Source organism: Streptomyces inhibens, assembly GCF_003389455.1.
Taxonomy (GTDB): Bacteria; Actinomycetota; Actinomycetes; order Streptomycetales; family Streptomycetaceae; genus Streptomyces; species Streptomyces inhibens.
The window spans coordinates 1-57671 of record NZ_QUAC01000057.1 but is presented as its reverse complement, the minus strand read 5'-3'; the positions used below and the strand labels follow the sequence as shown (position 1 = coordinate 57671).

Here is a 57671-nt window from a genome sequence, read left to right as displayed (position 1 = left end):
GAGGCGCTGGCGGGCTGGCCCGAGGCGCATCTGCCCGGTGCCGACGGTGTGCTGCGTCTGCCACCGGAGTCGGTGGTGATCCTCGGGCCGTAGGGCGGCCGCCGCCGGTGGATCAGTGGGAGAACTCCGAGACGAACGCCGCGCAGAAGGCGTCCAGATCGGCCGGCTTACGGCTGGTGATCAGCGTGTTCGGTCCCGCGGTGCAGATATTGACCTGTTCGTCGACCCAGGTGCCGCCCGCGTTGCGGATATCGGTCCGCAGGCTCGGCCAGGAGGTCAGGGTGCGGCCGCGCACCACATCGGCCTCGATCAGCGTCCAGGGTGCGTGGCAGATGGCGGCCACCGGCTTCCCGGCGTCGAAGAACGACTTGATGAACGCCACCGCCCGCTTGTCCAGGCGCAGCGCGTCCGGGTTGGCCACCCCGCCGGGCAGCACCAGGCCGTCGAAGTCCGCCGCGGTCGCCTCGGCCACGGTCAGGTCGACGGGGAAGGTGTCCGCCTTGTCCAGATGATGGAACGCCTGCACCCTCCCCGCCGAGGTGGAGACCAGCTTCGGGGTGCCACCCGCGGCGGTCACCGCCCGCCATGGCTTGGTCAGCTCGACCTGTTCGGTGCCCTGATGGGCCACCAGAAACGCCGCCTGCATAGCGCGCTCACGTCCCTTCGTATGGATCGGGAAGTGGGGGCGGGATCCGTGGGATCCCGCCGTCCCACTTCTCGACCATAACGGGATGAACCGCCCTTGCTCATCCTCTGGACGGTGCCGGCGGACAGTCTGCCCATCCCCCATACCGGTGACTTGGGCCGATGCGTGCGTTCCCGCCGGAGGTGGTCACGCCCTGGCGCTCTCGTGTTCGTCTTCGTCGCGGCGCACGGTCGGCGAGGCAGTTTTTCGTGCGGCGCGACCACTCGGGGCGGGTGTGCAACTGCCTAATGTTCCCTCACCCGGCGGCGGCGTGCCGCTCCCTCGGAGGGTGACCATGGCCAGCACCACAGGCATGGAGACGAGAAGCAGAACGACACGCAGGACCCGGTCGGCGGCCGCGGTGGCCACCGCGCTCGGCCTGGTCGCCACCACGGCCGCATGCGGCGGCTCGGCCGCCGACGGCCCCGGCGGTTCGACGGTGGTGCTCGCCGTCGCCGTCGATCCGGGCACTCTCAGCCCCACCACGGCGCTCGCCAGCACCGCACTGTCGATGAACTCCTTCGCGTACGACACGCTCGTGCACATCGCAGCCGACGGTTCGCTGGTTCCCGGGGTGGCCGAGAAATGGTCCGCCACCTCCACCTCCGCGCAGTTCACCATCCGCTCCGGGGTGACCTGCGAGGACGGCTCACCGCTCACCGCGGACGATGTGGCCGCCCAGTACAACCACATCGCCGATCCGAAGAACCAGTCGCCGATGCTCGGGCTCTCCGTCCCCGTCACCGCTGTGGCGAAGGCCGACAAGGCGACCCGGACGGTAACCGTCACCACGAAGAAACCCGCTTCGTTCCTCGTGCAGATGGCCCGGCTGCTGCCGCTGGTCTGCAAGAAGAGCCTGGCTGCGCCGGCCGCGCTGGCCAAGGCCACCAACGCGAGCGGGCCGTACCGGCTGAGCGAAGCGGTTCCGGGCGACCACTACACGTATGTCAAGCGGGACGGATACGCCTGGGGTCCCCGTGGATCCACTGGCGCGGGCCTCCCCGGCAAGGTGGTGTTCAAGGTGGTCGCCAACGAGTCGACCGCAGCCAATCTCCTGATGGCCGGGCAGATCAACGGGGCCTTGATCAACGGCGCCGACCAGGACCGGCTGGACGCGGCCGAGGTGAAGAACGAGAGCATCGAGTCGCTGTTCGGGCAGCTCGTGTTCAACCAGGCCGCCGGCCGTCCGGGCGCCGATCTGGCGGTACGCAAGGCTCTGGTCTCCGTACTGGATCTCAAGCAGCTCAGGAACGTGGCCACCGGGGGGAAGGGCAAGCCCCCCACCCGCATCGGTGAGACCGTCCCCACCCCCTGCACCGGCGACACGGTGACCGGGAACCTTCCCGCCCATGACACGGCGCAGGCCGCCGCCGCGCTCACCGCCGCGGGCTGGGCGAAGAGCGGCGGCATCTGGACCAAGGACGGCAGACCGCTCACCGTCGGGCTCAGCTACTCGACCAATGGGGGCGCACAGGCCACGGCACGCGCCGTCGACCGGCTCGGCGCCGTCCGTATCCCCTCGCCGGAACGGCGCGCCCGGCAGCGTCCGCACGAGTACTCCGGCGGGATGCGACAGCGGGCCGTCATCGCGATGGGGCTGATGGGGGAGCCGAAACTGATCATCGCCGATGAGCCGACCACGGCACTCGACGTGGCCGTCCAGCAGCAGGTGCTCGACCTGCTCGCCGAGGTGCGCGAGGGCTCCGGCGCCGCGCTGCTGCTGATCTCCCACGACCTCGCCGTCGTCGCCCAGGTCTGTGCACGGGTCCTGGTGATGTACGGCGGCCTGATCGTCGAGGATCTCCCGGTCGCCGAGCTGGCAGGGGGCGCGGCCCACCCGTACCCCCGGGCGCTGGCGGAGGCGGTCCCGACCATGGCCACGGATCCCGGCAGGGAACTGGCGACCATCCCCGGCCGCCCGCCGGAACCGGGAGAGGCCGGCCCGGGATGCGCCTTCGCGCCGCGCTGCGAACGCGCCCGGGAACGCTGCCACGGCGATGCTCCCGAGCTGGCCGACTTCGGGCCGGGGCGAAGGGTCGCCTGCTGGTACCCGGTGGACGCGGTGGGCGCCGGTGCCCCCGTCCGGTCCACGTCACACGGAGCGGAGGCAACGTCATGAGCTCACTGGAGCTGCGCGGGATCACCGTGCGCTACGGCCGCTTCACCGCGGTGGAGAACGTCGACCTGCTGGTGCCGGAAGGAACGGTGACCGGACTGATCGGCGGGTCGGGGTCGGGCAAATCGACCCTCGGGAAGGCCGTCGTCGGGCTGGCGCCGATGCACTCCGGGCGCGTACTGGTCGCCGGGAGCGACGCCGGGCGCCGGCGCGGGCGCAGCCCGGTGCAGCTGGTGTTCCAGAATCCGTACGCCTCGCTCGACCCGCGTATGACCATCGGCGCATCGGTCGCCGAAGCGGTGCCACGCGAGACCGGCTCACGCGAACCCCCCGCCCGCAAGGCACCGGCCCGCGAACGCCGCGCCGTACGCGAGGCGGAGGTGGCCCGCTACCTGGAGCTCGTCGGCATCGACCCCGCGCGGGCCGCGCTGACCCCGGACGCGCTCTCGGGCGGCCAGCGCCAACGGGTGGCCCTGGCCAGGGCCCTGGCCGCCCGGCCCGCCGTGCTGATCGCGGACGAGATCACCTCGGCGCTGGACGTGTCCGTCCAGGGTGCGGTGCTCAATCTGCTGCGCCGGCTCCAGCGCGAGCTGGGCTTCGCGATGCTCTTCATCTCCCACAACCTCGCGGTCGTCCGCTACGTGTCCGACCAGGTCGCCGTGATGGACGGCGGACACCTCGTCGAGTGCGGTCCCACCGACCGGGTGCTGGAGCACTCGGAGCACCCGACGACCCGGAACCTGATCTCCTGTTTGCCGACCCTGCCCTCGCCCGAGGAGGCGTCATGCCCCGACCACTGACGATCGACGACCTGTACCGGTTCGAGATCCCCGGTGACCCCGCACTGTCCCCCGACGGTTTACGTGTCGCCTACACACTGACCACCCAGGATGCCGAGAACGACCGTGTGGTCCGCTCCCTCTGGGAGGTACGCGGCGGGGGCGGCCCGGCCCGGCGGCTCACCCATGGGCCCGCGGACACCGCACCGCGCTGGTCCCCGGACGGGACCCAACTGGCGTTCCTGCGCGAGGGGCAGCTCCATCTGCTGCCCGCCGAGGGAGGAGAGGCCGCGGCGCTCACCACGTCCGCCCGATGCCCGGCGGGGGCGGGCACACCGGTGTGGAGTCCGGACGGATCACGGATCGCATTCTCGGCCCCCGGGATCCGGCGCGACGACACCGCACCCGTCGTCATCGACACCCTCGGCTGGAAGGCGGACGGTGCGGGCCTGATCGGGTCGGTGCGGACGCAACTGTTCGTGGTGGACGTGGAATCGGGCGAGGTCAGACAGATCACGGAGGGCGACCGGAACGCCGGCTCGCCCACCTGGTCGCCCGACGGCACTCGGCTCGCCTACCCCGCGCAGAGCGGCCCGGATCCGGATGTGGCCGGCACGTCGGCCGCTCATGTCGTGGGGGTCGGGGACGATGTGCCCGCGCCCCGCCGGATCGGCCCGGCCGGTGGTCTCGCCGGTCCTGTGAGCTGGTTCCCCGACGGGTCCGCGCTGCTCGTCGTCGGCCGGACCACAGCCGGCGTCGGCCACCTGGAGCTGCTGCGCCAGCCCCTGGACGGATCGGCGCCGGTGTCCCTCAGCGCCGCTCTGGACCGCAACGTCCTGCCGGGCGGCCCGGGCTATCCGGGTGCGCTGCCGCAGTTCCACGGCGAGGACATCGTGTTCTGCGCCCGCGACCGGGGCGCCACCCGCCTGTACCGGGTGAACGCGGCCGGGATCAGCGCGTCCCCCCTGCCCGCCGGGACCGGGGTCAGCGGCTGCTCGGTCGCGGCCGAGGCAGGGCAGGCCGCGCTCGTGGTCTGCGACGCGTCGAGCTTCGCCGAGATCGCTCTGCTCGACCTGGACGCCTGGGCGCCCGGGGAACCGGGCGAGCCGTCGGCAGGGCGAGCGCCCGTGCGGCTCACCGCACACATGGCCCGGTCGCTGCCCGAGGTCGCCCTCCACCCGGTCACCGAACGCGAGTTCAGCATCTCGGACGGGACGGTGGTGCACGGCATGATCACCCGTGCCGCGCAGGCGCCCCTGGGCGGGCCGCTGCTGGTGGATGTGCACGGCGGCCCGCACAACGCCTGGGCGCCGCACTCCGACCCGGTCCACCTCTACCACCAGGAGCTGGCCTCGCAGGGCTGGACGATCCTGACGCTCAACGTCCGCGCCAGCGACGGCTACGGCGAGGCGTTCTACACGGCCGCCGTGGGCGCCTGGGGTGAGGCGGACGAACAGGACATCCTGCAACCGATCGCCACCCTCGTCGCCGAGGGGCTCGTCGACCCGGAACGGATCGCGCTCACCGGCTACAGCTACGGCGGCTATCTGACCTGCTGGCTCTCCGCCCGCAGCGACCTCTTCGCCGCCGTCGTACCGGGCGGCATCCTGGTCGATCTGAGGAGCATGCTCGGCACCTCCGCAGAAGGACAGCTGATCGCCGGCCACGAGATCGGCGACCCCGAACGGCTGACGGCGCTCTCGCCGATCAGCCATGTCGACGGGGTGCGCGCACCCACGCTGATCCTGCACGGAGGCGCGGACGACGACTGCCCGGCCGGCCAGGCCGAGCAGTGGTTCCACGCGCTGCGCACCCGGAACGTGCCGGTCCGGCTGGTCCTGTACCCGGGCGGCTCGCATCTGTTCGTCCTGGACGGCAGGCCCTCGCACCGGGAGGACTACTCCCGCCGCCTCATCGACTGGGTCACCACACACACCCACCGCTGAAGCCGCTGAACACCCTGAAACCTCTGAACGCTTCGAAAGGGGAGCTCAACATGTCTGACACCACAGATCTGTCCGCCCGCTGGACCGCCCGCCTCACCGAGCTGATCGCCCGTCACTCCGTCCCCGGCGCCGGTCTCGGCATTGTGCACCGCGGCGAACTGATCGCCGAGGCCGCCGCCGGCCTGGCCAACACCGAGGCCGGTATCGAGGCCACCACCGACACCCTGTTCCAGATCGGTTCGATCTCCAAGGTGTGGACCACCACGGTGGCCATGGCCCTGGTCGACGAGGGTCTGCTGGAACTGGACGCGCCGATCGTCTCCGTCCTCCCCGAACTGCGGCTCGCCAACGAGGAGCTGACCCAGGGAGTGACGCTCCGCCACCTCCTGAACCACACCAGCGGTATCGACGGCGACTTCTTCGCCGACACCGGCCGGGGTGACGACTGTCTGGAGAAGTTCACCGCGCTGCTGGGCGACGTCACCGCCAACCACCCGCTGGGCGCCACCATGTCGTACTGCAACGCGGGCTTCACGATGCTCGGCAGGGTGCTGGAAGTCGCCACCGGCGTCCAGTGGGACGAGCTGATGCGTGAGCGCCTCTACCGTCCGCTCGGCCTGACGCACACCGCGACCCTGCCCGAGGAGGTGCTGCGCTTCCGCGCCGCCACCGGGCACCTGGGGGATCCGCCGGTGCAGGCCGAGACCTGGGGGCTCATGCGTTCGGCCGGACCGGCCGGACTCATCTGCTCGACGCCGCGCGAGGTACTGAAGTTCGCCCGGCTGCACCTCGACAACGGCGTCGCCGAGGACGGCACCAAGATCCTCTCGGCCGAGGGCGTCACCGCCATGCAGACCCCGCAGGTCGAGCTCCCCGGCCCGAGCGTCCTGTGCCGCGCCTGGGGGCTGGGCTGGCTGCTCGACACCTGGGACGGACACCGGGTGTACGGACACGACGGCGGCACGATCGGGCAGAGCGCGTTCCTGCGGGTGCTGCCCGACGACGACCTGGCGATCTGCCTGCTCACCAATGGCGGCGACACCATAGGCCTCTACCGGGACGTGTTCGAGGAGATCGTCCAGGAGCTGGCCGGCGTGACGATGCCCGCCCCCGTCGAGCCGGCGACGGAACCGGTGGCGGTGGACCCCGCCGACTACGTCGGTGTGTACCAGCGGCTCTCCAGCAGCATGGAGATCGTGGAGCGGGACGGCGGCCTGGTGATGCTCGACCGGTTCACCGGACCGCTGGCCGAGCTGATGCCCGACCCGGAGCAGGAGTACGCGCTGCACCCGGTCGAGCCGGGGGTGTTCGTGGTGCGGCGGCCGGGCCTCGATACCTGGATACCGGTCGTGTTCTACACACTCGCCGACGGCACGCCCTACCTCCACCACGGTGCCCGCGCCACCCCCAAGGTGGGTTGACGTGACAGCAATCGCCACCGCCCTGGAGGCAGGGCTGCCGGGCCTGTTGGCCGACATCGGGGAGCTGGTCCGTACCGAGTCGCCCAGCGAGGACCTGGCCGCCGTCACCGACTGCGCCCGGGTCGTCGCCGGGCTCGGCACCCGGCTGACCGGCTCGGCGCCCGCGTGGCTCGACGGCTCGGGACGGCCCGCTCTGCGCTGGCGCTTCGGCTCCGGCGACCGGGTGCTGCTGCTCGGCCACTTCGACACGGTGTGGCCGCTGGGCTCCTTGGCCGGCCACCCCTTCGAGGTGGCCGGGGGCCGGCTGACCGGACCCGGCTGCTTCGATATGAAGGCCGGCGTGGCGCAGCTGTTCCACGCGCTGTCGGTGCTCGACGACCTGGACGGGGTGTCGGTGCTGCTCACCGGCGACGAGGAGATCGGCGCCCCGACCTCACGCACCCTGATCGAGGCCGAGGCCCGCCGCACCCGGGCCGTACTGGTCCTGGAGGCGAGCGAGGGCGGCGCGCTGAAGACCGCGCGCAAGGGGGTGTCCAGCTACGAGATGACCCTCACCGGACGCGCGGCGCACGCCGGACTCGAACCCCACCGCGGCGTCAACACCACCACGGAACTGGCCCACCAGGTGCTCGCGTTGTCCGCACTCGCCGATCCGGCGACGGGCACCACGGTGACGCCGACCGTGGCCTCCTCCGGCACCACCCGCAACACGGTGCCCGACGCGGCTCGGCTGCTGGTCGACGTACGGGTGGAGACAGCCGCCGAACAGGACCGGGTGGACCGTGCCGTGCAGGGTCTCGTACCGGTCCTCCCGGACGCCTCGCTCACGTTCTCCGGCGGCCCCAACCGGCCGCCGCTACCGACGAGCGCGTCGGCGGAGCTGTTCGACCTCGCCCGAAGCCGCTACGCGGAGCTGGGCTTCGGCCCGCTGCGCGGCGTGGCGGTCGGCGGCGGATCCGACGGCAACCTCACCGCCGGAGCGGGCACGCCCACGCTGGACGGGCTCGGGGCCGTGGGCGGCGGGGCGCACGCGGACGACGAGCATGTCGTCGTCGCCGAACTGCCCCGCCGCGCGGCACTGGTGGCCTCCCTGGTGGCCACGCTCGTACGCGAGCCGCTTGCCGGACCCGGCCGGGTGAGAGCGTGAACGGCACGGAGGCGGCTGCCGCGGCAGCCGCCGCGGACCTGGCCGCGCACCGGGCGGGCGTGACCATCTCGGAGCTGCACGGGCTGGACGAGATGCTGGAGGCCCGCCGGGTGCTGGACCAGGTCTGGCGGCCCGATCCCGCCAACCCGCTGATCACCCCGGAGCTGCTGCGGGTCTTCGCCCACTCCGGCAGCTATGTCGTCGGTATCCACCGGGACGGCCGGATGGTCGGATTCTGCCTGGGCTTCCTGGCCGCCGCCGGACTGCACTCGCATATCGCCGGGGTGGACGACAGCGTCCGGGGCCGCAATATCGGCTTCGCCGTCAAACTGCATCAGCGGGCCTGGGCCCTGGCCCGTGGCATCACCACGGTCACCTGGACCTTCGACCCGCTGGTCAGCCGTAACGCCTATTTCAACCTGGCCAAACTGGGCGCGGCGCCGAGCGAGTACCTGGCCGACTTCTACGGCGCGATGCAGGACGAGGTCAATGCCGGGACCGAGTCGGACCGGCTGTTGGTCCGCTGGGAGCTGGCCGGCGAACACGCCGTCGGGTCCGCCGCGGGCACACCCCGCAGCGTCACGGTCGACAGCGCGGGTGCACACGCCGTCGTCGGTCTGGACGCCAAGCCCGACGGCCGCCCCGCCGTCGGGCGCCGGGACGGTGACACCGTCCTGGTCCGGATCCCCGCGGAGATCGAGACACTGCGCCGCACCGACCCGTCCCTGGCCCGCGCATGGCGGTACGCGCTGCGTGAGGTGCTCGGCGGCCTGATGGCCGAGGGGCACACCGTCACCGGATTCACCCGGGACGGCTGGTACGTGATCGACAAACGTCAGGAGAGGCAGGCATGAAGCTCGTCGGTGTGGAACTGCGCCGGATCGCGATGCCGCTGGTCGCACCGTTCCGAACCTCGTTCGCCACCCTGACCACCCGGGAGATCCTGCTGGTCAGGGTCGAGACCGAGCACCATGAGGGCTACGGCGAATGCGTCACCATGGCCGATCCGCTGTACTCCTCGGAGTACACCGCAGCCGCGGTGGACGTACTGCGCAGCCATCTCGTGCCCGCGCTCGCCGCCCTGCCGGCGCTCGACCCCTGGGCGGTCGCCCCGGCACTGGCCCCGTTCAAGGGGCACCGGATGGCCAAGGCTGCGCTGGAGACCGCGGTGCTGGACGCCTGGCTGCGCGCCCATGAACTGTCGATGGGTCAGTGGCTGGGGGCGACGGCCGAACGGGTGCCGGCCGGCGTGTCGGTCGGCATCATGGACTCGGTCCCCGCACTGCTCGACGCCGTCGACGGCTATCTGTCCGAGGGCTATCTGCGGATCAAGCTGAAGATCGAGCCCGGCTGGGACGTGGAACCGGTGCGCGCGGTCCGGGAGCGCTTCGGCGACGGCGTACTGCTCCAGGTGGACGCCAACACCGCGTACACCCTCGGCGATGCCGCACAGCTGGCCCGGCTCGATCCGTACGGGCTGCTGCTGATCGAACAGCCCCTGGACGAGGAGGACATCCGGGGCCACGCGGCGCTGGCCGAGCGGGTGCGCACCCCTATCTGTCTGGACGAGACCATCGTCTCCGCCCGTTCGGCGGCCGACGCGATCGCGAGGGGTGCCTGCTCCGTCGTCAACATCAAGCCGGGGCGGGTCGGGGGCTATCTGGAGGCCCGGAGGATCCACGACGTGTGCGCCGCGCACAGTGTTCCGGTCTGGTGCGGCGGGATGCTGGAGACGGGCCTCGGCCGGGCCGCCAACGTCGCTCTTGCCGCGTTGCCCGGCTTCACCCTGCCCGGGGACACCTCGGCCTCCGACCGGTACTACCGGACCGACATCACCGAACCGTTCGTACTGAAGGACGGCCATCTCGACGTGCCCCGCGCACCGGGGCTCGGACTCTCGCCGATCCCCGAGAAGCTGGCCGAAGTGACCGAATCGACGGAATGGATCAACGCATGACCACCATCCGGTCCGGCACCGCCGAGGCGCGGATCCGGGAGGCCTTCGACGCAGCCGGGGTCGAGGGGTTCTTCTTCGCCCGCGAGATCGACGGCGCACGCACGATCGGCGTCGCAGCGGACGAACCCGTCTGCCTCGCCTCCGTCTTCAAGATCCCGATCGCACTCGCCTATGCCCGCGAGGCCGCCGCAGGACGGCTGGGGAGGACCGAGCGTCACGCGGTGGACCCGCGCTACCGCGACGGCGGCATCGGCACCTCCGGCTGCACCGACCCGATCGAGATGAGCCTGCGCGACCTGGTCCACATGATGATGACGCTGAGCGACAACGCTGCCACCGATGTCGTGCTGGCCCGCGTCGGGCTCGACACGGTCAACGCAATGCTCGCCGAACTGGGCCGGAATAAGACCCACTTGACCGGCGGCTGTCTGGACCTGATCGGATCGCTCTGCGCCGAACTCGGCGCGGCCACCGAAGCCGAGGCGCTCGCGAAGCTGGCGGCGCTGGCCGCGCAGGGGCCGGAGAAGATCCTGGAGCTGTCGGTGTGCGTCCCCGAACGCACCACCCGGGGAACGGCCCGCGACACCGCCGAACTGCTGGCCGGGATCTGGCGCGACGAGGCGGGCCCCGCCGAAGCCTGCGCCGAGGTACGGACCGTGATGTCCCAGCAGATCTGGCCGCACCGGCTGGCATCCGGCTTCGACGACAGCTACCGCCTCGCCGGCAAGACCGGGACGCTGCCGGGCTGGCGCAACGAGGTCGGGGTGATCGAGGACCCCGACGGCGGGCGCTGGGCGGTGGCCGTCTTCACCCGGTGCGACAGACCCGACCTGCGCAACCCCCGGGCGGACCGGGTGATCGGGCAGGTGGCAGCGCTCGCCGTGGACCGACTGCGATCACCTACCTTGTGAAGATGACGGAGCAGCCGCGAGCCGTGCTCGGCCGGATCCTCAACGATCTGGGATCGACGTTGATCGAGGTGGTGGCCGGGGAAGCCGACCCGGCCCGCACCGTCAGCGGAGTGCTCATCCAGGACCCGCTGGACGAACCGGCCAGGCTGCCCGGCGCGGTGGTGCTCGGCGTCGGCGTGTACGGCGCCGAGCCGGTCGCCGCCCTGGTCGACCGGGCCGCCGGACTCGGCGCGGCGGCCGTGGTGGTCCGGTCCCCGGTCCCGGTGGACGGACCCGTGGCCGAGGCGGCCGCGCGCACCGGCCTGACCGTGCTCGGGCTGACTCCCGGCGCGTCCTGGGCCCAAGTGGCCGCGCTGCTGCGGTCGCTGCTCGCGGCGGACGAACTGGGGACGGTGGGCGGCCCCGACGAGGCCGACGGCGCCGAGCCGCTCGCCGGCGACCTGTTCGCGCTGGCCAACGCGACGGCCGGACTGCTGGACGGCCCGGTCACCGTGGAGGACCGCAGCGGGCGGGTGCTCGCCTTCTCCAGCCGGCAGGACGAGGGCGACGACGCCAGGATCGCGACCATCCTCGACCGCCAGGTGCCGGCCGAGAAGCTGCGCGCGCTGGAGCAACGCGGCGCCTTCCAGGCCCTCTACCGCAAGGACGAACCCGTCTATGTGGACGGCATCTCCGACAAGCCCCGGGTCGCGATCGCCGTCCGCGCGGGCGGCGAGATACTCGGATCGATCTGGGTCGTGGTCGACGGACCGCTGAGCGAGGACCGTACGCAGGCCCTGCACGAGGCGGCGAAGGTGGCCGCCCTGCACCTGCTGCGCCACCGCACGGGCGGGGACGTCGAACGCCGGTTGCGCGCCGATCTGCTCGCCACGGTCCTGGAGGGCGGCACGCACGCTCCGCAGGCCGCCGTACGACTGGGCCTGTCCGCGCAGCCCGCCTGCGTACTGGCGCTCGCGGTGACCGGCGAGCCGTCGGCGCCCGACCGGGTGGCCGCGGGCCACCGCATCGCCGAGGCCCTCGCCCTGCACCTGGCCGCCATCCATCCCCGTACGGCCGCGGCCTCGCTGGGGGGTGTCACCTACGCGGTCCTGCCCACGAGTTCGGACGAGCACGCATTACGGGTGGCCGAGGCGTTTCTCGGGCGCATAGGCAACCGTGTGCCCGCCGTCATCGGCATCGGCCGGCTCGCCGCCCGCCCGGCCGAGCTGCGCCGCTCCCGTGCCGACGCGGACCGGGCGCTGCGGGTCCTCGGCTCCGGCCGCTCGCCGCGACGGTCCGCACGGCTGTCGGACGTCTACGCCGCCTCGCTGCTGGAGGAGCTGACGGACCGGATCGCCGCCGAGGACGATCTCCCCGACGGCCCGGTCGTCCGGCTGCGCGCCTACGACGCCCGGCACAACACCGCTTTCACGGACACTCTGGAGGCATGGCTCGGCACCTTCGGCGATGTGCCCGCCGCCGCTGCCGCCGTACACATCCACCCCAACACCTTCCGTTACCGGCTCAAGCGGCTGGCCGTGGTGGCCGGCATCGACCTCGCCGACCCGGACGCCAGATTCGAAGCGATGCTGCAACTGCGGCTGAGCCCGCGGCACCCCTGACCCGGCCCGGCTGTCGCCATGACACCAGCGATTCCGCGGTGGTGCGAACCTGCGAGGACCTCCGCCCGGACCCGATCGCCCCATCGCCGCATCGTCCATCCCGTAGATATGTGATGGACACTATGTCCATGCCACTGCAGATCTCCGACCTCCTCGCCCGGCGCGACCTCAATCTGTCGGTCACCTACGACGTGCCGCCGCGGCTGCTGGCCCGCACGATCGAAGCGGCGACCGTCTCGGATCTGCTGACGCCGGGGAAGTGGCTGCAGGGCGGCGAACTCCTGATGACGATCGGCCTGTTGCTGCCGATGGAGCCGGCCGCCTGCCGGGCGTACGTCCGGGATGTGGCCGAGGGCGGGGCCGCGTGTCTGGCGCTCGGGCTGGGGCAGGGGCTGCCGTACCAGGAGGCGCCGGAGCCGCTGGTGACGGCGGCCGAGGAGGCCGGGCTGCCGCTGCTGACGGTGCCGGACGAGGTGCCGTTCATCGCCGTCACCAAGGCGGTCTTCGACGCGCGGGCCGATGAACAGCGCGAGGTGCTGCACCGGGCGTTCGCCACCCAGCGGCGGCTGACGGCCGCGGCGACCGGCGGGGGGCTGCGGCCGATGCTGGAGGAGTGGACGGCCGCCACCGGCGTGGGCGCGGCGGTGCTCGACCCGCTGGGGCGGCTGCTCGCGGCGGGCGAGCGGGAGCAGCGGACGCCGCTGGCGCAGGCGCGCGATCTGATCGAGCGGGTCGCCGCGCGCGGGCTGCGCGGCAGCGCGTCCAGCACGGCCGGGGCGCAGCAGCTGGAGGTGCAGCCGCTGGGCGCACGGCGGCTGCGCGGTCTGCTGCTGCTCACCGGCCGCCCGGACGACGCCGCCCGCTCGGTCGTCCCGGGCCTGGTCTCGCTGCTGTCCCTGGAGCTCGAACGCCGCCATCTGCACGATGAGCCGGAGCGTCGCCGCAGGTCGGCGCTGCTGTCGGAGCTGCTGGCCGAGGAGGATCCGTCCGCGGACCGGGCCCGGGACATGCTGCACTCGGTGGGCCTGACGTCCGAGCGGGTGCGGGGCGTCGTGGTGGAGACGGAGGGCGGGGCCGGGGGTGCGGACGGTGCCGCGCAGGAGATGGCCGCCGATCTGGCACTGGCGATGCCCGGCGGCCTGGTCAGGGTCACGGACGGGCCGACCGGCGGCCTCATCGAGGCGGTGGTCGGCGAGGATCTGGACATCCGCGATGTGCTCGCCCGCTTCGCCCCGCGGCGCCCGGCCGGTATCGGCCCGGCCACCGCCCCCGAAGCGGCACGGGTGTCACTGCGGCAGGCGGCCGGTCTGCTCGCCGTCAGCCGGGCGAGCGGTGAGCCCGCCGAGGCCCGGCAGAGCCAGGCCAGCCGGCTGCTGCTCGATCTCGGCGACCGCCGTACGCTGCACGGCTACGCCGACACCGTGCTCGGCCCGCTCGATCTCGCGGACAACGGCGAGGAGTTGATCGCCACCCTGGCCGCCTGGCTGGAGACGGGCGGGGCCTGGGACGCCACCAGCCGGCGGCTCGGCGTCCACCGGCACACCGTACGCAACCGCCTCGACAAGGCCATGGAACTCACCGGCCGCCGCCTCGACGACCCCGACGACCGCTTCGACCTGTGGCTGGCCACCCGCATCCGCCGCGGCGGCGCGCCGTCCACCGGGACCGGTGGCCGGCCGGCCCCGCCGCCTTCGTCACGCCCGGGGCGCCGAGGAGCCGCTCCGCCACCGCCGGCCCGGTGACCGACACCCCGTAGTCCGGTCCGCCCTTCACTCTCGCCCCCGCACCGTCTTTACTTCGATGGTGACCTACGAGATCCGCACCCCCGCGCCCGGCGCCGCCGGCACCCCCGGCCCCACCGTCGCGCCCGCGCCCGCCCCCGCACGGGGCAACGGGCACGGCACGCTGGTGGCCGTCAGCGATCTGCACGTGCGCTATCAGGAGAACCGCGACATCGTCGAGCGCTTACGGCCGGAGTCCGACGACGACTGGCTGCTGATCGCCGGCGACGTCGGCGAGTACGTCGCCGATATCCGCTGGGCGCTCACCCTGCTCAGCGACCGGTTCGCCAAGGTGGTGTGGGTGCCGGGCAACCATGAGCTGTGGACGCCCGCCGACGACCCGGTGCAGCTGCGCGGCGTGGCGCGCTATGAGCATCTGGTGGAAATCTGCCGGGAGTTGGGCGTGCTCACCCCCGAGGACCCGTATCCGGTCTGGCAGGGCGCGGGCGGCCCGGCCGTCATCGCGCCGCTCTTCCTGCTCTACGACTACACCTTCCGGAAGCCGGGGATGGCGTCCAAGGAGGAGGCGCTCGCCCAGGCCGAGGAGGCCGGGGTGGTGTGCACCGACGAGTTCCATCTGCACCCGGACCCCTATCCGACGCGGGAGGCCTGGTGCCAGGCGCGGGTGGCGGCCACCGAGAGCCGGCTCGCCGCCGTTCCGCAGGAGCTGCCGACCGTGCTCATCAACCACTGGCCGGTGGTGCGTGAGCCCACCCGGCCGCTGTGGTACCCGGAGTTCGCGCTGTGGTGCGGTACGGAGGCGACCGCCGACTGGCCGCGCCGGTTCCGCGCCGCCGCGGTGGTCTACGGCCATCTCCACATCCCGCGGCTGCTGATGTGTGACGGCGTGCCCCATCAGGAGGTGTCGCTCGGCTACCCCCGAGAATGGCGGCGCCGCTCCGGCACACCGGGCCGGCCGGTCCAGATCCTCCCCACGCCGACCACGGTCGCCTCCGACATCACAGGGACCCGCGCATGATCGACAAGCTGCTGCCGGCGCCGATAGCCACCGCCGCGGCCGTTCACGACGCCCCGGTGTCCGAGATGTACCCCGAGGAGTGGGCGCTGGTGGCCGGCGCGGTCCCCCGGCGGCAGCAGGAGTTCGGCACCGTACGCGGCTGCGCCCGCAGCGCACTCGCCGAGCTGGGCATCGCCCCCGCGCCCCTGCTGCCCGGCCCCGGCCGGGCGCCGCAGTGGCCGGCCGGCATCGTCGGCGCGATGACGCACTGCACCGGCTACCGCGCGGCCGCGGTGGCCCGCTCGACGGACGCGGTGACCATAGGCCTGGACGCGGAGCCCCACCAGCCCGTGGAGGACCCCGGGGTGATCGACCTCGTCACCCTCCCCGAGGAGCGCACCCAGCTCCGCCGGCTGGCGGCCGTACAGCCCGAAGTCTGCTGGGACCGCCTCGTGTTCAGCGCCAAGGAGAGCGTCTACAAGGCGTGGTACCCGCTCACCGGCCGCTGGCTCGGCTTCGAGGACGCCCTGCTCACCTTCGACCCCACGAACGCCACCTTCACCGCCCGCCTCCTCGTCCCCGGCCCCGTGGTCGACGGCAGCGAACTCACCGAATTCAGCGGGCGCTGGCTGATCGGCTCGGGGTTGGTGGTGACGGCCATAGCGCTGATGGCGTGAGCTGATGGCGTGAGCTGATGGCGTGAGCTGATGGCGTGAGCTGATGGCGTGAGAGGAACGGGGTGCGGCGGACGCGGGGGCCTGGGCCCCCCGCGCACGTCAGTCCAAAAACCGGCGATCTCGCGAACATCGCACACGGCCTAACGGGCTTTGCTCATAAGTCGTTTCACACGCATCCGGTCAGACTCCGGGCATTGTCCTTCGGCTCTCACCATGAAAGGCGACCGCCCATGCGTCGAAACCGGATTCATCACCTTCGCCGCCGCCCAACCCCATTTCGCCTCATCGGACACGGCGTCAACAGCCCCCGGAGCATGGGAAGATCGCAACTCGCGGACGACACGCTCTACCACGTCACACCGCATCACCATCCGTCCTTCCGCACCGGTCGGCGGCAACAACGGGCCGGCCGCCGCATCCGTCCACGCCTTACGGTATTTTCATTGATCGTCAGGACGTTGAAGGGTCAGTAGCCCACCATGCAAGAGCAATTCGACACAATCGGTGGGACAGAACTGTCCGATACCGAACTGGTCCAGCGCATCCGTGCGGCAGCCCGTATCGACGGCCGGGCGGCGACTGATCCGTGTGGCGCGCCGGCTCCGGACGGCGCAGCCGAGGCAGGCGAGGAAGCCCTCAACGAATTCCACCGTCGGCACTACGCCGCCGTACTGGCCTTCGCCCGCGAGTGCTGCGGGTCCTCCCAGGCCGCTGCGGATCTGGCGGCGGAAGCCATCGCCGGCGTCCTGCAGTCCCACGGTTCGGGAGAAGGTCCCGATGCGACCTGGCGGGGCAGCTTGCTGGCGGCGGTACGCCACACCGCCGCCGCCTGGCACCGGAAATCCCGAAGCACCGAGCTGCGCGACGACTTCGCGTCCTGGCTGGCCGGCCAGCACCCGGGGGATGGCCCCGACCCTTCCGGCGCCGAACAGGATTCCTCCACCGGCGCCGAACCCACCGCCGCCGCACGCCCCGTGGGACTGAACCCGTCCGCCGAACCGCGCAGGGCCCAGGTATCCCGACGCTCACCGGCGCGCATCGTCGTGCTCGCTGTTGCCGTGACCGCCCTGGCCGGCGTTGCCATATCCGTCGGCCCCCTGCTCGGCCCGGCGCGCCACGACGCCTCGGCCCCTGGCCCCGGACGGTCCGTCTCTTCGGCCCCCACTCCGGACCAGCCCACGACGGCTTCTCCCAGGAGCTCAGCGACCGCCTCCGGCTCGGCGTCGGGCACACCGGCCGCAACCCCCACCACGGCCTCGACGCAACCGAGCTCCCGGCCCTCGTCGTCGGCGAAGCCGTCGCCCTCCGCGCGCCCGGACACCGAGGGCAACCCGTCCCACACCACCGCGTTGGGCGCCCGGCCGTGGACCTCCAGCAAGAGCGGCTGGGGGCCGGTGAGGCTGAATCGCAGCATCGACGGACGTCCCCTCACCATCCAGGGAGCCGGCTACCCCGAAGGTCTGGGGGCCCACGCCGACAGCGAGATCACCTACAACCTCGGCGGCACCTGCTCCGCCCTCAGCGTGGACGTGGGCATCGACGACGAGGTGGGCGCGAACGGCTCAGTGGTCTTCCAGATCTACCGGGACGGCACGAAGGTCGCCGACAGCGGGCTGATGACGGTCGACCAATCCGCGAAGCACCTCACCGCAGACCTCACCGGCGGCACCGAGCTGCGGCTCGTGGTCACCGACGGCGGCAACGGAAACAACTCCGACCACGCCGACTGGGCCGGCCCCCGCATCACCTGCCACTGAGCGGCCGTCTCGCCGAGGGCCGCTCCGATGGGGCCCAGGTCCGCCCCTGACCAGCCCTATCGGCCCTTGGTGACCGTGCTGAGGCCGCGGTCCAGGGCGGCGTCCGGCAGCAGCCGCGACAGCCTTGCGGCCGTCCACGCATCGGTGCCGACGCAGTAGCGGGTCCGGGGCCGGGGGGCGGTCAGTGCCCGGAAGACGGTGCGTGCGAAGTCCTCCGGCCGCGTGTTGCTCGACTGCGCCCGTTGCTCGTTCATCCGCAGGAACTGTTCGAAGGACGCTCGGTAGAGGCCGGCGATGTCTTCGGGGGCCTTGTTGAGGATCTCCTCGCCGGCCTCCCGCACCTTGTCCCAGATCGGGGTCGCGATCGCGCCCGGCTTCACGACGGAGACCGAGACACCGAAGGGCCGCAGCTCGCGGCGGAGCGCGTCACTCATTCCCTCCTTCGCGAACTGCCCCGTCGCATATCCGCCGAGGTAGGGAATCGCCACACTGCCCAGCCCCGAGGAGATATTGACGATGCGCCCGCGGCTCCGGCGCAGCTGCGGCAGGAAGGCCTGGGTGACGGCGACCGCACCGACGACATTGGTGTCCAGCTGCTGTCGCAGCCGTTCCGGCGGCACGCACTCCAGGGGGGCCGAGACGCACGTACCGGCATTGTTCACCAGCGCCCACACGCCNGGGCCGAGACGCACGTACCGGCATTGTTCACCAGCGCCCACACGCCCTGCTCGCCCACGGACTCGGCAACCTCGGCCGCAGCCGCCCGAATCGACTCCTCGTCGGTCACGTCCATGAGCACCGGCCGCAGCCGCGCGGACGACGCCTCGGCGCGCAGCCTCTCACCGTCCGCCACCTTGCGCACCCCGGCGAAGACGCGGAAGCCGCGCTGCTCCAGCTGGAGCGCGCACTCCTTGCCGAGCCCGGAGGAGGCGCCGGTGATGACGACGGCGCGTCCGGCCGGAGGGAGGGGCTTGGGCTGACGGTTCAACAATGCGTTCTCCTTCGGTGGTGGGGTATGCGGCCTGGCCGACCGGTCAGCCGGAGACGTCGGACGCGCCGGACTCGGCCGACACCGCGGACAGCAGGGTGCGTACGGACGCGTCGGCGATGTGGTGTGCGCGCGGTGCCGGAACGATTCCCTCGATGTAGCTGAAGTTCCAGGCGAGTTGGCCGTGGCTGGTGAGGGCGGTTGCCACGATGGCGCCCGTCACCGAGATGCCCGCGACGAGCTGGGTATCGGAGACGTGCCAAGGGCCCACCCGGTCGGGGAAGTCGTGGCGGCCGAGGTTGGAAAGGCACAGGTTGAGCGGGCCCTGTTCGTCCATATAGCGCATGAACGTTTCACCATCGGCCGATGTCTTGGGTCCCGCCCGGTCCAGCAGGTTGACCAGGGACAGGTGTTCCGCACGCTTCCGGCGGTCCGCCAAGTCCCGGCTGATGGCGCGGGCCATGGGCCACAGAGGCATGCCGGGCCGGTAGAGGACGCGGGAGGGGAGGGTGGCCGCGTAGGTGCCGGCCTCGTCGTAGGAAACGGCGGGGTCCAGTTCGCCGCGGAAGTCGAGCGGGGAACCGATCGAGAAGTGGGCTGGTTCCGGCGTCCCCGCCTCCCGGGCGACGGCGGTCACCATGGCGGCGGCGAGGGCTCCGTGCACCGTGACCTCGTGCCGCTTGCAGGCGCCCACCAGCAGCCCCAGTTGCCTGACGGTGAGGGACCTGTGCACCATCCGGGTGCGCCGCCGGTCGAAGGGAACCGGATGGCTGGGGGCGACACGCCGTGGCTGCAACCGACGGGCCTCCTCCTCGTCACGCTCCAACAGAGCCGTGAGACCGGCGGCACCCGCCTCGCCCCGGTGGTGGTGCGGAAGCAGGTCTTCCGCGGCAGGCAGCGCCCGGCGCGACGTACGTGGCGGCTCCTCGCCGGTGCTCAGCTGCGCGGCGAGTTCGATCCACTCCCTGAGCAGGGACAGCCCCGTCATGCCGTCGGCTATGCAGTGCGCTGCCGTGAGAAGCAGGTCGTGGACGTCCTCCCCGCGCTCGGCGCCCTCCCGGGTGATCACGACAGCCCGCAGCAGCGGCCCCGTGCGCCAGTCGATGCCCTCGGCGAGCTCGCGCTCGTCGACCTCGCGTTCCCACCACGCGTCGGCCTCAGGGTCTTTGGCCGGCACCTGGACGTGGCGCAGCGGGATCGGCCGCCCGCCCACCGGACGGAACGCGGGGGCTTCGCCCTCCTCGTCACCACTGATCGCGACGCGCAGCAGAGGGTGCCGGGACTGGAGAACGTCCAGGGCGCGGCGCAGCAGTGGCAGCTCCAGGGGACCGTGGACCCGGGCCCGGATGACACCGTTGAGGGGTGAGGTCCGGTCCGCGATCCAGTACCAGCGCTCAAGGGGGCTGAGGTTCCGCCGGACGCGTGGTTCGGGGTCCGGGATGCCGGGGAAGGTGAGGCCTTCCTCATTCCGGCGGGCGAGCTCCTGCCGGGGCGTCAGCCGGAAGTAGTCGTCCCGGACCTGCCTCTGTTCGGGGGTGTCGGCCTGCTCAAGGTCGCTCATCGACCGGGACGCGGCAACCATGGCCCGGGTGCGGTCGCGGCGGCGGTCCTCGTACGTCCGCAGGGCGAGCGGCAGGTCGTCGCACGCCCCGGGCTCGGCCAGGGTGTGGGCCAGGACCACGGCGTCTTCGATCGCCATGGCCGAACCCTGGCCGAGGGTGGTCAGCATGGGGTGCGCGGCGTCGCCGAGAAGGGTGACGGGACCGTCTCCCCACCGTTCCAGGAAGGTGCGGTCGCGGGAGGGTACGGCGAGGATGTCCCCGGGCGGGGTGGCTTCGATCACCGCCCGCACCTCGTCGGCCCAGCCCGCGTAGGCCTGGGCGATCTCGTCCTTGGTGCCGTCCCAGGCGTGCGAGCGGGCGGCGGGCATGTTCTTGGTGCCCCACCAGTAGAAGCGGCCGTGGCCGATGTCGATGAGGCCGAAGCGCTGGCCACTGCCCCAGTAGTGGCGCACGCTGCCCGGGGCGAGGCCGGGGTGGCGGAAGGGGACGATGCCGAGCCAGCAGACATAGCCGCTGTCCTCGGACGTCTCCGGCCCGACGAGCCGGCCGCGTACGGCCGAGTGGAATCCGTCGGCGCCGACGAGGATGTCGCCGTGCGCCGAACGCCCGTCCTCGAAGCGGACGGTGACGCCCGTGTCATCGGTCTCGAAGCCGGTCGCGGCGGCGCCCAGGTGGAGGGGGCAGTCCCCGGCCGCGTCCAGCAAGGCCTCCTGAAGGTCCGAGCGGCTCAGGCAGACGCTGGGCGCGCCGACCTTCTCGCAGACCTCCTTGAACGGCAGGTCCCTGATTTCCCGGCCGCGGTGGTCCATGACCGTGAAGGACTCCACGACCTGGCCGCGCTTGTCCAGGCCGAGGTCGATGCCCAGCGTGCTGAGCGCGTTGAGGGCGTTGGACATGACCGACAGGCCGGAACCGGCGGCACGCAGCTCGGTGGCGCGCTCGTACACCGCCACGTCGATCCCGACCCGCCGGAGCGCGATGGCGCAGGTCAGTCCGCCGATACCGGCTCCGATGACGAGGGCCTTCACGGGCTGGTTTCTTGGGTTTCTTGACATGAAGTCAGTTCTCCTCGTGAGATCCGGCCGGGCCGGACGTGATCAGTTCCGCGACCGTCCTCGCCACGTGTTCCACGTACGGTTCTTCCATGATCGTGAGGTGGTCACCGGGCACGTCGACGACCTGGAGCGGACCGTGGGTCATGTCGCTCCAGCCGTTGGTCCGGTCCTCGTGGCGGCTTCCGGCCGCGCCGTGCATCGCGGCGAGGACGTCCGGCAGTGGCTCCATGGCGCGGATCAGGGTGAGCCCCTGGTCGCCGTCCTCGGGCCGATAGTCCAGCGCCGCCTGCCAGTTCGCCTGATAGACGCGGAAGAGCCGGCGTATGACGGCCCCCGAACTGCCGGCCGGCAGAACGCCCGCATCGGTCGCGAGACGGGCGATGAAGTCGAACTTCTCCTCCAGCGAGGACAGTTCGTCCGGTATGACCTCCATCGGGGAGTCGCCGCCGCGCTCCAGCCAGAGCAGTTCCCAGAAGAACCACCCCAGCAGCGCGTCGTCGTCGTGACGGTGGCGCTGTCCCTGGCTCAGCGCGGTGGTGTCCAGGAGCACCAGCCGGGCCACGTCCTCGCCCGACGCCCGCAGCCGGCGGGCGATCTCGAAGGCGACGAAGCCGCCGAAGGACCACCCGCCGATGGCGTACGGACCATGCGGCTGCACCTTCCGCAGCGCGGCGACGTAACTGTCCGCGATCTCCTCGACGGTGCGCAGCGGCGTGGTGGCGGGGTCCGCCCCGGCCGCCTGGAGCGCGTACAGCGGCTGATCGTCCGGAAGGTACCGGGCGAAGCGTACGTAGCACAGCACGTTGCCGCCCATGGGATGGACCATGAACAGCGGCGGGCGGGTGCCCTCCGGACGGATCGGCACCAGGGGGTCGTACGTGGCGACCGCGTCGCTCGCGCGCAGCCGCGCTGCAAGCCCGGCCACGGTGGGGGCCGCGATGAACCCCGACAGCGGGATGGTCACCCCGTAGCGCTGCTCGATCCGGACCACCAGCCGCATCGCGGTGAGTGAGGTGCCGCCCAGGTCGAAGAGGCTGTCGTGCACGCCGACGGCGGGCAGATGCAGCAGGTCCGCCAGCATCTCGGCCAACCCGCGTTCGTAGGCGTCGCCCGGCCCGGCCCCGGTGGCTTCGGCGGTGGGGGTGAGCGGGACCCCACGCAGGGCGGCGTCATCCCGCTTCCCGCTGGGGGTCAGCGGCAGGTGCGTCACCCATTGCAGGTGGGAGGGCACCATGTGGTCGGGCAGCGCGGTGCGCAGCCGCTTGCGGATGCCGGCCAGGTCCGCGCCGGTGCCTTCGCCGACGAGGAAGGCAGCGAGGAGGCAATCACCGTTCTCGTGCTGCCGGGCCACGACCGCGGCGTCGCGCAGGCCCGGGTACTGCCCGGCGAGATCGGTGACGGTCAGCTCCACCTCGGCGAGTTCGACGCGGAAGCCGCGCACCTTGACCTGTGTGTCGGCCCGGCCGGCGTACGCGATCGTCCCGTCGGGCAGCACCAGGCCGAGGTCCCCGGTGTCGTACAGCATGCGGTCCTCGCCCGCGAAGGGGTGCGGGACGAAGCGCTCCTTGGTGAGGTCGGGGCGGCCTTCGTAGCCGTCGGCCAGGCAGGTGCCACCGAGGTAGATGGTGCCGCGCGCTCCGGCGGGCACCGGGCGCAGCCGGTCGTCCAGCACATATGCCTCGGCGCCGTCGACGGGACGTCCGATCGGGGGCAGCGTGGGGAACGCGGCCGGGTCCCCGGTCATGGTGAAGGCGGTGGCGACATGGGTCTCCGTCGGCCCGTACTGGTTCTCCAGGACGGCGCCGGGGAGCGCGGCGCACAGCCTGCGGATCTCCTGGGTGACGCGCAGCTGTTCGCCGGAGGAGATCAGCACCCGGAGCGCACGGGGGGTGATGCCCAACGCCTGTGCGGTTTCGGCCAGTTGCTGGAGTGCCACATAGGGGAGGAAGACCCGCTCGATGCCCTCGCGGTCGATCAGCCGCAGCAGCTCCGGCATGTCGCGCCGCTCGGCGTCGCCCACGAGGTGCAGCGTGCCGCCGGAGCACAGCGTCGAGAAGATCTCCTGGAAGGAGACGTCGAAGCTCAGCGGCGCGTATTGGAGGGTGACGCCGCCCATGGCGCCGCTCGCGGCTTGTGTCTGCCAAGCCACCAGACCGGCCAGGGAGCGGTGCGGCATGGCCACGCCCTTGGGCCGGCCGGTGGAGCCCGAGGTGAACAGGACGTAGGCGGTGCTGTCGGCGTGGATCTCTGCCGGCGGCTCCGCGACCGGGCCCGTGGCCGGCTCGGTCACCGACTCGGCGGGCAGCAGCAGCGACGGGTCGCCGACGAGGTGGGCATGGGGAGCGTGGGCGATGACGCGGAAGGGCCGGGCCGCTTCCAGCATCGCGGCCAGCCGCTGTGCGGGGTAGCCGACGTCCAGCGGCACCACGGCGCACCCGGCCCGCAGAACGCCCAGGATCACGGCGATCGTCTGCGGTGAGCGGTCCATGGCGATCCCGATCCGGGCCCGGGGCGGGGCGCCGAGCGCGCACAGCCGCCGGGCCACCCGGTCGGCCGCCTCGGCCAGCCGTGCGTAGCTCCACCGCTCCTCTCCCCTCACCAGGGCCGTCGCGTCCGGGGTGCGGGCGGCCTGCCGCGTGAAGCGTTCGACGACGGTGGGACGGTGCGTGGCCCGGGCGAGGACCGGCCGGTCGGCGAGGAAGGCGAAGTCGGGCTCCGCGTGCGGGTCCTCCACCATTCTCCGCAGGATCTTTTGGTACCCGTGGGCGAAAAGGCGGGCCTGGTCGGCGGAGAATCCGTCGCCGTCGCAGTCGATCCGCAGCCACACGCGTCTGCCGTCCGGTTCTGTGACCGCGTTCACCAGGAGCCGGAAGCTGGTCTCTTCCCAGGTGCGGAAGTCCCGCAGCCGTACGCCCGGCAGGCGGAGGACCTCGGACAGCTGGTGGAAGTGCACATAGTTGAAGGCGGTGTCCAGAACGGGGCCGCCGTGGTCCTCCTGGATGGCGCTCAGCGGGTAGCGGCGGTGGGGGTGGCCCTCCTGTTCCTGCCGGAAGGCCTCGCGCGCCACGTCCAGCCATTCGGCCTGCGCGACGTCGAGACGCAGGGGCACGGTGTTCAGGAAGAGCCCGGCGGTGCGTTCCGCGTGGGCGAGCTCGGGCCGTCCGTGGGTGACCAGTCCGGTGGTCACGTCGTGGGCGCCGGCAAACCCGACAAACCCAGAAAACCCAGAAAACATCGCCAGCGTCAGGCAGTGCGCCGCGAAGAGCACGGACTTCATGGGCAGGTTGTGTACGGAGGCGAACTGCCGTACCTGTGCGACCAGTTCGTCGGGCAGATCGACGCGGTGCGCGGCCGGCTCCCGGCCGGTGCTGGGCAGATGCGGCCGGAGCGCTCCGATCTGCAGGGGTTCGCAGCCGGCCAGCTTCTCCTTCCAGTACCGCCGCGCCTCCGCGGATCCCAGGGCGGCCAGCTCCTCCTGTACGCAGGACGCCGCCGAGGGCGACGCCGTGCCGTCGACGGGGCCGATGCCCAGTCCCAGGCCGTGCGCGTAGTCCTGGAGGAGTTCCTGGAGGAGATTGGCCACGCTGCCGCCGTCGAGCAGTGCGTGGTGGAAGCTGAGGACCAGGTCGACGGCATCGGGCCGGACGTGTGCCCGGAAGAGGTACAGCGGCGCCCGTTCGAAGGCGTAGGCGTGGCGGCGGCGTTCCTCGATGTGCGCGCGGACCTCGGCGTCGGCCGCGGCGCCGTCGAGCGGGCGCAGATCGACGACGTCCAGGCCACCGGGCGCCTGCGGGCGGACGATCTGCAACGGCTCGGAGCAACCCGCCAGGTCGAAGGCGGAGCGCAGCGCCGGGTGCCGTGCCACCAGCCCGTCGAACGACCGGCGGAACGCGTCCTCGTCCCAGGGGAGTTCGAGGGTGTACTGAAAGACGTCCTTGTACGTGGCGGAGTTCTCGTGCCTGCGGCTGTGGTAGAGCAGGCCGAGCTGAAGCCGGGTGAGCGGCCAGGCGTCCTCGGCGCCTTCCAGACGGGCCCGGTCCGTGCCGGACACGAGGGCGAACGGGGCGGGGGCGCCCTCGCTCCCGGGCGCTGTCAGGCTTTCGACGCATGCGGCCAGCCCCGCCACCGTCGGGTTGCGGACGAGGTCGGTGAGGGAGAAGCGCAGGCCCCGTGCCTCGGCCTCGGCGCGCACCTTGAGCATGAGGATCGAGTCGCCGCCGAGGGTGAAGTAGTCGTCGTGGACGCCGACGGTCTCCCGGTCCAGCACCCTGGCCCAGATCTCGGCCAGGGCGGCCTCGGTGCGGTTGCGCGGCTGCCCGCCGGTGGCCGTGTCCATGGTGTCCTGGAGCGGGGGCAGCGCACGGCGGTCGGCCTTTCCGTTGGGGGTCAACGGAATGGCGCCGATCCGTACGAAGGAGGCCGGGACCATGAACGCCGGCAGCGTCCGGGCGAGCAGCTCGCGCAGCCGTGCGGGGTCGATGGCGGCGTCGGCGACGTAGTAACCGGCGAGGTGGGTGCCGCGAGCGGCGGTGGTGTGGTCCACGACGATGGCGTCGCGGACGCCGGGGACCGAGCGCAGGGCGCCCGCCACCTCGTCCGGCTCCACGCGGTTGCCCCGGATCTTGACCTGGCCGTCGATTCGCCCGAGGTACTCCAGGGTGCCGTCCGCCAGCCATCGTGCGAGGTCGCCGGTGCGGTAGAGGCGGTCGCCCGGTACGAACGGGTCGTGGACGAACTTCTCGGCGGTCAGTTCCGGGCGGTCCAGATAGCCCCGGGCGACACCGGCTCCACCGATGCACAGCTCACCGGCGACGCCCACCGGCTGTGGCAGATCGTCAGGGCCCAGCACGTACAGCCGGGTGTTGTCGATCGGCCGGCCGATCGGGACCCGCGCGATGCTCCGGGCGGGATCGCCCGGGCAGTCGTAGTACGAGACGTCGACCGTGGCCTCGGTCGGTCCGTACAGGTTCACCAGCCGTACGGGGCACTGCGCGCCGGATACGCCGAAGACGCCGTTGAACTGCTCGACCCGCGCCGGCGGCAGGGCCTCGCCGCTGCAGAAGACGTACCGCAAGGAGCGTAAGCCCTCACGTGCCTCCGGTAATGCCTGGAGCAGGTCGAGGAACGGGCCGAGCATCGAAGGCACGAAGTGCACGACGCTGACCCGCTGTTCCCGGATGGTCCGCAGGATCTCCCGCGGATCCTGCTGGCCGCCGGGCGGCAACAGGGCCACCGCGGCGCCCTCGACGGCCCACCAGAACAGCTCCCACACCGAGACGTCGAAGGAGACCGGGGTCTTCTGCAGCAGGACGTCGCCGTCGCCGAGCGGATAGCGGCGCTGCATCCACGCGAGGCGGTTGACCACACTGTGGTGCTCCACCATCACGCCCTTGGGCCGGCCGGTCGAGCCGGAGGTGTAGATGACGTAGGCGAGATCGCGGGAGCCGGCGAGCGGTGGGAGCGGGGCACCGCTGCCGTGCAACAGCTCCTCGACATGCCGCACCTTCGCCCCTTCGGCCAGACCGGCGGCGGGGCCGTCGCCGTCCACGATCACCACCTTGGCGCGGCTGTCCTCCAGCAGGAACCGCACGCGTTCGGCCGGGTAGCCGCGGTCCACCGGTACGTAGGCACCCCCGGCCTTCAGCGTGCCGAGGAGCGCCACCAGCAGCTGCGGCCCCCGCTCCATCATCACCGCGACCCGGTCGTCCGGGCCGACGCCCTCGTCGCGCAGGGCCCGGGCGACCCGGTTGGCCCGATCGTCCAGTTCGGCGTAGGTCAGGGTCTCGCCCGTGGCGCCGACGACGGCGGTCTGCCCGGGGCGGCGGGCGACCTGCTCCTCGAACAGGCCGTGGAGCGTGGCCTCGTCGGCATAGGGCACCTTCGGACCGTGGCTGCGCACCGCGGTGAGGTCCTCGTGTTCGGCGGGCTCCAGCATCGGGACGGCCGACGCGGGCCGGTCCAGCATGTCCACGCCGTGTTCGAGCAGCGTCCTGAGGTGACCGGCGACCGATGCGATGGGCAGGTCCTCGTCGAAGACGTCGAGGGCGTAGTCCAGGTCGACGTGGATGTCGGCCGTGTCGTCGAAGGCGCACACGATGACGCCCAGGGCGTCCTGTTCGTGCGAGGGGGCCATCATGGCCGTCTGCCGTTCGACTCCCGGTATCGGTGCCGGCCGCGGCCAGTGCAGGTAGGAGACCGTCACATCGAAGAGCCGGCGGGGGCCCTCGGCCGGCGTGGGCAGTTCGCACAGGACGTCGCCCAGCGAGAGCCGTTCGTGGCGCCGGAGGGCACGGGCCGCATCCTGGGTCTCGGCGACCAGTTCCCGCACCGTCCGCCCGCCGTGTGCCGCGACCCGCAGCGGAAGGGTGTTGGCGAACTGGCCGAGGACGTCCTTGTGGTGATCCTCCGGCCGGTTGAGGAAGGGGATGCCGAGGACCACCTCCTCGCTGCGGTGCAGCCGCGTCAGCCAGGTACCGAACATGGCGGCGATGTACGCGAACGGCGAGAAGCCTGCCGCGCGGACCCGGTCGGCGAGCGGGCCCTCGACGACGAACGAGTGGCGGCCGCGCCCGCTCCCGCCCGTCGTGCGCGTGAAAAGCGCGGGCGCCACGCCGGCGAGGGCTTCCCGGTGGAAGGCACGGTCGCGGTCACCGTCGGCGCCGGCGCGGTAGGCGGCTTCCTCCTCGACGAACGCGAGGTAGGAGGACGGCTCGCAACGGCCGGTGTGCTCCCGCCCGGCACCTGTGGCCCGCGCGTAGTCCTCAAGGATCTCGTGGCTCAGCCGATTGAGGGTCCAGCCGTCGGCGACGATGTGGTGCGCCTTGATGTGCAGATGCGTGACGTCCGGGCCCTCCAGGAGCAGCGTGGCTTCGACCAGGGTGCCGCCGTCCGTGAGCGGCAGTGCCGTCGCCATCGAGTGCCGCATCCACTCGGCGCACGCGACGTCCGGTTCGGGCTCCTGAGCGAAGTCGACCCTGCTGACCCGGATGCCCTCGCCCGCCACCCACTGGAAGGGCGTCCCCGCCCTCTCGCCGAACCGCAGCCGGAAGGTCTCGTGGCGGTGCAGCGCGCGCTCGGTGCACTCGGCGAGCGTGTTGTGGTCGACGCCGCCTCGCAGACGTTCGTGGAGGACGCAGTTGAACTGCGGTGATTTTGGAGCCTGAGAACCGGCGGCCCAGATATCCCGCTGATACGCCGTCAGCGGGCTCTGCGCGTGTCCGTTCACATACACCTGCGTTCCACGGAGGGCTGCTCCGGCAGCCGCGGTCCTCGTCATGATCAACATCATGCCTACTCGTGAGTAGAACCGTGGCAGGCCTGGATGGCGGCAGGGCAAAGGACGACGAAATCACGCCAAAGACCGCGAGCGTCCATCAGGAGCACATACCAGACCCCGCAGCTCGGCGATCTACCGGAGTGCTCTCTTCCGCCAGCCGGAGCGAGAAGCCTCCTTTACGCGCTCGCCGCACCGGCCGGAAGTTGTCCGAATCCATGAGGAAGGCGCATGAGGCGGGCGGTGAAGTGCCACAGGGACGGCGGGGGTTCGCGTCCAGGGACGGCGGGGGTTCGCGCCCGTACCCGGCAGCCCGCTCGACGGGCGCAGGGCACCGGCGTACGGCCGCCGTCGCCACCCCCCGTACTGCTCACCGCTGCCGCCCCGGCCGATGCGCATATCCCGACCGGCGGCATCCCCGCTCTTCGCGTGACCGCCGACACCTCCGAGCGTCGGCGGATTCATCAAGGGCCTGAGCCCCGCCGCTCACGCCTCGTCCGGAGCCAATCGCAGCGAGATCGAGTTGATGCAGTACCGCTGATCCGTAGGAGTCGGGTAGCCCTCGCCCTCGAAGACATGGCCGAGGTGGGAGCCGCAGCGGGCGCAGCGGACTTCGGTGCGGACCATGCCGTGGGTGCGGTCCTCCAGGAGTTCGACGGCGTCGGAGTCCTTGGGGTCGTAGAAGGGCGGCCAGCCGTCATACTTCGCGGATTCACACTTCTCCCGTGCACCTTCCGGCGGGTATTCGGCTCGGGAACCTGCATCGGCTGGAGAGGCCGGGGCGTGCGCTTGGCGGGGGGCTGCCGAGAAGTGGTAGCACCTGCGTGTTGGTAGACGGGATCACCGCGCTGTCCGCTTCTCCTCACTTCCGTCTGCGGCGGGTGTGCGGTGTGTGGGGCATCAGGCGTCTATCCCGTCGGTGGCCGTGTCCAGCGCATCACGGAGGGGGCTCACGGTCTGTCAGGACGGCGCGGAGCGCAATCCCCCTTCACGGGTGCTGCGGGTGCCATTCGAAGAGCAGGATGGTGGCGTCGTCCCGCAGGTCGTTGTTCTGGTAGTCGAGGATGGCGTGGATGAGCAGCCGCAGCACCTCGGCCGGGCGCTGGCCGGCGGCGGAGGCGCGGATGATGAAGTCCGTGAACCGGTCGAGGCCGAACTCAACGCCATTCGCGTCGCGTGCGTCGACCACACCGTCGGTGTAGAGCAGGACGCGGTCGCCCGGTTCGAGTCTGGTCTCGTGGACCTGCAGGGCGGCCGGGGCGAGTTCGAGGTACAGGCCGATCGGCGGCTGCGGGGGGCTGTCCAGCGCCCCGTCGAGCACCCGCTCGGCACGGATCAGCAGCGGTGGCGGGTGACCGCAGTTGATCCAGTGCAACTCCCCGGTGTCGGCGTCGAGCCGGCACACCACACCGGTGCAGAAGTGGTCGGGCAGCCACTGGGCGAGCGCGCGGTCGACGGAGCCGACGAGGTCGGGCAGGTCGGCGCCGCTGCGACGGGCGTTCCGCGCGCCGGCCATGGCCACCGAGGTGGTCAGACCGGAGGCCAGATCGTGGCCCATGCCGTCGAGGATCATGGTGTGCAGCACCTGCTTGACCACCGCGTGGTCGAAGGCGTCGCCGCCGACGTCGTACGCCGGCTCCAGCACCGCGGTCGAGACGCACTGCTTGCTGCCGATGGTGCGGGGCGGCAGGAAGGCCCGCACCATCTCGGCGGGCAGCCGCATCGTCGCGGTGCGGGTGCGAGCGGCGATCCAGTCGCTGTAGGCGCGCTTCGAGGTGACGACCATCGCGAGCAGATCGGCCAGCATCCGGCTGCGCCGCATCCGCGGCCCGTCCAGTGTGGCGGTCCGCACCGCCAGCACCCCCAGCCGCTCCGCACCGTCGACCAGCGGCACCCAGACGACCACGCCGTCGCCGTCGTCCGTCACCCGCGGGGAGACCGTGCGGTACGCCCAGCCGGCCTGCGAGGCGTCCACCGGCAGCGGTTCCAGGGACTCGTCGAGCGGGACGAGCAGCCATTGCTGCAGGTCGACGAGGTAGATCAGCGCCGATTTCAGGCCGAGGGCCGAGGCGCACCGGTTCGCCAGTGCGGACAAATCCACCGGGAGGACGATCTGCGCCTCGGTGATCAGCTCTTCCAGCAGACTCTCGTCGACGGCGGCGCCGGGATCGGCGCGCGCCTGCGATGGGTCCGGCACGGGGATCACCCCTTCCGCACCCAGTCTCACACCGATCCCGGCGCCTCTCACCTCAGCGGCGCCCGCCGAGCCGGCCCACGACCGCGTCGACGACCGGGGTGCGTAGTTCGGCGATGCGCCGGACCGTCTCGCGGCCCCCGGGGACGAGCGGCACACCGGCGGTGATCAGCACCGATTGCAGCTCCAGCCGGTTCGGGTCGGGCGCCGCAACGGTGAACGGCAACCGGTCCTCCGCCCGCGGCGGCGCCGGCCACGCCCTGCCTTCCGGCTCGTTGACGCGGACCCACGAAGACCGCCGCGGTGTCGGCACGGGCGCGGGGTCGGCGGCCAGGCCGAGCGGGGCGGAGGCGAGCGCCAGGATCGCGAGCGGCAACAGACGTACGTTGCCCATCAGACGCAACTCGCAGCCGACCGCACAACCGGAGTCGAGCACGAGGTCGACCAGCTCCGGCAGCTGCTCCGCAATGCCGTAGTGCCCGACCCACTCGTTTCGTTCGACAGCCTGCAGCGTGTTCACCGCCCCCAGCGGCTCGACGGCAGCTACTGGCCCGGCCCAGGCCCCGCTCCCCGCTCCCCGCTGGGAGGACTTTGCACCGCCCGAGCCCAGTGCCTTGTCCTCCCTCTTCGGCGGCCGACGCCGTTATGAGCAACAGCTTGCCCAGGCGCAGGAGCGGTTCCGCGAGACCGAGGACCGCCACAGTCGAGCCGAGGCCGAACACCGTGCGAAGCTGGCGCAGAAGAAGGCCGAGCACCGAGCGGCACAGGAGCGAGAGGCCCACGCTGTACGCGAGTTCAACGAAGCTCTCGACCAGCGGCGCGCCACCTACCGGGCCGGCGAGCCCGCGAGCGTCGAATGGTTCCTCGGCCAGACACCGGACGCCTCCAAGTACCCGCAGGGCTTCCCGTCACGGCACCGGGTGGCCTTCCGCCCCGCCGACGGCAGCACCCTCGTCGAGGTCCAGCTGCCCAGCGAGGACATCATCCCGGCCGTCGACAACGTCGTACTCAACGGACACGTCACGACTGTCGACCGCGCGACCGGGCAGGAAGTCTCGCCCTGTCTGATTACGCTCAGCACCGATCACGAGCAGTTCGCGAAGCTAAGTGGTCGGCTCCGGAAGTCCTTCGGGGGTTGACTCCGGAGCCGGTCGTGGGCGCCGCCGCTCAGGTGTCGAGGTGATGAGGATCGGTGATCTGGGTCCGGTTCGTTTCGGGTGAAGCTCGCGATCAAGTGGTGAGGGCATAGTTCCGCTGGTCGGGGGTGGTGTAGAGGCGGTCGTGCTCGCGGGCGGCGTGGAAGCACCAAGCCCTGCCGCTGACCTGCGGATCCTGTTGTTCCGTCAGTTCCCGTGCAGAGCCAGTCGATCATGATTGAATGCTGCGCGTCGCGGTGCTCGGGGTGCTGATGCCGCGCCCGCCCGCTCTCTCTTCGCGATGTGACGCGGGTCATATCAGCCCCATGTCACGAACGGAAGGGCAGCTTGCGTCTGGTGGTCGTCCGCACAGCGGGAACGACCAACACGAAAGCGGTAACAGAGTGATGAACGCGACAGCAGCGCAGCAGCACGAGGTCCTGGTCCTGGGTGCCGGCTACGCCGGGCTCTCCGCCACGATCCAGCTCGCGGCCCGCACCAGGAAGCATGGGAACCTGCGAGTGACGCTGGTCAACCCCTACGACAACTTCACCGAGCGGCTCCGCCTGCACATGACCGCCACCGGCCAGGAGACGGCCGAGATGAACATCCCGGAGCTGCTGGACGGCACCGGCGCCGCCTTCGTCCGCGGCTGGGTCACAGCCGTGGACGCCGAGGCGAAGACCGTCCGGATCGACGACGACCGGGTCCTGCGCTACGACACCCTGGTCTACGGCCTGGGCAGCATCGCGGACACCGTCGCCGTCCCCGGCGTGGACGACCACGCTTACACCTTCAACAGCCCGGAGGACGCCGCCCTCCTCGCCGACCGGCTGACCCGGCTCGACGGCGGGACCGTCGTGGTCGGCGGCAGCGGCCTCACCGGCGTCGAGGCCGCCGCGGAGATCGCCGAGCGGCACCCGGAGCTCCAGGTGGTGCTGCTGGGCCGGCAGGAGCCGGGCGCGAGCATGCACCCGAAGGCCAAGGCATACCTGGACGCGGCGCTCGCCCGGGTCGGCGTGCGGGTGCGCAGCGGCGTCGAGGTGGCCAAGGTGCTGCCGGACAGCGTCGAGCTCGCGGACGGCTCCAGCATCCCGGCGGCCGCCGTGTTGTGGACCAGCGGCACCCGCGTCTCGCCGCTGGCTGCCACCGCGGGCCTGACCGTCGACGAGCGCGGCCGTGTGGTCACCGACAGTGCGCTGCGCTCGGTCTCCCACCCGGATGTCTACGCCGTGGGCGACGCGGCGGCGATCCGTCAGGGCTACGGCGTGATGCACGGGACCTGCCAGGGCGGCATGCCCACCGGCGTGCACGCGGCCCTCTCGATCCTGCGGGTACTGGCCGGCAAGGAGCCCAAGCCCTTCCGCTTCGGCTACTACCACACACCCGTCAGCCTGGGCCGGAACGACGCCGTCGTGCAGTTCACCCACCCCGACGACAGCCCGCGCCGGCTCGTGCTGACCGGCAAGCGGGCCGCGAAGTACAAGGAGACGGTCACCGCCGCGCCGTGGCCGACCTTCGCCCGCATGAAGAAGATGCCCGTCTCGGGCGCGTTCTGGCCGCACGGCGGCCGCTACACACGGATCCGGAGCGCCAAGTGACTCAGCCGCAGCAGGTCGGCCCCGACCAGCTCGCCTTCCAGCAGTACCGCAACCTGCTCTTCTCCGTCGCCTACCGCCTCCTCGGCAGCGCCGCCGACGCCGAGGACGTGGTCCAGGACGCCTGGCTCAAGTGGTCGGCGGCCGACCGTTCCCAGGTCGCCGACCCCAAGGCCTATCTGACCCGGATCGTCTCCAACCTGGCGGTGGAGCGGCTTCGTTCGACCCGCCACCAGCGCGAGACCTACGTCGGGCCATGGCTCCCCGAGCCGATCCTCACCGGCCCGGACACCGCCGACGGCGTCGCCATGGCGGACTCGGTCTCCATGGCCCTGTTGGTCGTCCTGGAGACGCTGAGCCCCCTGGAGCGCGCGGTCTTCGTGCTGAAGGAGGTCTTCGCCTTCAGCTACGCGGAGATCGCGGAGGCGGTGGAACGCTCGGAGACGGCGGTCCGGCAGGCCGCGCACCGCGCCCGCGAGCACGTCCAGGCCCGCCGGCCCCGTTTCACCGCGGACCGCGCCCGCCAACGCGACGTCACCGAGCGCTTTTTCGTGGCGACGTCGGGCGGCGACATCAACACCCTCATGGAGCTGCTCTCCCCGGACGTGACGCTGTGGACCGATGGCGGCGGCAAGGTCCGCCAGGCCCTCAAGCCGGTCGTCGGCCTGGAGACCGTGGCCCGTTGGTTCGCCGCGCTGGGCACCGTGACCTACCAGGGCATCGAGCCCGGGCAGATGCGGGCAGAGCTCACCTGGATCAACGGCGGCCCGGGCGTGGTCTTCCGCGGCCCGGACCGCGTGCTCGCCACGCTGACCTTCGACTTCGACCCGGAAGGCCGCATCTCGACCATCCACAACGTGGCCAACCCGGACAAGCTCCACGCCGTCGCCGACGGCACTCGGCACGAACTCTCCTGAGCTGCCCGATCGTTGTCGACGCCCTCCGGAATCCTCGTGAGCGCCCGGGTGTGGCTGCCCCAGCACGGCCCAGGTGGAGCTGCTGGCGCAGTCGAGGGCGTCCTCGGGTGGGCCGGCGAAGCCCTGTCAGTTTTCCCAGCGCCATCCCGGCACGGGAAAAACAGGAGCCCGACCCTGAGGAGTCGGACCCCTTCTGATCTGCGCATTTGCCAGATCAGCGACGTGGTGGTGCAGCGCCCACTACACGTTGAAGCGGAATGTCGGCGACTCCGCAATGACCTGCGGGAACGTCCCGTCGCAGCGTCCGATCCAGCACGTATCCAGTAGTCGGCGATCGCCGCCGTCGTACAGCTCACGGAGCGACGCCTGGCGGCAGAGGCGTGCGGGGCAGATGGACCTGCGAGGCGTCGCCCGGCTCACAGACGGTGCTCGTCCATCAAGCGCATCAGGTTCCGCTTGCGTTTCTGGGCGGTACGCAGGGCGGTGATGTACTCGGTGAACTCCTCGGGCGATCCCAGGCGGCGGTGGCAGTCCCGGATGCTCAGCAGCAGGCTGACGAACTGCTCGTAGACCGCGTTGCCGGTCTGCTTGGTCAGTGGCTCCGCCAGGCGCAGGTAGACGCCGAGCGCGTCGGCGGGGCGGGTGGCACGGGCCTGGTCGGCGAGGGTGAGCCACTGCCGGTCATGGGCGCCGGTCTCGATGGCGGCCTGCCAGGCGGCGTCGGCGTCCTTGTCGTCGAGCAGGGCGTCGACCAGGACGGGGCCGCCGTACCAGCCCTGTTGCCGCCGCCCCGCGTCGGCGCGCAGCAGGGCCAGCGCGCCCTCGCGCTCGGCGGGCCAGCAGTCCGCGGCCCGGGCAGCGGCACGCAGCTGCTGGTACGTGAGCAGGGTGCGGCGGGCCCCGAAGTGGTCGCGGCGCAGGGCGACGGCGTCCGCGAGCCGGTCCGCCTGCGCGTAGCGGTCGCAGAGGTGGTCGACGAGGGCGGTGTCGACGGCGGCGAGGTCCCGGGCCTCTTGGACGCCGCGTTCCGCCCAGCGCAGGGCCTCGTCGGGGCGCCGGGCGGTGTCCAGCTCGCGGGCGATGACCAGGTGCGTGTGGCCGTTCGGTGAGAGGTCGGCCGCATGCACGGCGATCACCGCGTCGACGTCGCCGCCCGCCTTGGCCAGACGCTCCATCAGGTACTTCTCCGCCCAGCCGCGGCGGTTGCCCTGCCACGCCTCGACCGCCAGCTTCCGCAGGGCGGCCATCCCCTCTTCGCCGAGAACGTCCTCGTAGTCGAGCGGATCGATGTCGGTGAGGCCGTCGTCCAACTCACCGAGCGCATGGCCGACCAGCCACCGCGCGAGCTCCCCCTGGTCGGGGCGCGCCGCACGGCACGCGTCGAGGTGGGCGTCGGCGAGGCCGGCGCCCACCTGTCCGAGCCATCCGTCGGAGTCGTCGACGCTCTCCACCGCCTGGGCCAGCATCTTCATCGCCTCCCGCGCCAGGACGATCGCGTCGGCCGCCCGTCCGGAGCCGGTGAGCGCGCCGATCGCGGACACCGCCTGCCCGGCCTGGTCCGCGTAGGCGCGGGCATCGGCGTACTCGACGTACCCATACTGTGCGAACGGGCCGATGTCGAGCAGTTCACGGATACGGGCCCGGACCGCGGCGAGATCCCCACGGACGCTCGCGGCTCGCAGCTCCAAGCGACGCCGCAACTGCCGGTCCTCGCCGATCAGTTCCCGAACCAGCGCAAGCAACTCGTCCTTGGACCGGGCGGACAGCCACCCGTCGAGGTCTTGCGCCCGGTCCCGAGCCGCCTTCCGCTGCCGCGGCAGGCTCTCCGGCCGGGCGAGCACCGTCAGGCCGAGGGCGACCAGGTGCTTGCAGAAGTTGCCCTCAAGTCCATACGGGCAGTCGCACTCGCCGGACAGCCCACCGGGCCCGTCCAGGGCCAGATGCACTTCGTACCGTTCCGTGCCGTGGACGCTCGCGCTGATCCATCCATCGCCGACCTCGACCCCGGACACCGCATCCACGTACCCGCACCCGCGCTCGAAGGAACGGACACCGGCCAACGTCTTGAGGTTCGCCTCGGTGAAGCTGCGCATGGTCTCTTTCACTCTGCCCCTGGTCCTGCCCGTTACGGTAGCCAGCTTATGACTGGCACTCACCCCGATCCGGCGGACCAAGGGAAAGTCCGCATCGCTGCGATCCGTACCGCGCGCTGCGCGCCGGGCACGGATGGTCTGCCCACTGGGGGCCCGACGGCCTCCGCGAGGATTACGCGACGGCCACGCTGACCGTCATGAAGGGCGACCTCAGCTACCGGCGTCTGGTCGGTGACCGACACCGGCCCCTTAGCCGACGTCACCGCGTACTTCCCCGGACCGATCGCGGCCCTGCACACACTGAAATCCGACGTCGTCACCGGCCCGGGCCCGCAAGCGCTCCAGAACCCACGTTCAACCGTCGGCGAGAAGAGCACGCCCTCGATCTGCGGCCCCGTCCGCCGTGGACGTCGCCTGTGTAGAAGAGCACGTCGCGCTTCCCGCACTACTGCCACTTGCGCTGATCACTGTCAGCTGCAGGTACCAAAGGCAAGGCGTAGTCGAAGCTGTCGGCCTTGTGGGAACCGCCGTTGGCCCAGCACAGTCAACCGCCTCGGTGATGTACCGGAAGGCAGTGGTCGTTCCGATGCCGAACCCGGCCGCAAGCTGGGCGCACGAGTGACCGTTGCGGACCGGTAAAACATCCCTTGGGCGCGCTGCACGGGCCCGGCAGCGGGCAGCACCTGGACACCGCGCAGATGCACTGTTCCACGCGCAGTCGGCGCTACACGTCCGCGGCCGGGTCGCTCGCCCACTGGTGGCGCGCGGGAGACGCGGATGCCGAGATCCGGCGCGCAGGCCCCGAACGGGGGTTCCGACACGGTCGACTCGTCAGGGGCGCAGCGCAGATCCTCCAGCTGCTTGAGCTGCGCGGCCGGGCGGTCGACCGCCCGGCGAATGAGCGCCGCGGCCGGTTCGCCCGGGAGGAGCACGGCCCGTTGAATCCCTGGCTGCACCGGGTCCACGGGCACTCCGGAACGGGCATCCCCATGGCCCTGTCGCGCATACTGGAATGTATGCCGAATATGGCTGGACTGTACGAGCGAAGCGGCGAGCTCAAGGTCTTGCGGGCGGCGATGGATGCGACCCGTGGCGGCCATGGAGAAGCCGTGATGATCGAGGGTGCGCCCGGAATCGGAAAAACCAGTCTGCTGTCCGAAGCCAAGCGGATCGCTGTTTCCGCCGGTTTTCAGGTGGCCGGCGCGCGAGGATCGGAATTCGAGAGCGACTTCCCCTTCGGAGTGGTGCGGCAGCTCTTCGAACCGCTCCTTGCACGGATGACGGTGGAAAATCGGCAGCGTATCCTGTCTGGCACCGCAGGTCAGGCCGCGATCGTACTGAAGAGAGTGGTTCCCGAACGCTCCCCCGGCGGGGATTTCTCCATGCTTCATGGGTTGTACTGGCTGACCGCAGATATCTGCGATGAGCAGCCCCTCATGATTGCGGTCGACGATCTGCACTGGGCGGACAGCGATTCGCTGAAGTTTCTTAATTATCTTATGCCGCGCCTTGAGGATATCCCGGCCTGTGTGGTGGGAACCCTCAGGCCATTTGAAACAAATTCCCAGTCGCATACACTCGACCAGATTGTCACCGCAGCGCCCTCGGTGCTCGTTTCTCCGTCCAGGTTGAGTGCCGAGGCATCGGCCTCGCTCGTCATCAGTGAATTCGCGAAATCCGGGTCACCCGAACCGGAGGACGACGACTTCCTCTCCGCCTGCTGGTCCGCGACCGGCGGGAATCCCCTCCTGCTCAAGGAGCTCACCGAGGCACTCGCCGCCGAGCACGTCGAACCCACCGCCGCGCACATCCCGCAGGTCTACGCCCTGGGCCCGCGCGCGATCGCCCGGCGGGTGGCGATGTGGATGCGGCGTCTCCCCCACAGCTGTGGGCCACTGACCTGCGCCATCGCGGTGCTCGGGGACGGCGCGGATCTCAGTCATGCGGCGGAGCTGGCGGGGCTTGACCGGGACGAGGCACTTCAGGCGGCGAAGAGCCTCGAACACGCCCAGATCCTCCACACCGCCGTACCGTCGGACGTAATGAACCCCCGGTGGGGGTTTGTCCATCCGCTCGTGCGTGCCGCCGTGTACGAGGAGATCACACCGGCCGATTGCCACCGCGCACACCGGACCGCCGCGCACCTGCTCCGGGACTCCAAGGCCGAGATCGAGAAGGTCGCCCTGCACCTGCTGCGCACCCTGCCCTCCGGGGACGCCGAGACCGTGACCCTGCTGTGGTCGGCGGCGCGGAGCGCCCTGGCCCGCGGCTCCCCGGAGACCGCGGCGAAGTATCTGCGCCGCGCCCTGGCCGAGCCCCCGGCGACCGGTGACCGGCTCGACCTCCTCTTCGCCCTCGGCAGCGCCATGCGGCGGGTGGACAGCGCGGCAGCCGTTCCGTATCTCACGGAGGCACACGAGCTGGCCGGGCCGTCCCGGCAGCGCGTCGAAATCGCACTGTCCCTCGGCGACGCGCTGCTCGCGCTGCGGCGCGCCGAAGAAGCCCTGGCGATCTGGCAACAGGCCCTGGCCGATACGACACCGCAGGACACCGAACTGCTGTACCAGCTGAACGCCTGCATCCTTTCGATCCCGCTCTACGAACCCGGCCGGCCGGATCTGCGTAAGGACATCCTCGGCCGCGTTGCGGCACTGCGCTCCCCCAAACCGAGCGAGAGCATGGGCGGCCGGTACCTGGACTGCGTCATCGCCGGGCACGACGCGGTCATCGGCGACCCGCGGGCGGTCGTCCGGGCGCAGCGCGCGCTCCACGACGCGCCGGCCGGGCCGTCCGACGGACAGATGTCGCTGTCCTTCGGCTGGCTGGCCCTGATCAGCGCCGACCGCAGGGAGGTCCTGGGCAGTCTGGACGCCGCGGTCGAGCAGGCGCACCGGCAGGGGTCGGTCAACGACCTGACCGGGGCTCTCGTCTACCGCGCGATGGCGTGGCTGTACCAGGGCAATCTCGACGAGGCCGCCGCGGACGCCTCGGACGCGATGCACACCGTCGACGCGTCCTCGCTGGATCTGCGCCGGCTGGTCCTCGGCCCCGTCCAGGCCGAGGTGCAGATCGAGCAGGGTGCGCTGTCGCGGGCGCAGGCCACACTGGAGTGGACCGGAGTTCCCGATCCCGCGCCGCTCACCGGGCTGATGTACTACGTGCTGTACAGCCGCTCCCACCTCCTGCGCCTCCAGGGCCGCACGACGGAGGCCCTCAACACCGCGCTGGCCGCGGGCGCGTCGTTCAGCGCGGCCGGCGGGGACAACCCCGCCATCGTCCCCTGGCGGTCGGAGGCCGCCCTGTGCCTGCATCTGCTCGGCCGGGACGAGGAGGCCAGGACCATGGCCGACGCCGAGCTCAGACTGGCCCGCTACTGGAGCGCGCCCCGGGCCCTCGGCCGCGCGCTGCGCATCGCCGGCACGCTGAGCGAGGGCGACGCGGGCGTCGGTCTACTGCGCCAGGCCGTCACCCGGCTGGAGGGCTCCCCGGCCCGCCTGGAGTACGCCAAGGCGCTGGCGGACTACGGGGCGGCGCTGCGCCGGCACGGCGTACGGAGCCAGGTGCGGACCTTGCTCAGCGACGCCCTGGACATCGCCGAGGCCCGTAGCGCGGCGCCCCTCGTCCAGCAGATCCTGGACGAGCTGCATGTGGCCGGCATTCGCCCGCGGCGCCACGCGGTCACCGGTCTGCAGTCGCTGACACCGAGTGAGCAACGGGTCTACGACCTCGCTGTCGCCGGGCACACCAACCGGGAGATCGCGCAGCAGCTGTTCGTCACGGCCAAGACCGTGGAGGTCCACCTGTCCAGCGTCTACCGGAAGCTCGGCGTCACCAGCCGACGCCAGCTCGGCGCGCTGTCGGAGCAGACCCACGCAGCGGACGAACCGGAGTGACTCATGTCCGCCGTGCCCGATGCGAAGCCACCCCCGGCCCCGGACGGACCGCAGGGCGGAGCCCGCAGCAGCCGCAGAATGCGCTTCGCGCCCCGCATCTGGCACAAGTTGCTGGCCCTCTGCATCGCCCTCATGATCCCCCTCGGGGTGGCCACGTTCTCCCTGGTCGACCAGCAGAACAGCAAGATCGACTTTGCTCGGACCGAGCTGGGCGGCGTCCAGTACCTGCGTCCCTTGAGCGCATTGGTGCAGGACGTCTCCGACCGCCGTGCGCTGCTGCACCGCGAGATCACCGGAGAGTCCGTACCAAGGAGCCGCATCGCGGCAGCCGACCGTGCCGTCAGCGCGGACTTCACGGCGCTCATGCAGGTCGACCGGCGGCTGCGGAAGCCGCTGCGCACGACCGTCCCCGACCTCTCCGCCAAGGGGAAGAGCCGGCTGGCGCCCGCGGCTCTGCGCCACGACTGGGCGCGGCTGGCGTCTGCTCCGTCCTACGTCCGCGCCGACGTGCCGCGGTACACCCGGCTCATCGGGAACCTGCTGGCGCTGGGTTCCTACGTCGGCGACACCTCGAAGCTGATTCTCGACCCCGACCTCGACACGTACTACACGATGGCCGGGCTGCTGCTCCGCGAACCGCAGATGATGAACCAGCTCTACCAGATGGCGGAGAGGGGGGACTCGATACTGGCCCAGGGCGACCGGTCCACCGGCAACCGGGTACGCATCGCCTACGACACCACGGTGCTCAACCAGAACCTCCTCCAGCTCAACAGCGATCTGAACCGGGCGTTCGGGGCCACCTCCCACACCGGGCTCCGCCCCGCGATCCAGCCCCTGCTGGCCAAGGCCACCTCGTCGGTCCGCAAGGTGACCGGCACCGCGAACCGGCAGTTCACGACCAGCGACCGGAGTGCGCTCCCGCGGGCCGCCTGGCAGGCCCAGGCCGCCGGCGCCATCCGGGCGAACTCGCACCTGTGGAAAGCCCTGTTCGACCAGGAAGACCACATGCTGAACGCCCGCCTGGACAACCTCCACGACCGCAACCTGCGGGTTCTGGCCGGCATCGCCGCAGTCCTCGCCGTGATCACCGTGGTGGCCGCGCTGCTCTCCCGACGCATCACCGGCAATGTGGCGGCCGTGGCGCACGCCGCGCAGGCTCTGGCCGCGGGCGACCTCACGCGCCGCGCGACGGTACGGAGCCGCGATGAGGTCGGCACGATGGCCACCGCCTTCAACGTCATGGCCGGGAGGCTCCAGGAGAGCTACTCCGCCGTCGAGGAGGAGGTCCGCCAGCGCACCGCGGAGCTGAACCAGAAGACCGAGTCGCTCAGCCTCCTCCAGCATGTGGCTGCCGCCGCCAACGAGGCGGACAGCTGGGAGGACGCGGTGCAGACGGTCCTGGACCTGGTGTGCCGGCACATGGGGTGGCCGGTCGGCCACGTCCACCTCGTCGAGTCCACGTCCGGCTCGGGCTCCCGCACCGGCCGACCCACTCCGGATCCGGAGTTCACCACGTCGCCCATCCGGCACGTCGAGGAGCAGAACCTGCGGGTGCCGCTGCACGACATCGCCGCAGCAGCCGGACTGTACGAGCCGAAGGGCCTGCCCGCCACGGTGCGCGCCACCGGCCGCCCCGCCTGGATACGTGACATCACGGCGGGGTCCGCCGGGCCTCGCCCGACGCCGCTCGGCGTCGCCGAGAGTGCCGGGGTGAGAGGCAGGATCGCCGTCCCGGTCGTCATCGGGAAGGACGTCGCGGCGGTCCTCGACTTCCTGACCCCGGAGGCCATGGAGCCGAACGACGCCTTGCTGCGGCTGATGCTCAACGTCAGCACCCAGCTCGGACGGGTACTGGAACGGTCCCGCGCTGCCGCGGAGCTCCAGGCGTCCAAGGAGGCGGCAGAGGTCGCCACCCAGGCAAAGAGCGCGTTCCTCGCGACCATGAGCCATGAGATCCGCACGCCGATGAACGCGGTGATCGGCATGACCGAAATTCTGCTGGACACCCCGCTCAACGCCGAGCAGGCCGAATTTGCTCATGTCATCCAGAACAGCGGTAACAGCCTGCTCACCATCATCAACGACATCCTCGACTTCTCCAAGTTCGAGGCCGGAAAATTCGATCTCCGGCTTGAGCCGCTACAGCTTCGACAGTGCGTGGAATCAGCCTTCGACTTCGTCACTCCGATGGCCGCGGAGAAGCCGGACCTCGACTTGGCGTACATCATCGATCCGGAATTGCCGGAAGAAATCATCGGAGATATCGACCGGCTGCGCCAGATTCTCATCAATCTGCTCAACAACGCCGTCAAATTTACGGAAACCGGCGAAGTCGTTCTCAGGGTCGCATTGGCCGAAGCGAAATCGGGCTCTTTTCCGGAGCCGCCGGAAACGCTCCACCCACCCGCTTCCGAGGACACGGACGGCATCATGCGCCTCCACTTCTCCGTGTGCGACACCGGAATCGGAATGGCCGCGGACCGCCGGGACCAGCTGTTCCGGCCTTTCGAGCAGCTCGACACGTCCACCACCCGGCGCTTCGGCGGGACGGGACTCGGACTCGCCATCAGCAAGCGGCTGGCCGAGCTGATGGGAGGCACGATGTGGGTCGAGAGCGAACTGGGCGTGGGGGCGACCTTCCACTTCACGGTGGAAACGCGAGAAATTCCCGAAGCGATGCGTTCCAGCCAGGTGGTCTCCCGTATCGAGCTCCGAGGAAAACACCTGCTGGTCGTGGACGACAAATCCACGAACCGGATGATTCTCACGCGCCAGGCGAGCGCCTGGGGGATGGTGGTACGCGCCACCGGATCCCCGCGGGAGGCTCTCGAATGGGTCCGGCAAGGCGATCCGTTCGATATCGGAATTCTGGATATGCAGATGCCGGACATGGACGGCGTCATGCTCGCGGAAGAAATCCGCCGCTACCGGAACATGGCAGAACTCCCGTTGTACCTGCTGACTTCTGTTGGCCGCCCCATGGCGACCCGAGAGAGTCTGGCGGAGTTCTCCGGATACCACACCAAACCCATCCGGGCGGCCGAACTCTACACGGACCTCTGCCGCACGCTGCTCGGCGTCACGGTGCCCGTCGAATCGTCCCGCACGGCACAGCGGCCGGAGGTGAAGGAGAGCCGCCTCACCCCCCTGCGCATCCTTCTGGCCGAGGACAACCTGGTGAACCAGCAGCTGATCGTGCGGATGGTCCGGAAGATCGGTCACTCGGTGGATACCGTCGGCAACGGAGCCGAAGCGCTGGAGTCACTGCAACACACGCGCTACGACGTGGTCCTCATGGACGTACAGATGCCGGTGTTGGACGGCTTGGACGCCTCCCGGCGGATCCACCAGTCCCTGTCCGCCGCGGAACGGCCGTACATCATCGCCCTCACCGCCAATGCGATGAGCGAGGACCGCGACGCCTGCCTCGCCGCCGGGATGGACGACTACCTCAGAAAGCCCCTGCGCGGCGTCGATCTCGCCGAGGCACTCGACCGTGTGCCCCTCGGTCCCCGCGCGCGCAGTCCAAAGACGCCGCAGCCTGCACGGAGCCCGGAGACAGCGACGCCCGCAGGGGAGCCGGGAGCGGTACCGCCCGCAGCCGGCCCGGAGACGGCGCAGTCCGAGCCGGAGGCCGGCGCCGATGCCGGCACCGAGGCGTCGGCGCTGCCCGTCCTCGACAAACCCACCTTCGAGCGCCTGGTCGGCTCCTTCGGCAAGGAATTCGTCAGCCAGCTCATCGATGCCTTCCTGGAGGACTCCCCCCAACTGATCGAAAGCCTTCGCCGCAGCCTCGACAAGGGGGACGGAAGCGAATTCCGCAGAGCGGCCCACACACTCAAGTCCCACGCGAACACCTTTGGATTCCCGCGTCTCGTCCGGCCGTGCCAGGACGCGGAGGACATCGGCGCCAGCGGGGATCCCAGCGCAGCAGCACCGCTGGTGACCCGCATCGAAGGGGAGTACCGCGCTGCGAGAGACGGGCTGGTCGCCCAGAGAGCGGAGCTTGGCCATGACCGATAGCAACGCCGTGACGGACAGAACCGAAAGGAAAGGGCGCATCTTGGTCGTGGACGACGATCGCACGAACCGCATGATGCTCACCTACCGCCTGGAAATGGCCGGGCTTGAGACCGCGACATCCGAGAACGGGCTCGAGGCTCTCCAGATGCTGCGGGAGAGCGACTTCGATGTGGTGCTGCTCGACATCCTCATGCCGGGGATGGACGGCTACGCGACGCTCGATCTGATGAAGCACGATCAGCAGCTCAGCCGCACGCCCGTGATCATGATGTCGGCCGTCGGCGAGCTGGACAGTGTCATCCGCTGCCTCGAAATGGGCGCCGAGGACTATCTGCCAAAGCCCCTGGACCACCTCCTGCTGACCTCCAGGGTCGACAACATCCTGCTGAAGATCCGGCTCCAGCAGGTGGAAAAGGCGCTCGCCGAGCTCACCGAGGCCGTGCAGGCCATGGCCGGCGGTGCGCTCCCGGCGGGGGCCCTGGACCAGGTCGCCGGGCAAACCGACTCGGTCGGCCGTCTGGCACGACAGCTTCAGCAACTCGCGGCCGTGACGTCGGAGCGGTAGGCGCACGACGCCCGGGAGCGGCCCGCGTCTCCCCGCCTCCTCCACCACCGCCCCGCAGCCGGCGCCCCGATTAGGGGTCGTACTAGGGGGTTCCCCTAACGACTGCCACGGGGCGCCGGGTGCACGGTGAAGGCATACGTCAGCTCCCCGGCACAGCCGACGGCACGGAAAGAGGTGGGGTGGACGTGATGACCCGGGTCGTTGTTCGCACACCACAGCCCTCCCGGGTGCCCCACCGGAGCCCGCGTGGCCTCCTGACTCCACCAGCCGCCCACGGTCCCGGAGAGAAAAGCGAGGGCGGAAAGATGTTCCCGGAACCGGAATCGTCCCCGGGCACGGCCCGGCAACCCACGGCGGGCTCAGACCTGACGCCGTACGGCTTCTCCTGGTCCGGGCCTCACGCGAGGGCTCCCGTATGGCGGCCCTCACCCCTGCCATTCCAGCCTCCCGCTGCGGTGGATTCCGCTCGGCCGCACCGCATCGCCATGAGTACCGTCATTCGCACCCGCTGTGTCGCCCTACGTGAGGGCGTACTGCTCCCGCTGTGCCGTCTGTTGGGGCGGCTGGCGGCGACCTCCGCCGCGCGGGTCGCTCAGCTGGCCCGGTACCTGAGGAGGACACGCGGCAAAGTGGTCTCGCTGCCGCTCGAATCGCATGTGCGCGCCGTGTCCCAGGCCCGGCGGATCATCCGGACCGAGCTGGCCCGATGGGGGCTGCCCGAGCATGTCGAGATCGCCGAACTCCTGGTGAGCGAACTGGTCACCAACGCGCTCCAGCACGCCTGGGGCCCCCTCCATCTGCGGATGTCCCACTCCCCCGTTGACCGGACGCTGCGCTGCGACATCGCCGACGGCTGCCCCGCCGCGCCGCCCGCTGACCGTCCACCCGCCCGCGCCGACGAGGACCACGGCCGAGGGCTGCACCTGGTGGACCAGCTCTCGACCCGCTGGGGCGCACGGCACACCGCCGCGGGGAAGACCGTGTGGTTCGAACTGCGCACCCCCGGCAGCAGTGCCCGTCGGCGGGGGGCTCTGCGGCGGCGACTCTGATCGGTGGGGTACACGTCGAGGGTGAGCCGGCTGGCTTCGCGCACTTCAACCGACAGCGTTTGGCGGGCCCCAGTAAGACCGCGGCACTCGCATGTCCGGCACGACCAGCCCTTGTTTGCGGCTCCTGCCAGCACGGATCCAGTGACGGGAACGGCGACGGGGGCGACCCGGCGTGGGGTCGACCCCGCTTGACCGCACGTTTGCCAGATCGCTACGCCGCTGCCAAGGAACGCGCTGGACGTTGAAGCGGAACTCGACGAGTTCGCGAGTCACCGGATTCGCAGGACGCCACCCTCCCGCCGCTCACGCCTCGTCCGGAGCCAATCGCAGCGAGATCGAGTTGATGCAGTACCGCTGATCCGTAGGGGTCGGGTAGCCCTCGCCCTCGAAGACATGGCCGAGGTGGGAGCCGCAGCGGGCGCAGCGGACTTCGGTGCGGACCATGCCGTGGGTGCGGTCCTCCAGGAGTTCGACGGCGTCGGAGTTCTTGGGGTCGTAGAAGGACGGCCAGCCGCAGTGGCTCTCGAATTTGGTGTCGGAGCGGAAGAGTTCGGCACCGCACGCGCGGCAGGAGTAGACGCCCGCGGTCTTGGTGTCGGTGTATTCGCCGACGAAGGCGGGCTCGGTGCCGGCTTGGCGGAGTACTTGGTACTCGGCGGGGGTCAGCTCTGCGCGCCACTGGTCGTCGGGCTTGTCGATCTCGTACGGCATCTGCGGTGCCTCCTCAGCTCAGCTGCCCAGGCGGGACAGGATGGCGGGGCCGAGGTCGGTCACATCGCCCGCGCCCATGGTGAGAACAAGGTCACCGGGCTTGGTCATTCCGGCGATGACGTCCGGGACGGCGGCCTGGTCGCTCTCGGCGGTGACATCGGCGCCCGCGGCGCGCGCGGCGTCGATGATCAGGGCGCTGGTGACGCCCGGGATCGGGTCCTCACGGGCCGGGTAGATGTCCAGGACGACGGAGGCGTCGGCGAGGGCGAGCGCCCGGCCCATTTCCGTGCCCAGCTCCTGGGTGCGGGAGAAGAGGTGCGGCTGGAAGACGACCAGTACGCGAGAGCCTTCGGCGGCGCCGCGGATGGCTTCCAGGTCGGCGGACATCTCCGTGGGGTGGTGGGCGTAGGAGTCGATGACCTGCACACCGGCCGCCTCGCCCTTGAGCTGGAGGCGGCGCTTGACGCCGGTGTACTTGCCGAGCGCGGAGGCGAGGTTGTGCGGCGGCAGGTCCAGGGCGACGCCGGCGGCCAGGGCGGCGACGGCATTGTGGGCGTAGTGCCGGCCCGGGACGGAGACGGTGAAGGTGAGGATCTTGCCGCTGGTGAGGGAGACGGTGACGTCGCTGGTCAGGCCGCGGGGGTTGACCTTGAGGATGCGGACATCGGCGTCGGCGGACTCGCCGTAGGTGACGACCTCGATGTCGTAGCGGCCGGAGATCTTGGCGGTCAGCTCGCGGGCGCCTTCGTTGTCGGCGGAGATGACCAGGGTGCCGCCGGGGCGGATGCGGCCGACGAAGGTCTCGAAGGACTCGTAGATCTCGTCCATCGAGGCGTAGTTGGCGTGGTGGTCCAGCTCGACGTTGAGGACGATGGCGACCTCGGGGGCGTACTTGTGGAAGCTGCGGTCGCTCTCGTCGGCCTCGGCGACGAAGATCTCGCCGCTGCCGTGCTCGGCGTTGGATCCCGGGGCGTCGAGGTCGCCGCCGATGGCGTAGGACGGCTTGAGGCCGAGGGCGGTGAGGGATACGGCGAGCATGGAGGTCGTCGTCGTCTTGCCGTGCGTGCCCGCTACGGCGATGGGGCGCAGGCCGTCCATGAGGGAGGCGAGGGCGTCGGAGCGGTGCACGACCGGGATGCCGCGCTCATGGGCGGCGGCCAGCTCGGGGTTGTCCGGGCGGATCGCGGAGGAGACGACGACGCTGGTGGCGTCCTCGGCGAGATGGGCGGCGGCATGGCCGATGTGGACCGTGGCGCCGAGGTCACGCAGGGCCTGGGCGGTCGCGGAGTCCTTGGCGTCGCTGCCCGCCACCCGGGCGCCGCGCTGCGCGAGGATCTTGGCGATGCCCGACATACCGGCTCCGCCGATGCCGATGAAGTGCGGCCGGTCCATCGAGGCTGGGATGGCGGGTGCCATGGGCGGGTCTCCCTGATCGTCGCGAGCGGTGATGCTGTGGACGATTCTCGCACCCGGCACCGACAGGGGCGGTCCTCGGACCCCGGCCGGGGCCGTTCCGGGGCGGCGGGGGTCCGAGGACCGGCGGTCAGCGGCGGATCAGGCCCTGGGCGGTGGCGGCGGCGACCGCGGAGGTACGGGAGTCCACGCCCAGCTTGGAGTAAATGTGGACGAGGTGGGACTTGACGGTCGCCTGGCTGAGGAAGAGCTGTTTGCTGATCGCCGCGTTCGACAGACCGTCGGCGACGAGCTGGAGGACCTCGGTCTCGCGGCGGGAGAGCGCGGTGGCCGGGGAGCGCATCCGGTCCATCAGGCGCAGCGCGATGGTGGGCGCCAGCGCGGACTTTCCGGCGGCGGCGGTGCGTACGGCGGCGGCCAGCTCCTCCGGCGGGGCGTCCTTGAGGAGGTAGCCGGTGGCGCCGGCCTCGATGGCGGCGAGGATGTCGGCGTCGGTGTCGTACGTGGTCAGGACGAGTACCCGCGGGGCGCCGGAGCGGGCGGTGATCGCGGCGGTGGCCTGGGAGCCCAGCATCCGGCCACCGAATTGGAGGTCCATGAGGACCACGTCGACATCGAGCCGGGCGGCGAGATCGACGGCCTGCTCGGCGGTGGGGACGTCGGACACCACCTCGAAGTCCGGTTCGGTCTCCAGGACCGCGCGCAGTCCGGCGCGTACGACGGGGTGGTCGTCGGCGAGGAGCAGCCGGATGGGGGTGTCGATGGCGGTCACGAGGCGGCCTCCGGGGCGGCGGAGCTTCCGGACGTGGCGGGGGCGGCGGGGCAGGGCAGGGTGACGGCGACCGCGGTGCCCTCCCCGGGGGCGGACTCGACGACGAGGGTGCCCTGTAGGGCGCGGGCCCGGGCGCGCATCGCGGCCAGGCCGAAGCCGGTGCCGGTGACCGCCGCGGAGCCGGGGGCCGGGACCTCGGCCGGGACGAACCCGGCGCCGTCGTCGACGACGTCCAGGGCGACCTCGGTGTCCATGTAGCTGAGGGTCAGCTCGACGCGGTCGGCCGAGGCGTGCCGGACGGTGTTGGCGAGCGCGGACTGGGCGATGCGCAGCAGGGCGACCTCGTGCGCGGTGGGCAGGGCGGTGGGCGCGCCGGAGACCTGGCAGTGCACGGCGAGAGAGGAGGTACGGGCGGTGGTGGCGCAGAGCCGTTCCAGGGCGGCGGGCAGCGAACCGGCCTCCAGGTCCGGCGGGCTCAGCGCCCGTACAAAACGGCGCGCCTCGGCGAGGTTGTCGACGGCGGCGGTGCGGGCCTGCCGGACATGGCCGAGGGCCGCCTCGGGCCGCTCCGGTATGGCGCGTTCGGCGGCCCGCAGCAGCAGCTGGATGCTGGACAGGCCCTGCGCAAGGGTGTCGTGGATCTCGCGGGCCAGCCGCTCGCGCTCGGCGAGCACACCGGCGGCGTGTTCCGCGACGGCCAGTTCGCCGCGGGCCGCGGTCAGCTCCTCGATGAGGCGGCGGCGCTGTTCACTCTCCCGGTAGAGGGCCTGGTAACCGAGGACGACGGCGATCGCGACGGCGGCGCCCAGAACGGGGCCGATGACCGTGCCGGCGGTGAGCGCATGGGTGTGGTTGTGCCAGCGGAATCCGGCGACGGCGGCGACGGTGGTGGCCGCGACGGCGGCCAGCGCCCCGCGCAGCGGCAGCAGATGCAGCTGGACGAAGAAGAGCGGGAAGGCCACCCAGACGCCGTCCGGGGTGAGGACGAGCAGCACCAGCCAGACCAGGGCCACGGCCGCGAGCCAGAGGGCGGCGGCGGAGGTGGAGCTGCGCAGGCGGGGCAGCGCGGGCCCGACGGCGTAGAGGGCGAAGAGCACGACGGCGGTGGCGATGACGGCCGGGGCGTCCGGGGCGTGGTCCACCACCGCCCGTACGGCGGCGAGCGCGAGCAGCGCGGCCACCATCAGATGGAGGCAGCTGCGCAGGACCCGCAGGACGGGGGTGAGGGAGTGATCGGTCACGGCGTCTTCAGGCTAAGGGGCCGCCCGACCTGCGGCATCAATCAAAGGGTTGAACCCGGGGCGCACCTTTCGATGCCGGTGAACCACTCCCGGGCGCGATGTCCGGGCCCCGTCGGACGGGCGACGGTGGGGCCAGCCGCCGGGCAGTGGGGTCCGGCGCCCGGAACCCGAGGATGGCCAAGCCTGTGTTCGTCGCCTGGAGAGACCTGAGATTTGCCAAGGGGCGGTTCGCCCTGATGGGCACCGTCATCGTGCTGATCACGGTGCTGGTGGGTCTGCTGTCGGGGCTGACGGCGGGCCTGGGCCGGGAGAACACCTCGGCGATCACCGCGCTGCCCGCCGACCACCTGGTGTTCTCGGCGCCCGCCGACGGGCGCGGCGTCGCGTTCACCGATTCGCGGCTGCCGGAGCGGACCGTTCGGGACTGGGCGGGGGTGCCGGGCGTACGGCGCGCCGAACCGCTGGGGATCGCCACGACGAAGGCCGAGGCGGGCAGCCGGACGGCCGCGGTCTCCGCGTTCGGGGTGCGGCCCGGGTCGCGGCTGACGCCCGCCCCGGGCGGGGTGGGTGACGGTGCGGTGGTGCTGTCCGAGAAGGCCGCCACCGCGCTCGGTGTGCGGGCCGGCGGCGCGCTGACGCTGGGGGGCCGGACGGTCCGGGTCGCGGCGGTGTCGGGCGCGGCGATGTACAGCCATACGCCGGTGGTCTGGACGTCGCTGGGTGACTGGCAGCGGCTGACGGGCGGCTCCGGGCCGGCCGGCACAAGCGACTCAGGGGGACGCGGCGGATCCGGCGCCACCGGGAGCGGCAGCGCATCCGGTGCCTCCGTAGGTGCGACCGTGCTCGCCCTCTCCACCACGGGGACGGCCGATCTGACGGCCGCCGACGAGAAGTTCGGCACCAAGACGGTCACCACCGACGACGCGCTGCGGGCCATCGGCTCGTTCACCGCCGAGAACGGCTCGCTACAGCTGATGCGCGGCTTTCTGTTCGCCATCTCCGCGCTGGTCATCGGCGCGTTCTTCACGGTGTGGACGATCCAGCGCAGCGGCGATGTCGCCGTGCTGAAGGCGCTGGGCGCCTCGACCCGCGCTCTGCTGCGGGACGCGCTCGGCCAGGCCGTCCTCCTGCTGGTGATCGGGACCGGCCTGGGCACCGCCGTCGTGGCCGGGGTGGGCGTCGGGATCGGCGGCGCGGTGCCGTTCGTGCTCGACCCGTCCACCGTGCTGATCCCGGCCCTGATCATGATCGCGCTGGGTGCCGTGGGCGCCGCGCTGTCCATCCGCCGCATCACGTCCGTAGACCCGCTGACCGCCCTGGGAAGTGCCCGATGAGCCTCGAACTGACCGATGTCACCCTCACCTACCCCGACGGCGGTGCCCGGCTGACCGCGCTGGACCAGGTCTCGCTGGCCGTACCTGCCGGGTGCCTGACCGCGGTGATCGGGCCGTCCGGGTCCGGGAAGTCCAGCCTGCTCGCGGTGGCCGCCACGCTGATCGGCCCGGACCGCGGGCGGGTGGTGATCGACGGTACGGACACCACGGGGCTCGGCCGCGCCGAGCTGACGACGCTGCGCCGCACCACCATCGGCACGGTCTTCCAGCAGCCGAACCTGCTGCCGTCCCTGACCGCCGCCGAGCAGCTACAGGTGATGGCGCATCTGGACGGCCGCTCGCCCCGTAAGGCACGGCCCCGGGCACTGGAACTGCTGGCAGCGGTCGGCCTGGAGGGACAGGCCGACCGGCGGCCGCATCAGCTGTCGGGCGGTCAGCGGCAGCGGATCAATATCGCGCGGGCGCTGATGAACGAGCCCGCGGTGCTGCTGGTGGACGAGCCGACCAGCGCGCTGGACCACGAGCGGGGCGCCGCAGTGCTCGATCTGCTGCTCCGGCTGACGCATCAGCGCGCCACCGCGACGGTGCTGGTCACTCACGACCACACGCATCTGGACGTGGCGGACGAGATCGCCGAGGTGCGGGACGGCCGGCTGCGGCCCCGGCTCGGCGCCCGCCCCTGAGCGCCGAGCCGCCGAAAGCCCGGCTCCCCCGGGCCGGGCGCCCGCCCGTGCCCCCCGGTGCGCGGGCCTCGGTCAGTCCTCGGCGGAGCCCTGGGGCTGCTCGTCGGCCGCGTGCGAGAAAAGTTTGAGGACCGGTACGCCGACCTTGTGACGGGCGCGGGAGGCCCAGTCGCGGTGGAAGAACTCCTCGACGAAGTGCGGGGTGGTCAGCACGATCACCTCATCGGCGCCGGTCTCCTCGACGACGGACCGCAGCAGGTCCAGCGGATGGTCCTCGACCACCTGTCCGATGGCCTCCGCGCCCGCAGCCCGCAGCGCGGCCAGGGTGTGGGACAGGGCGAGCTCGGCGGGGGCCTGCGCCTGTTCGCCGCCCGGCTCCTCGCCCTCCCGTACGGCGTCGTCGAATTCGCCGAGGGCGACGTCGTCGATGGCTCGCAGCAGGACGTCCTGCTTGCCGCGCGGCTGCATGAGGACGACGAAAGAGGTCCGGTCATCGCCGTGCAGGGTGGTCACAAACTCCACGTCCGCGGGCGTCAGAGGCTTCTCGATCATCAATACGCTCGTGAACACGACGGACGCCCTTCTTCTCTTCAGGGCGCCGCTTTGCGCCCGACAGAAACCATCCTGCCCCGTCGCCACACGGGACCTGTTGGCTTTTAGTGTGCCCAACGGAAGCTAAGCGGAACAGGTAGTTCCGCTGATTGTCAGGACCGACGGTAGCGAGTGAACAGGAACCCGGCCTCCTCCAATACGGATGCCAGGGCGAACCGCTCCGGAACCGGCACGGCCGGGCCGTCCATGATCCTCGGCGCGTCGCCCACCGCGACCACCGGAGCCAGCGACAGACACATCTCGTCCAGCGCACCGGCCGCCGCGAACTGCCCGAGGAGCTTCGGCCCGCCCTCGGTGAGCAGCCGGGCGTGCCCCCGTTCGGCCAGCACCCCGGCCACTCGGGCCGGGTCGACGCCCAGGCCCTCGCCGGCGAACAGCACCTCGGCGCCCGCGGCACGGGCCTTGGCCACCCGGTCCGCCGGCGCGCCCGCACCGGTCAGTACGAGGGTCGGAACCAGCGGCTCGGTGAACAGGGGCAGGCCGAAATCCAGCCCGAGCCCGGCGGTCACCACCGCGATGGCCGGGGCCGGGCCCTGACCCGCGGCGGCCCGGCGGGCGGCGAACGCCTCCCGGGCACGGGCCGGCCGGTAGCCCTCTTTCCGGACCGTCTCGGCGCCCACCACCACGGCATCCGCGAGCCCCCGCAGCACCCCGAAGATCCGCATATCGGCATCGCTGGAGAGCGGCTGCGAGCGGCCCTCGTGGTGGGCCGCGCCGTCCATGGAGGACACCATGTTGGCGCGCAGCCAGCCGGTGCGCCCCGTACGCGCCGGGTCGTCCGCCGCCGGATACGCGTACGCGTCGGCCAGCTCGTCCAGCGTCCACGGACGGTCCACGACATCGATCGCCGCCACCTGGGCGTTCTCGACGTCGGAGGCCGGTGCGGGCAGGGCGGTGAGAGGGAACAGGCGTCGCATGGCGGCAGTGTGACATGCGACGCTCGGCGGACCGGGTGATACCGCACAGGAGATAGGCTGGACGGCTGTGTCGCCTTCCCAGCCCTCCTCGCCGCAGCCCGACCCCATAGCCGGACCGCCGGCCGACGGGGACGACGTGGCCCCCGCCGCACTCACCGCCCGCGCCCCGCACGTCCCGGCCGACCGCCTGGTCGCCGAGATGGTGCCGCCGCCGCGCTTCCAGGACGCCCGCTTCGACACCTACATCCCGGACCTGAAGCAGCCCAGCCAGTCCGAGGCCGTCCAGGTCCTGAGCGACTTCGCGACGACCATCGACGGCGGCGCCGGGACCGGTGCCGCCAAGCGGCGCTGGTTCGCCAGGAAGCCGGTGGCTCCCAAGGGCCCGCGCGGTGTCTACCTGGACGGCGGCTACGGCGTCGGCAAGACCCATCTGCTCGCCTCCCTGTGGCACGCGACCCCCGCCCCGGCCGAGCTCAAGGCCTTCGGCACCTTCGTCGAGCTGACCAACCTCGTCGGCGCGCTCGGCTTCCAGCAGACCGTGCGCACGCTCGGCGAGCACAGGCTGCTGTGCATCGACGAGTTCGAGCTGGACGATCCCGGCGACACCGTCCTGGTCTCGACCCTGCTCGGCAAGCTGGTGGACGCCGGCGTGGCGCTGGCCGCCACCTCCAACACGCTGCCCGGCAAGCTCGGCGAGGGCCGGTTCGCGGCGGCCGACTTCCTGCGCGAGATCCAGGGGCTGAGCGCGCACTTCCGTCCGCTGCGCATCGACGGCGAGGACTACCGCCACCGCGGTCTGCCCGAGGCACCCGCCCCGTACGACGACGAGACCGTCACCCGCACCGCGTACCGCACGCCCGGCGCCTCGCTCGACGACTTCCCCTCCCTGCTGGACCATCTGTCCAAGGTGCACCCCAGCCGCTACGGCGCGATGTGCGACGGCATCGAGGCGGTCTGCCTCACCGATGTCCAGGCGGTGCCCGACCAGTCCACCGCGCTGCGCCTGGTGGTCCTCGCGGACCGGCTCTACGACCGCGAGGTGCCGGTGCTGACCTCCGGCAAGGCCTTCGACGAGCTGTTCAGCGAGGAGATGCTGCGCGGCGGCTACCGCAAGAAGTACTTCCGCGCGATCTCCCGCCTGACGGCACTGGCGCGCGACGCGGGGCCGTTGGTGGCGGGCGCCAATCCCTAGGGCGTGTCTCCAGGGCGTGTCCCTAGGGGCAAAGAACGCTGACGCACCCGTGCCGCCTGGTTCCCGGCGGCCCGGGTGCGTGGTACACACGTGCGGGTCACGTCACCTGTCCGCCAACAGGGAGTTGCCCATGTCCGCGACACGACGTCAGATCCTGGCCAGAACGGGTGCGTTGGGGGCCGCGATCGCCTTCTCCGGCAGCCTCACGGAGATCTTCGCGGGGACCGCGACCGCACAGAGCATGGGACGGAGCGGCTACGGCCCGCTGGTCCCGGACCCGGACGGCCTGCTCGACCTCCCCAAGGGCTTCCGCTACAAGGTCCTCTCCCGGGAGGGCGACCCGCTGCCCTCCGGCGAGGGCAAGGTGCCCAGCAACTGCGACGGGATGTCGGCGTTCCCCGGCCGCCGCGGCGGCACCTTTCTCGTCCGTAACCACGAGAACCGTACGCACTCCCGCTCCGCCGTCCCCAGGGTCCGCGAGCTGACCTACGACCCCGGTGGTGAGGGCGGCTGTACGGCGCTGGAACTCGACCGGGACAACACCGTACGCTCCGAACGGGTGGCCATCGCCGGCACCTCCACCAACTGCGCGGGCGGCCACACCCCCTGGAACACCTGGCTGACCTGCGAGGAGACCGAGCTCCGGGCCGGTGACGAGAACTACACCAAGGACCATGGCTTCATCTTCGAGGTCGATCCGTACGACCCGCGGCGCACCGGCGCGGTGCCGCTGACCGCGATGGGCCGCTTCCAGCACGAAGCGATCGCCGTGGACCCCGGCACCGGCACGGTCTACGAGACCGAGGACGCCTTCGAGAAGCCGTTCGGCCTCTTCTACCGCTTCCTGCCCGAGAAGCCGATGGGCGGCCGCGGCTCGCTCCGAGCCGGCGGCCGCCTCCAGGCGCTGCGCGTCCCCGATGTGCCCGACCTCTCCACCGTCCAGCAGCCCGGCACCACGTTCGACCAGGTCAGCTGGGTGGATGTACCCGATCCGCTCGCCCGGGAGACCCCGATCCGCTTCCAGGACTTCGGCCCGGGCGGCATCACCCACGCCCAGAAGCTGGAGGGCTGCTACTGGGGCGGCTCCTGCGTCTACTTCGTCTCCAGCTTCGCGCACCGTGCCGCAGGCTCGGCGGCCGACCACTACGGCCAGATCTGGAAGTACGACCCGAAGAAGCGCCGGCTCACCCTGGTCGTCGTCTTCGGCCCGGACGCCGACCTCCAGCTGCCCGGCGAGTCCCCGGACAACATCTGCCTCGCGCCCAGCGGCGGGCTGATGGTCTGTGAGGACGGCGAGGGGGCCCAGCATGTCTTCGGCCTCACCCGGCGCGGCGAGGTCTATGCGATGGCGCGCGGCCGGCAGAACATCGGCACTCCGCAGAAGCCGGAGTGGGGTGAGTTCGCGGGGGTGACGTTCTCGCCCGACCACCGGACGATGTATGTCAATTGCTATACGCCGGGGACGACGTTCGCGGTGACGGGCCCCTGGCACCACTGACCCCGCGGGGCGCCGGTCAGCCCGAGCAGGCGGACCGCTGAGCCTCCTGCCATTCGCAGACCGGGCAGAGCACGATGCCGGGCCGGTCGACCGGGTACTCGGTCGGCCGGCCGCACTGCAGACAGTCGGCGTACGGCGGTCCCGCGGCGGCGCGCGCACCGGCGCAGCTGGTCAGGTGGTCGTGCTCATCGGTGCCCGGCATGCCGCCGAGCGTACGCCTGCGCCTTCTGCCCCCATGTGCTCCCCCGCTGTTCAGTTGCGGCGCGAGCTGAGGGCGCAGGCGACGGCGGTGGCGGCGGTCGCGATCAGGGCGGTGGCGGCGAGGGGCAGCCAGGGGGCGCTGATCGTGCCGTGCGCGGAGCCGGTGACCAGGCCCGTGATGGCGGCGTTGGCGGGCGAGGCGCCCAGTACGGCGAGCAGCAGCGCGGCGAGCAGCCCCGCCGGAATGCCCCAGCCAGGGCTGCGCAGCACCGGCCAGTTGCACAGCGCGCCGATCGCGATGCCCATGAGCAGGCAGGCCAGCGCGGCGAGCAGTCCGGCGCCGGTCGCGGGCAGGACCGGGACGGCCACGCGGTGGTCGGCGGAGTGCGGATCGGACAGCAGCACGACCACCGCCGTACCGACGAGCGCCAGCAGCAGCCCGGCGCAGGCCGCGGTCAGCACACAGGCGAGGTGGACCCGGCCGGGCCCGGCGGCGGCCGCGGCGCAATTGCGGGCGGCCGGCGGTTCGTTGGTGACACAGACCCGGGTGAGCCATACGGCGGCCGGCAGCAGGCCGGCGGCGGCGTACCCGTAGGCATCGAGGATCGGGCCGCCGCTCTGGACGCCGATGGCCAGGAAGGCGGCGTAGAGGATGACCGGCGGCAGCCAGCGGTGCGAGCCGACGAGCAGCGCCGCCTGATAGCGGAGGAGGGCGTTCACGGGAGGGGGGCCTCGTCGGGGTCGGGGGCGGACGCGGGGTCGGGTGCGGGTGCGCAGGGGGGCTCGGGGGCGGGGCCGTCGTCCGGGGCCGGGACCGTGGTGACCGAGCGGATGTGCCAGGGCGGACGGGCGGTGAGCAGGGCGCGCAGCAGCGCGTCGGAGTGGGTGGCCGGGACCGTCAGCCGGGTCGTCCCGTCCGGTCCCGGCGCGATCTGCGGTCCGCCGGGCAGCCGCGGCGCTCCGGCGGGCGCCCGGTCCGGGCCGGCGGCCACCCCGCCCCGTCCGGTCGGCA

General features: G+C 71.5%; 41 protein-coding genes and 5 pseudogenes (1 of these 46 running past the window's edge). 27 read left to right on the top strand and 19 right to left on the bottom strand.

The features are described 5' to 3' along the window. Positions 1–93 carry the 3' portion of a malto-oligosyltrehalose trehalohydrolase gene (gene treZ, locus DY245_RS08460; RefSeq protein ID WP_128505161.1) on the top strand. The gene continues 1683 nt to the left of window position 1, outside the view, so the window shows 93 of its 1776 coding nt (coding positions 1684–1776); the start codon falls outside the window, past its left edge; the stop codon is at positions 91–93. Between the two features lie 19 nt (positions 94–112). On the opposite strand, the gene DY245_RS08455 is transcribed toward treZ, so the two are convergent. Beyond that, a complete protein-coding gene (locus DY245_RS08455) occupies positions 113–646 on the bottom strand; it encodes a type 1 glutamine amidotransferase domain-containing protein (RefSeq protein WP_128505159.1) in 534 nt (177 codons plus the stop codon). A gap of 334 nt (positions 647–980) precedes the next feature. Between DY245_RS08455 and DY245_RS45165 the strand changes: the two genes are divergently transcribed. The 13 genes from DY245_RS45165 to DY245_RS08395 all read left to right on the top strand — a co-directional run bounded on the left by DY245_RS45165 (position 981) and on the right by DY245_RS08395 (position 17736). Continuing rightward, a complete protein-coding gene (locus tag DY245_RS45165) occupies positions 981–2804 on the top strand; it encodes an oligopeptide/dipeptide ABC transporter ATP-binding protein (protein WP_128505157.1) in 1824 nt (607 codons plus the stop codon). After that, positions 2801–3601, top strand: coding sequence for an ABC transporter ATP-binding protein (locus tag DY245_RS08445; RefSeq protein ID WP_128505155.1), 801 nt, complete (start codon positions 2801–2803; stop codon positions 3599–3601). The genes DY245_RS45165 and DY245_RS08445 overlap by 4 nt, the downstream gene beginning before the upstream one ends. Next, complete coding sequence (locus DY245_RS45160; RefSeq protein ID WP_220377866.1) at positions 3586–5526, top strand: S9 family peptidase; 1941 nt, start codon at positions 3586–3588, stop codon at positions 5524–5526. Before DY245_RS08445 ends, DY245_RS45160 begins: the two co-directional genes overlap by 16 nt. A 50-nt stretch (positions 5527–5576) precedes the next feature. Next, a complete protein-coding gene (locus DY245_RS45155; protein WP_220377865.1) occupies positions 5577–6947 on the top strand; it encodes a serine hydrolase domain-containing protein in 1371 nt (456 codons plus the stop codon). 1 nt (position 6948) lies between these two features. Next, on the top strand, positions 6949–8094 hold the full coding sequence (locus tag DY245_RS08435; protein WP_244942916.1) for a M20 family metallopeptidase: 1146 nt from the start codon (positions 6949–6951) through the stop codon (positions 8092–8094). Next, positions 8091–8948: a GNAT family N-acetyltransferase gene (locus DY245_RS08430; protein ID WP_244942915.1), complete on the top strand. Its 858-nt coding sequence runs from the start codon at positions 8091–8093 to the stop codon at positions 8946–8948. The genes DY245_RS08435 and DY245_RS08430 overlap by 4 nt, the downstream gene beginning before the upstream one ends. Further along, positions 8945–10051: an o-succinylbenzoate synthase gene (gene menC, locus DY245_RS08425; protein ID WP_128505153.1), complete on the top strand. Its 1107-nt coding sequence runs from the start codon at positions 8945–8947 to the stop codon at positions 10049–10051. The genes DY245_RS08430 and menC overlap by 4 nt, the downstream gene beginning before the upstream one ends. Further along, a complete protein-coding gene (locus DY245_RS08420) occupies positions 10048–10962 on the top strand; it encodes a serine hydrolase (protein ID WP_128505151.1) in 915 nt (304 codons plus the stop codon). Before menC ends, DY245_RS08420 begins: the two co-directional genes overlap by 4 nt. 2 nt (positions 10963–10964) lie before the next feature. After that, the gene (locus DY245_RS08415; protein WP_128505149.1) at positions 10965–12563 is read left to right on the top strand and encodes a PucR family transcriptional regulator; all 1599 of its coding nucleotides are present in this window, start codon (positions 10965–10967) and stop codon (positions 12561–12563) included. A 128-nt stretch (positions 12564–12691) separates the two neighbouring features. Further along, on the top strand, positions 12692–14305 hold the full coding sequence (locus DY245_RS08410) for a PucR family transcriptional regulator (protein ID WP_128505147.1): 1614 nt from the start codon (positions 12692–12694) through the stop codon (positions 14303–14305). Between the two features lie 61 nt (positions 14306–14366). Further along, positions 14367–15323, top strand: coding sequence for a metallophosphoesterase family protein (locus DY245_RS08405; RefSeq protein ID WP_244942917.1), 957 nt, complete (start codon positions 14367–14369; stop codon positions 15321–15323). Then, positions 15320–15979: a 4'-phosphopantetheinyl transferase family protein gene (locus tag DY245_RS08400; protein ID WP_128505142.1), complete on the top strand. Its 660-nt coding sequence runs from the start codon at positions 15320–15322 to the stop codon at positions 15977–15979. Before DY245_RS08405 ends, DY245_RS08400 begins: the two co-directional genes overlap by 4 nt. Positions 15980–16458: 479 nt before the next feature. After that, positions 16459–17736 (top strand): NPCBM/NEW2 domain-containing protein, encoded by a 1278-nt coding sequence (locus tag DY245_RS08395; RefSeq protein WP_128505140.1) that lies wholly within the window; start codon positions 16459–16461, stop codon positions 17734–17736. Positions 17737–17792: 56 nt separating this feature from the next. Here the strand turns inward: DY245_RS08395 and DY245_RS08390 are convergent, their stop codons facing one another. The 7 genes and pseudogenes from DY245_RS08390 to DY245_RS08365 form a co-directional block, all read right to left on the bottom strand. After that, on the bottom strand, positions 17793–18356 hold the full coding sequence (locus DY245_RS08390; RefSeq protein WP_425329359.1) for an SDR family NAD(P)-dependent oxidoreductase: 564 nt from the start codon (positions 18354–18356) through the stop codon (positions 17793–17795). Between the two features lie 58 nt (positions 18357–18414). Next, positions 18415–18724, bottom strand: a 310-nt coding sequence (locus DY245_RS46005) for an SDR family NAD(P)-dependent oxidoreductase (RefSeq protein WP_342354177.1), incomplete at its 3' end; no start/stop codon positions are given. Positions 18725–18770: 46 nt separating this feature from the next. Further along, positions 18771–21314: an FAD-dependent monooxygenase gene (locus DY245_RS47820; protein WP_342354176.1), complete on the bottom strand. Its 2544-nt coding sequence runs from the start codon at positions 21312–21314 to the stop codon at positions 18771–18773. Positions 21315–21345: 31 nt separating this feature from the next. Next, the gene (locus DY245_RS08380) at positions 21346–28617 is read right to left on the bottom strand and encodes an amino acid adenylation domain-containing protein (protein ID WP_128505135.1); all 7272 of its coding nucleotides are present in this window, start codon (positions 28615–28617) and stop codon (positions 21346–21348) included. Between the two features lie 483 nt (positions 28618–29100). Beyond that, positions 29101–29310, bottom strand: a pseudogene (locus tag DY245_RS08375) (peptide-methionine (R)-S-oxide reductase); the annotation flags it as partial. Positions 29311–29602: 292 nt separating this feature from the next. Continuing rightward, complete coding sequence (locus DY245_RS08370; protein WP_181923584.1) at positions 29603–30811, bottom strand: PP2C family protein-serine/threonine phosphatase; 1209 nt, start codon at positions 30809–30811, stop codon at positions 29603–29605. Positions 30812–30863: 52 nt separating this feature from the next. Continuing rightward, positions 30864–31328: a hypothetical protein gene (locus DY245_RS08365; protein ID WP_128505133.1), complete on the bottom strand. Its 465-nt coding sequence runs from the start codon at positions 31326–31328 to the stop codon at positions 30864–30866. Here DY245_RS08365 and DY245_RS08360 point away from each other — a divergent pair. The 3 genes from DY245_RS08360 to DY245_RS08350 all read left to right on the top strand — a co-directional run bounded on the left by DY245_RS08360 (position 31321) and on the right by DY245_RS08350 (position 34459). Further along, positions 31321–31947 carry a hypothetical protein gene (locus DY245_RS08360; protein ID WP_128505130.1) on the top strand — a complete coding sequence of 209 codons (627 nt, stop codon included), beginning with the start codon at positions 31321–31323 and terminating at the stop codon, positions 31945–31947. The genes DY245_RS08365 and DY245_RS08360 overlap by 8 nt on opposite strands. A gap of 404 nt (positions 31948–32351) precedes the next feature. Continuing rightward, on the top strand, positions 32352–33545 hold the full coding sequence (locus tag DY245_RS08355; protein ID WP_128505128.1) for an NAD(P)/FAD-dependent oxidoreductase: 1194 nt from the start codon (positions 32352–32354) through the stop codon (positions 33543–33545). After that, positions 33542–34459, top strand: a complete 918-nt coding sequence (locus DY245_RS08350) for an RNA polymerase sigma-70 factor (RefSeq protein ID WP_128505126.1) — start codon at positions 33542–33544, stop codon at positions 34457–34459. Before DY245_RS08355 ends, DY245_RS08350 begins: the two co-directional genes overlap by 4 nt. Positions 34460–34875: 416 nt before the next feature. Here DY245_RS08350 and DY245_RS08345 read toward each other — a convergent pair whose 3' ends face one another. Then, positions 34876–36552, bottom strand: a complete 1677-nt coding sequence (locus DY245_RS08345) for an SWIM zinc finger family protein (protein ID WP_128505124.1) — start codon at positions 36550–36552, stop codon at positions 34876–34878. Positions 36553–36704: 152 nt separating this feature from the next. Here DY245_RS08345 and DY245_RS44195 point away from each other — a divergent pair. Further along, positions 36705–36876, top strand: a pseudogene (locus DY245_RS44195) (ARMT1-like domain-containing protein); the annotation flags it as partial. 174 nt (positions 36877–37050) lie between these two features. Here the strand turns inward: DY245_RS44195 and DY245_RS44190 are convergent. After that, a pseudogene (locus DY245_RS44190) lies at positions 37051–37185 on the bottom strand (helix-turn-helix domain-containing protein); the annotation flags it as partial. Positions 37186–37250: 65 nt separating this feature from the next. On the opposite strand from DY245_RS44190, the pseudogene DY245_RS48190 reads away from it, so the two are divergent. The 5 genes and pseudogenes from DY245_RS48190 to DY245_RS44185 all read left to right on the top strand — a co-directional run. Next, positions 37251–38024: pseudogene (locus DY245_RS48190) on the top strand (AAA family ATPase); the annotation flags it as partial. Between the two features lie 156 nt (positions 38025–38180). Next, complete coding sequence (locus DY245_RS08335) at positions 38181–40445, top strand: helix-turn-helix transcriptional regulator (RefSeq protein ID WP_244942914.1); 2265 nt, start codon at positions 38181–38183, stop codon at positions 40443–40445. Between the two features lie 3 nt (positions 40446–40448). Continuing rightward, on the top strand, positions 40449–44471 hold the full coding sequence (locus tag DY245_RS08330) for a response regulator (protein ID WP_128505120.1): 4023 nt from the start codon (positions 40449–40451) through the stop codon (positions 44469–44471). Beyond that, a complete protein-coding gene (locus DY245_RS08325; protein ID WP_128505117.1) occupies positions 44461–45036 on the top strand; it encodes a response regulator in 576 nt (191 codons plus the stop codon). The genes DY245_RS08330 and DY245_RS08325 overlap by 11 nt, the downstream gene beginning before the upstream one ends. A gap of 485 nt (positions 45037–45521) precedes the next feature. Next, positions 45522–46085 (top strand): ATP-binding protein, encoded by a 564-nt coding sequence (locus DY245_RS44185; RefSeq protein WP_181923583.1) that lies wholly within the window; start codon positions 45522–45524, stop codon positions 46083–46085. Between the two features lie 303 nt (positions 46086–46388). Here the strand turns inward: DY245_RS44185 and msrB are convergent, their stop codons facing one another. From msrB to DY245_RS08300, 4 genes are all read right to left on the bottom strand, one after another. Beyond that, positions 46389–46796: a peptide-methionine (R)-S-oxide reductase MsrB gene (msrB, locus tag DY245_RS08315; RefSeq protein ID WP_128505112.1), complete on the bottom strand. Its 408-nt coding sequence runs from the start codon at positions 46794–46796 to the stop codon at positions 46389–46391. Positions 46797–46814: 18 nt separating this feature from the next. Next, entirely contained in the window at positions 46815–48212 is a 1398-nt protein-coding gene (murC, locus tag DY245_RS08310) for a UDP-N-acetylmuramate--L-alanine ligase (RefSeq protein ID WP_128505110.1), read from the bottom strand. 127 nt (positions 48213–48339) lie between these two features. After that, entirely contained in the window at positions 48340–48972 is a 633-nt protein-coding gene (locus tag DY245_RS08305; RefSeq protein WP_128505180.1) for a response regulator, read from the bottom strand. A gap of 5 nt (positions 48973–48977) precedes the next feature. After that, positions 48978–50222, bottom strand: a complete 1245-nt coding sequence (locus DY245_RS08300; RefSeq protein ID WP_425329358.1) for a sensor histidine kinase — start codon at positions 50220–50222, stop codon at positions 48978–48980. A gap of 185 nt (positions 50223–50407) precedes the next feature. On the opposite strand from DY245_RS08300, the gene DY245_RS08295 reads away from it, so the two are divergent. Both DY245_RS08295 and DY245_RS08290 read left to right on the top strand, forming a co-directional pair. Further along, a complete protein-coding gene (locus tag DY245_RS08295; protein ID WP_128505177.1) occupies positions 50408–51556 on the top strand; it encodes an ABC transporter permease in 1149 nt (382 codons plus the stop codon). Next, a complete protein-coding gene (locus DY245_RS08290) occupies positions 51553–52239 on the top strand; it encodes an ABC transporter ATP-binding protein (RefSeq protein WP_128505108.1) in 687 nt (228 codons plus the stop codon). Before DY245_RS08295 ends, DY245_RS08290 begins: the two co-directional genes overlap by 4 nt. Positions 52240–52311: 72 nt before the next feature. On the opposite strand, the gene DY245_RS08285 is transcribed toward DY245_RS08290, so the two are convergent. Together DY245_RS08285 and DY245_RS08280 are read right to left on the bottom strand one after the other, a co-directional pair. Beyond that, positions 52312–52809 (bottom strand): indole-3-glycerol phosphate synthase, encoded by a 498-nt coding sequence (locus DY245_RS08285; protein WP_128505105.1) that lies wholly within the window; start codon positions 52807–52809, stop codon positions 52312–52314. Positions 52810–52943: 134 nt separating this feature from the next. Further along, a complete protein-coding gene (locus DY245_RS08280) occupies positions 52944–53768 on the bottom strand; it encodes a dihydrofolate reductase family protein (RefSeq protein WP_128505103.1) in 825 nt (274 codons plus the stop codon). A gap of 67 nt (positions 53769–53835) precedes the next feature. Between DY245_RS08280 and zapE the strand changes: the two genes are divergently transcribed. Together zapE and DY245_RS08270 are read left to right on the top strand one after the other, a co-directional pair. Beyond that, positions 53836–54960: a cell division protein ZapE gene (zapE, locus tag DY245_RS08275; RefSeq protein ID WP_181923582.1), complete on the top strand. Its 1125-nt coding sequence runs from the start codon at positions 53836–53838 to the stop codon at positions 54958–54960. Positions 54961–55090: 130 nt separating this feature from the next. Further along, positions 55091–56458, top strand: coding sequence for an alkaline phosphatase PhoX (locus tag DY245_RS08270; RefSeq protein ID WP_128505101.1), 1368 nt, complete (start codon positions 55091–55093; stop codon positions 56456–56458). Between the two features lie 16 nt (positions 56459–56474). Here the strand turns inward: DY245_RS08270 and DY245_RS08265 are convergent, their stop codons facing one another. The 3 genes and pseudogenes from DY245_RS08265 to DY245_RS08255 form a co-directional block, all read right to left on the bottom strand. Further along, positions 56475–56660 carry a hypothetical protein gene (locus tag DY245_RS08265; protein ID WP_128505099.1) on the bottom strand — a complete coding sequence of 62 codons (186 nt, stop codon included), beginning with the start codon at positions 56658–56660 and terminating at the stop codon, positions 56475–56477. A 50-nt stretch (positions 56661–56710) separates the two neighbouring features. Beyond that, positions 56711–57379 (bottom strand): ABC transporter, encoded by a 669-nt coding sequence (locus DY245_RS08260; RefSeq protein ID WP_128505096.1) that lies wholly within the window; start codon positions 57377–57379, stop codon positions 56711–56713. Next, positions 57376–57671, bottom strand: a pseudogene (locus DY245_RS08255) (ABC transporter); the annotation flags it as partial. The pseudogene DY245_RS08255 and the gene DY245_RS08260, both read right to left, overlap by 4 nt.

Coding starts and splice junctions, on each gene's coding strand:
- DY245_RS08455 (WP_128505159.1), bottom strand. CDS start 646: ATGCAGGCGGCGTTTCTGGTGGCCCATCAGGGCACCGAACAGGTCGAG.
- DY245_RS45165 (WP_128505157.1), top strand. CDS start 981: ATGGCCAGCACCACAGGCATGGAGACGAGAAGCAGAACGACACGCAGG.
- DY245_RS08445 (WP_128505155.1), top strand. CDS start 2,801: ATGAGCTCACTGGAGCTGCGCGGGATCACCGTGCGCTACGGCCGCTTC.
- DY245_RS45160 (WP_220377866.1), top strand. CDS start 3,586: ATGCCCCGACCACTGACGATCGACGACCTGTACCGGTTCGAGATCCCC.
- DY245_RS45155 (WP_220377865.1), top strand. CDS start 5,577: ATGTCTGACACCACAGATCTGTCCGCCCGCTGGACCGCCCGCCTCACC.
- menC (WP_128505153.1), top strand. CDS start 8,945: ATGAAGCTCGTCGGTGTGGAACTGCGCCGGATCGCGATGCCGCTGGTC.
- DY245_RS08420 (WP_128505151.1), top strand. CDS start 10,048: ATGACCACCATCCGGTCCGGCACCGCCGAGGCGCGGATCCGGGAGGCC.
- DY245_RS08415 (WP_128505149.1), top strand. CDS start 10,965: ATGACGGAGCAGCCGCGAGCCGTGCTCGGCCGGATCCTCAACGATCTG.
- DY245_RS08410 (WP_128505147.1), top strand. CDS start 12,692: ATGCCACTGCAGATCTCCGACCTCCTCGCCCGGCGCGACCTCAATCTG.
- DY245_RS08400 (WP_128505142.1), top strand. CDS start 15,320: ATGATCGACAAGCTGCTGCCGGCGCCGATAGCCACCGCCGCGGCCGTT.
- DY245_RS08395 (WP_128505140.1), top strand. CDS start 16,459: ATGCAAGAGCAATTCGACACAATCGGTGGGACAGAACTGTCCGATACC.
- DY245_RS08380 (WP_128505135.1), bottom strand. CDS start 28,617: ATGACGAGGACCGCGGCTGCCGGAGCAGCCCTCCGTGGAACGCAGGTG.
- DY245_RS08355 (WP_128505128.1), top strand. CDS start 32,352: ATGAACGCGACAGCAGCGCAGCAGCACGAGGTCCTGGTCCTGGGTGCC.
- DY245_RS08345 (WP_128505124.1), bottom strand. CDS start 36,552: ATGCGCAGCTTCACCGAGGCGAACCTCAAGACGTTGGCCGGTGTCCGT.
- DY245_RS08330 (WP_128505120.1), top strand. CDS start 40,449: ATGTCCGCCGTGCCCGATGCGAAGCCACCCCCGGCCCCGGACGGACCG.
- DY245_RS08325 (WP_128505117.1), top strand. CDS start 44,461: ATGACCGATAGCAACGCCGTGACGGACAGAACCGAAAGGAAAGGGCGC.
- DY245_RS44185 (WP_181923583.1), top strand. CDS start 45,522: ATGAGTACCGTCATTCGCACCCGCTGTGTCGCCCTACGTGAGGGCGTA.
- msrB (WP_128505112.1), bottom strand. CDS start 46,796: ATGCCGTACGAGATCGACAAGCCCGACGACCAGTGGCGCGCAGAGCTG.
- murC (WP_128505110.1), bottom strand. CDS start 48,212: ATGGCACCCGCCATCCCAGCCTCGATGGACCGGCCGCACTTCATCGGC.
- DY245_RS08290 (WP_128505108.1), top strand. CDS start 51,553: ATGAGCCTCGAACTGACCGATGTCACCCTCACCTACCCCGACGGCGGT.
- DY245_RS08280 (WP_128505103.1), bottom strand. CDS start 53,768: ATGCGACGCCTGTTCCCTCTCACCGCCCTGCCCGCACCGGCCTCCGAC.
- DY245_RS08270 (WP_128505101.1), top strand. CDS start 55,091: ATGTCCGCGACACGACGTCAGATCCTGGCCAGAACGGGTGCGTTGGGG.
- DY245_RS08265 (WP_128505099.1), bottom strand. CDS start 56,660: ATGCCGGGCACCGATGAGCACGACCACCTGACCAGCTGCGCCGGTGCG.